The sequence below is a fragment of the Arthrobacter sp. 10T419 genome, from assembly GCF_056394105.1.
Genome location: NZ_JBFTHF010000001.1, coordinates 390,071 through 445,868, shown reverse-complemented (window position 1 = coordinate 445,868; position 55,798 = coordinate 390,071). Strand labels below are relative to the sequence as shown.

The following is a 55,798-nucleotide window of genomic DNA, read 5'->3' as shown; positions in this document are numbered from 1 at the left end:
TCCCTGCCGCCGTTGAGGAAGTCCCAGACTTCCTGTTCCTTCCCCGCTTTCGCTTCGACCAGTGCCAGCACTCCAAATTTCGGTGCCACGGCTACCTCCTTGGAATTGGGATGGTTTGGCCGGCAGCCCGGCCTATAGCCGTGAGTGTAGGCACGCGGTCGGGGCGGAGCAAGGGGGTGGCGGCGTTAGAGCGATGTAGCGGTCCAGGGCAGGCAGTGGCTGCCCTCTGCGGGTGCATCCGCTCATTGTCGCCACTCCCCAATACAATTGCTCCGACCGGGCTAGCCGGTCCCGAAATGGGGGAAGGGGACTTAGTTGTCTCTGCGCGAAAACGTCCGTACTCGGACGCGCCCTGGCCGAACGACCAGGGCAGCAGCCACAGCCGGGAGCATCGCACTGCTTGCCGGTCTTCTGATGGCTCCGGCAGCGCAGGCGCTGCCGATGGAAACTGACATCATCGCCGAACAGCCGACACCCGCACCGGCACCTGCGGACACGCCTGCCGAAACACCGCCGGCGGAAATATCACCCGTCGAAACACCGCCGGCGGAAGTAACGCCCGCCGCTCCGGAAAACGTCAGCCCGCCGGTTATCGAGGGTGACCCTGTCGCGGGAGGCACACTCACCTCGACAGGCGGCCAGTGGAACGGCGCCGGCTGGATCAAGTACAGCTGGATCGTCGAAGGTGTCACAGTTCAAGCCGCCGACCACGCGGTTGGTGAAGCTGACGTGCTGCACCTTGACCCGTCCATGGCAGGCAAATCGGTCCAACTGACGGTGCTGGCCTCACTGGAGGCCCAGGGACCCGGCACCGAGCTGGCGGCGACGCCGGTAACGGTTCGTCCGGGAACTTTCGCGGGGGTCAGCTGGAACAGCGCCGTAGCCGGCAAACCCGTCGTCGGGCAAGCGCTGTCGCTGAGCGCACCGACGTGGAGCGACGCCGCCGTCCAAGGTGCAGCAATCGGCTACCAGTGGTACCGCGGACTTGACCCCATCACTGGTGCGACGGGGCCGAGCTACACCGTCGCGGCCGCCGATGTCGCACAGAAGCTGTGGGCCAAGGTGATGCTCTCCGCACCGGGCTTCACCTCAGTGGAACTCACTTCCGCCCAAGTCACCGCCGGCAAGGGAAGCTTTGTGGCGGCGCCGGTTCCGACGGTCAGCGGTGTAGCGAAAGTGGGCCAGTTGCAGAGCGCCAATGCCGGCACGTGGGCGCCGACCGGGGCCACGCTGTCCTATCAGTGGTATCGCGGAACGGGAGCCATCGTTGGCGCAGTCAGCCGCACCTACGCCACAACTGCACTCGACTACAGGAAGACGCTCAAGGTCAGGGTGCGTGCAGCCAAGCCCGGCTACACAACGCTGGACCGCTACTCCGCCGCCCGCGCGATTGCTGCAGGGACCATCGTGGCCACCCGGTCGCTGACGGTAACCGGAACCCACCGCTATGGCCAGACGGTGAGAGTTTCTCAGGGTTGGACTGCCGGTTCGACGATCCGATACCAGTGGTACCGGAACGGCGTCGCTCTCAGGGGAGCCACGGGGTCGGCCCTGCGTCTCGGCGGCGGCCACGTCGGCGCTCGGGTCGCTGTGAAGGTGACCGTCACGAAGCCTGGCTACGCCGCCCGCACCGTCGCCACCAAATCCGTGGTGGTTGGTAAGGCGCTCATGACGGTCAGGTCCGTCCCGAGAATCAGTGGCGGGCGCGGGCTGGGCGGCACGCTGACAGCGGCGCCTGGTAGCTTTGCTCCGGCTCCGACGTCCTTCGCATACCAGTGGTACCGCAATGGAGCTTCCATCCCCGGCGCCAGGTACCGCACCTACAGGGTGGCTGCAGCGGACAACGGTCGGTCCATTTCCGTGAAAGTCTGGGCGGCCAGGCCTTATTACGAAACCCGGGCCGCCTCTAGTGCAGCAATAAAGCTTCCCGTCTGGGCTGTCACCGTGCTTCGCGGCGACGGCACGTACCGTGTCGGAGTCAACATCAGGCCAGGCCTGTACAAAGCTACGGGGACGGGCAGTGGATGCTACTGGGAGAGGCTCAGCGGCTTCTCCGGAAAACTCAGCCAGATCAAGGCCAACAACTATGGATCGGCGCGGACTTACGTCCAGATCGTTCCAGGAGATGTTGGATTCAGCTCGGACGGCTGCGGCTCCTGGACGACCGTCCCGTCCACCGGCGCCCGGTCCAGCCGGATCACTACCGACGGCACCTACCGCGTCGGCATCGATATCCTGCCGGGCACCTACTACGGCTACGGGGCAGGGAAGTCCTGCTACTGGGCCACGCTCCGCGGTTTCCGGGGTACGTTGAGCGATATCATCGACAATTACTACGGTGCGGCCAGAACGATCGTCACCGTCCCCGCCGGAACTAGTGGCTTCGAAGTCAGCGGTTGCGGCACGTTGACGCGCGGCTGACAAACGGAAACCAGAAAGCCCGACGGCGATAATCGCCGTCGGGCTTTCTTGTTCAGTCTGGGGCGCCAGAGACCTAACGGGTGCTGCCGGCGAGGAGGCCGCGGCGGCGGAGCAGGCGCTTCTCGATCGGGGCGAATACCAGCAGTTCGATCAGGATCCCGACGCCGAGGATCAGCAGGATGGCGGACATGACGATGGTCATGTCGGAGAGAACGCGGCCCTGGTCCAGCATCGAGCCGAGGCCGAAGCCGATGGTGCCGCCAACGGCGATGATTTCCGCGGCCATGAGCGAGCGCCAGGAGAACGCCCATCCCTGTTTGAGGCCGCCGAGGTAGCCCGGCAGGGCCGCCGGCAGGATGATCTGCAGGGCCAACTGGAGTCGGGAAGCGCCCAGTACTTTTCCGACGCTGCGGTACTGCGGTGGAATCTGGTCGACGCCCGAGACCAGCCCGTTGATGATCGACGGGATGGCACCCATGAACACCACGAAATACACGGTGGCATCAGTGATCCCAAACCAAAGAATGGCGGCCGGCACCCAGGCCACAGACGGCAGGACTTGCAGGCCCGAGATCAGCGGCCCGAAGGCGCGCCGCAAGGGTGCCACCTGCGCCAGCACGAGCCCCACCGGCGTGGCAATGACCACGCTGATCAGGAAGCCCAGCACGCCGCGCTGCAGCGAGGTCCAGACAGCCTCCTGCAGCTTGCCTTCGCTCCAGAGGGTGCCGACCTGGCCGATGACATCCAGCGGCCCGGGCACGACGTCGCGCCGCTTGAAACCGAGGGATACGTACAACTGCCAGAGGATCACCAGCACCGCGAGCGCAGCCACCGGCAGCAGGATCCGGCCCCAGTCGATACGGGCCCTGCGCAGGGCGTCGGACTGCAGGGAATCGAGGCCTGCTTCGAGCTCGCGCAGGTCTTCCTTTCCGCTGGAGGAACGGGTCAGGGCGGCGGTGACCTTGCGGGTCTCGGCCGGAGCTACCGCCACGGGAAGTTGGCTATTTGGCATGGCGACGGATTTCCTCTCGCAGCCGGGCGGTGATTTCGCCGGTGAGCTGGCCGGCCAGGCCGACGTCGGTGCGGTGTTCCTCGCTGACCTGCCATTCGCGCACCACGCGGCCAGGCCGGGAGGAGAGCAGCAGCACGCGCTGGCCCAGGCGGACGGCTTCCCGGACGTTGTGCGTGACAAAGACGATGGTGCGGCCGGTTTCCTTCCAGATCCGTTCCAGTTCGTCGTGGAGCAGGTCGCGGGTTATCGCGTCCAGGGCCGCAAAGGGCTCGTCCATGAGGAGCAATTGCCGGTCTTGGGCCAGGGAACGGGCCAGGGATACCCGCTGGCGCATCCCGCCGGAGAGTTCGTGGGGCCGTTTGTCGCCGGCGCCGCCCAGGTGCACCAGGTCCAGCAGCTCCCCCGCCCGGATCCTGCGCTCGGCTTTCCCGATGCCTCGCAGCTTCAGGGCCAGCTCGATGTTTTCCCGGGCGGTCAGCCACGGGAAGAGTGCCGCGTCCTGGAACATGAACGCCGCGCCGTCGCTGGGCACTTCGAGCGCGCCCGACGTCGGGGCTTCCAGTCCCGCCATGATGTTGAGCAGGGTGGACTTGCCGCAGCCGGACGCACCGAGCAGGGCGACGAATTCGCCCTGCCCGATGGCGGCATTGACGTCGTCCAGTACCGGGGCGCCGTCGCCGAAGCGCTTGCCCAGGTTTTCCAGTACGACTGGCATGGTCGGCTCCTTACTGTTGTGGCGGGTGGCTGGAGGCTAGGGAGCTAGTCCTTGCCTAGCCCTCCGGCGGAGATCTTTTTGCCGGCCGCAGTCTCGCCCAGGACACTGTTGAGCGACGTGAGGTCGAAGATGCCGTTGATGTCGGCCTGCTTGGTGGTTCCGGCGTCGACGCCGTCCTGGAGCAGTTTCTTGTAGGTCCCGGCGAGCGGGTCGGTGGTGAAGACGATGTTTTTCAGGGACCGGTCGATGACGTCGGCCGGCAGCGCCTTGCCGGCGGCTGCCTTGAGTGCGTCGTTGAGGACGGTGGCTCTCTCGGCGGCGGGAGCCGCGTTCAGCCAGTCGACAGATTCAACATGGCCCTTGAGGAGCGCCTGCACGGTGGCCGGGTGCTCGGCCGCGAACGTCTTGTTGACGATCAGGACGGTGGTGACGAACTCGCCCTTCTCCCACAGGTCCTTCTCATCGACCAGGACCTTCGCGCCGGCCTGGAGCACCAGGCGTGACGCCCACGGCTCCGGCAGCCAGGCGCCGTCGAGCTTGCCGTCCTGGAAGAGTTTGAGGGTCTGGGCGTTCTCGGTCGGGTTGATCGTGACGTCGCCGCTGCCGTCTGTGGAGGTCTTGAACCCCTGATGGCCGAGCCAGGCGCGCAGGGCCACGTCCTGGGTGCCGCCGAGCTGCGGCGAGGCGAGCGTCTTGCCTTTGAGGTCGGCGGCCGAGTTGATGCCGGGTTTGACCACCAGTTGCGCACCGCCGGCCGTGGCGCCGGCGATGATGCTGATGGATTCGCCTTTGCTCTTCACGTAGGAGTTGATCGCCGGGTTGGGGCCGATGTAGGTCGCGTCGATCGCGCCGGCGTTGAGCGCTTCGATCGCGGCGGGGCCGGCGTTGAAGACCTGTGTGCTGAGCTTGGTTTGACCCAGTTCCTTGGCGATGAACCCCTTGGTGACGCCAATCAGGGCCGGGCCGTGGGTGATGTTGCCGAAGTAGCCGAGCCGCAGTTCCGCCGCCGGGGCGGTGCCGGCGGCCGGCGCTGCACCGGCGTCGTTAGTGCGGGACACCGTCGAGGCGACGGCTGCGCCGGCGCCGATCAGCAGGGCGAGGCCGACGGCGACGCCGATTTCGACGGTGCGCCTACGTTTCGGCCTGGCCGATTCGCCGGCGACGATCCGGGTGGTGCCGGGGGTGGGGTTCTTGGGCGTGGATGACATGGGAGGATCCTGTTCGTGGGGTGCGGGTGGGCCGGGCGGGTGGTCAGCGCCGGCGACATCGCCCCTGGAGTGCCCTGAGGGAGGGGCTGTTGAACCGTTCCGGAGTAGTCATGGACTCACCCTAGGGAGGGTCACGAACCGGGTTCAATGGTGCGGAAACCCGGGGTCACGCAAGTTCATGCAGCGTCACATGCGGACCCTGCATTCGCACCCGGCCGGGGCTCAGTCGCCTTTGATGTTCACGAGCTGCCGGAGCTTGTGCCGCACGCTGACCAGGTCAGTAGAGTCGCGCATCACCAGGTCGATGGGCTTGTATGCGGCCGGGATCTCGTCGATGAAGGCCTCGCGGGGCCGGAATTCGATGCCCTGCATGGCGGTCTTCAGCTGCGCGAGCGAAAACGCTTTCCGCGCGGCGGTGCGGGAATACTCCCGGCCGGCGCCGTGCGGTGCGGAGTTCAGCGACGCCTGGTTCCCCCGCCCGACGACGATGTAGGACGCCGTGCCCATGGACCCGGGAATCAGCCCGGGATCCCCGGCCTGGGCCCTGATCGCGCCCTTGCGCGAGACCCAGACGGACTTACCGTAATGCGTTTCCTGCGCGGTGAAGTTGTGGTGGCAGTTGATCCGTTCGAGTTCCCGGACCGGGCCGCCGACCCAGGACTCGAATTGCTGGACCACCCGGTCCATCATTTCCTCACGGTTCAGCAAGGCGAAGTGCTGCGCCCAACGCAGTTCCCGGAGGTACCGGACGAACTCGGGGGTGCCTTCCTCGAGGTAGGCCAGGTCCCGGTCCGGCAGGGCGATGTGCCGGCGCAGGGCCATGCTCCGGGCTTCGGCGATGTGCCGCTGCGCGATCTTGTTGCCCACCCCGCGGGAGCCCGAATGCAGGAACAGCCACACCGCGGCGTTCTCATCCACGCACACCTCGACGAAGTGGTTGCCCGAGCCCAGCGAGCCAAGCTGCAGCTCCCAGTTCGCCGCGTACTTGGCCGGGTCAAAGCCCGCTTTCGCCGCCAGCCGCCGCAACTCGGCGAGCCGGGGTCCGGCGGTGGCAGAGATCCTGCGGTTGAAGTGGCCGGCGGACAAGGGAATGGCGCGCTCGATTGCCTCGCGCAGCCGCTGCAGGTCCCTGGGCAGCTCCTTGTGCGCGTACTGGGTGCGGACGGCGATCATGCCGCAACCGATGTCCACGCCCACGGCGGCCGGGATGATCGCGCCCACGGTGGGGATGACGGAGCCCACAGTGGCCCCCTTGCCCAGGTGGGCGTCCGGCATCAGCGCCAGGTGCGGGTAGATGATGGGCAACTGGGCCGTGGCGAGGGCCTGCCTGCGGGTCTCGTCGTCCAGGATCGATGCCCAGCTGAAGAGACGGCTGTTGATGGCTTCCAACGCTCTGCCCTCCCACGACGATGATGGTCCGCCGGGGGCCGGGTGGCAAGGGACGACCGTTGCGGCGACTTGGCCGGCTTTGACGAGCCCCGCGGCCATTGCTGGCCACGCAGCCGACTGCCATTCTTACTGAACCGGGACACGCAGGAAAGGACGAGACGATGCCCCTCTATCTGTCGAAGTTCAGCTACACACCCGAGACTTGGGCGAGACTGATCAGCAAACCGGAGGACCGCAGGAAGGCCGCCCAGGCCTACATCGAATCGGTGGGCGGGAAGCTCCACGGCTTCTGGTATGCCTTTGGCTCCCACGACGGCTACAACCTGTGGGAGGCGCCGGACAACGTATCCATGGCCGCCGTTGCACTCGCAATCAGCGGAGGCGGCGCACTTAGCTCCTTCGAGACGACCGTGCTCCTGACGGTCGACGAAACAATGGAAGCACTGGCCAAGGCCGAGCAGATCAAGTACCGGCCGCCGGGCACCTGATTGTTTCGGGTGCGGCAGGCTCAGTCCTGCATCCGCTCCAGCCGGTACGTCAGCTTCGCCTCCCGTTTGGGGTCGCCGCCCAGGGACTTGGTCCGCGCAATGTAGTCCGTTCCCCACGTCTTGAGCAGGAAGTCGTCGGCAATCCGGACGTGGCCGGCGGGGAATTTATAGTCCATCCGCTTCGCCACGCCGGACCAGTCGGCGGCACCGAACAGCTTCTCGGCATCGGCCACGGTCCGCACCCCATTGGCCGCCAGCACGTCCCCCAGCCAGCCGTACTGCCGGGCCTGGCTTCGGGGGTGTTCGGGGAGCAGCCGCGCAAGCATGTCGTGGAGGATGTCCCCGGTGAGCTCGGTGGCGGGATTCGCGGCGAACTCGGCCGTGCTTTCGGCCTGGCGGCGTTTGACGATGTCGTTGATTGCCGAGAACTGGGCGTCGGCGAGTTCGATCAGGGTCGACGCCATGGTGAACGCCCGGTCCACTTCCGCGTTGGCCTCCGCGAGTCCCTTGTACCGGATGTCATGCTCGAAGGCCGCCCAGGCGTGCTGCAGCACCGTCCGGATCTGGACTTCGAAGCGCTCCCCGATGAACGTGTGGCAGCCCACCGGCACGTTGCCGGCAGGGACTTCGAGGATGAGGTGCCGGCCGGCGTAACCGATCTGGCCGTTCCGCCGCTGGGAGCTGGTCTTGTCGTCGTCCTCGCGGCAGTCGAATTGCCCCTTCAGCGCCGTGGCAACGTCCGCGATGTCGGGTTCCAGGAACATGATGATCCGGACACCGATGAGGTCATCGAGCTGCTCGAGCCCGCGCTCGTATTTGAATCTGCCGTCGGCGGTGAGGCGGTCCAGCTTTTCTTTGACCGAGCCTGGGTCCTTGACCCGGGCCTGCACGGTGTGGTGGTTGAGACCATCGTCGCGGAGCCGGGCGCGGATGGCATCCCCGATCGCGTCCGAAGCCGCATTCAGCCGGGGCAGCAGAACACTGTATTGCTCCAGGGACCTGGCAACAACGGAATCATGGTCTTCCAACCGCTCCCCCTCGGATCAACGCGCAGCGCCTCTACTCAGCAGGGTATCCAAGGGCGCCGGTTTGAGCTATCGCAAAGCCTAGGACAGCAGGACAGCGTCCCGGACCGGTCAGCCTCAGATCGAGTAGCGCTCGTCCTCGTGGTCGCCCGGGTGGTCCTTGACGAGCCCGGCGGCAAGCGTGTTGCCGTCCTGCGGGTCGATCACCAGGAAGGCCCCGGTCCGCCGGTGGTGCAGATAGTTTTCCAGCGGCAGCGGCGCTGCGAGCCGGAGCTGGGCGTGGCCGATGTCATTGAGCTCCAACGTGCTGGTGGGCTCAAGCTGGAAGTTGGCGAGGTCCAGCTTGCCCGTCACGTTGCGGACCAAGGCCTGGACCGTGCGGGTGCCGTGCTTCACCAAGACCTTCGCGCCCTCGCGGAGCGGCTTGGGCGAGAGCCAGCACAGCGCCGCGTACAGGTCGGCGGAGGAGCCCGGTATTTCGCCCCCGGCGGGCCCCGCGGCCGCGATCGTGTCGCCGCGGGCGACGTCGAACTCGTCCGCGAGCCGGAGCGCTACGGACTGCGGTGCCACGGCCTCGGTAAGTCCGCGGCCCGCAAAGTCGATCCCGGTGACGGTGGTGGTGCGCGGCGCCTGGCCCGGGGTCAGGACACTGACCTGATCCCCCACCTGTACCGAGCCTTCGGTGATTTGTCCGGCGTAGGCCCGGTAGTCACGGTAATTCTCGACGTCGAGTCCGCCGGCGATGGCGTCGGGCGCCAGTGCACCCTGCGGCCGAATGACCAGCTGGACCGGGAAACGGAAGCTCTCCAGGTGGCTTTCGAGTTCGTCGGCGGCGGGCAGCGTCTCGAGGACCTCCAGCAGCGCCGGGCCCCGGTACCAGGGGGTGCGGTCCGAGCGGTCGACGACGTTGTCGCCGTCGAGCGCGGAAACGGGGATGACCAGGAGGTCGGTGATGCCATCGGCGCCGAGCCCCAGTTCGCGGCCGACCTTCTGCACGTCGGCCTCAATCCCGCGGAACACGTCCTCGCTGAAATCCACCAGGTCGATCTTGTTCACGGCCACGACCACGTGGGCCACACGCAGCAGTTGCAGCACGGACAGATGCCGCCGGGTCTGCTCCAGGACACCCTTGCGGGCGTCGATGAGCACGACGACGGCGTCCGCGGTGGACGCGCCCGTGACGGTGTTCTTGGTGTACTGCACGTGCCCGGGGCAGTCCGCGAGGATAAAGCTGCGCCGGTCTGTGGCGAAATAGCGGTAGGCGACGTCGATGGTGATGCCCTGTTCCCGTTCGGCACGCAGGCCGTCGGTCAGGAGCGCGAGGTCAATCGCTTGAACACCGGCTGCGCCGGCCCCGCCGAAGCCACGGTCCGCGGAAGTGCGGGCAACGGCGTCGAGCTGGTCGGAAAGGATCGCCTTCGAGTCGTGCAGCAGCCGGCCCACCAGGGTGGACTTGCCGTCGTCGACCGAGCCGGCAGTCGCGAACCTGAACAGTGAAGCGGATGAGAGCCCGAGGCTTGCTGCGGCGGATTCAGGCACAGTTGCGGTGGTGCTCATTAGAAATAGCCGTCCTTCTTGCGGTCTTCCATGGCGGCCTCGGAGATCCGGTCATCGGCCCGGGTGGCCCCACGTTCGGTGATGGTGGAGGCTGCGACTTCAATGACGACGTCGCGCACGGTGGCGGCCGCGGATTCCACGGCGCCGGTGCAGGACATGTCGCCGACGGTCCGGTAGCGGACCGTCTTGGTGATGACTTGCTCATTCTCGCGCGGCCGGGAGACCTCACCGACCGCGCGCCACATGCCGTCGCGGGCGAAGACCTCGCGCTGGTGGGCATAGTACAGGCCCGGCAGCTCGATGTTCTCGCGCTCGATGTAGCGCCACACATCCAGTTCGGTCCAGTTGCTGATCGGGAACGCGCGGACGTGCTGGCCCACGGTGTGCCGGCCGTTGTAGAGGTTCCACAGCTCGGGGCGCTGGTTCCGCGGGTCCCACTGGCCGAACTCGTCGCGCAGGCTCAGGATCCGTTCCTTGGCCCGGGCCTTGTCCTCGTCCCGGCGGCCGCCGCCGAAGACGGCGTCGAACTTGTTGCGCTGGATCGCGTCCAGCAGCGGCACGGTCTGCAGCGGGTTGCGGGTTCCGTCCGCGCGTTCGGCCAGCTCGCCCGAGTCGATGAACTCCTGGACACTGCCGACGACGAGCCTGAGGCCCAGCCGTTCCACCGTCCGGTCACGGAACGCGATCACCTCCGGGAAATTATGCCCGGTGTCCACATGCAGCACCGGGAACGGCACCTTCCCGGGCCAAAACGCCTTCGTAGCCAGGTGCAGCATCACCACAGAATCCTTGCCGCCGGAGAACAGCAGCGCCGGCTTCTCAAACTCGGCAACCACCTCGCGGATGATGTGAATGGCCTCGGACTCGAGGGTGTCCAGGGACGAGAGGCGGGCCGGCGCTGCGACGCCGATTGCCGCCCCCGCCCCTGCGCCGCGCGGCTGATCTTCGATCAGCCCAGCGCGCGGCTCCGACAGGCCCGATGCCACTCCCGGGGCGGCAATCGGCGTCTCAGTAGCGTCATGGTCCATCCCGGACAGCTCCAGGTCCTCGTTGGTGATTTGAGTGCTCATACGTGTAGTCCGCATTCTGTCTTGTCGGTTCCTGCCCAGCGTCCGGCGCGGGGGTCCTCGCCGGGCGCCACCTTGCGGGTGCAGGGCCGGCAGCCAATGGACGGGTAGCCCTGGGTAAGCAGCGGGTTGACGGGCAGGAGATTGTCATCGGAGTACTGCACCAACTGGTCGAAGCTCCAGGCCGCCACCGGGTTGACCTTGACCAGGCCGTTGGCTTCGTCCCAGGTGACCAGCGGGGTGTTGGTGCGGGTGGGGGCCTCGTCGCGGCGGACTCCGGTGAACCAGAGCTCGTAGCCGGCGAGGGTGCGGCGTAGCGGCGCCACCTTGCGCAGGGCGCAGCACTGGGCGGGGTCGCGGGCGAAAAGGTCCTTGCCCAGGAGCCGGTCCTGCTGCTCCACGGTGGTCTCCGGCAGCACGTCGACGACATTGACGCGCAGGTTCGCGGCCACTTCGTCGCGGGTGGCGTGGGTTTCCGGGAAGTGGTAGCCGGTTTCGAGGAACAGTACGTCGACGCCGGGGAGCTGGTCTGCGACCAGCGCCGGCAGGACGGCGTCCGCCATGGAGCAGGCGACGGCGACGGCAGGCAGCTCGAAGTTGCGGGCCACCCAGGCGATGACCTCGCCAGCCGGGGCGTCCCAGCCGAGCTCGGCGGCACCCGTCGTGGCGAGGGCCTTGAGCTCGTCGCGGGAACGGAGGGCCGCCGTCATTGCAGATCACCCTCATCGGCGGCGAAGGCCCACTCGGCGAAGGTCTGGCCCTCGACGTGGTCGGCCACGAATTTCCGGACCACACGCTCCACATAGTCGGGCAGCTCTTCGGCCGTGACCTTGAGACCGCGCACCGTGCGTCCCAGACCCGCTTCCTCGCGGCTGTCCGAAGCCAGCCCGCCGCCCAGGTGGACCTGGAAACCCGGGGTGGGGTCGCCGTCGGGCGTGGGAAGCATCATGCCCTTGAGGCCGATGTCCGCGGTCTGGATCCGGGCGCAGGAGTTGGGGCAGCCGTTGATGTGGAGCGACAGGGCCTGCGGAAGCTGCTTAGTCTCAACCAGGTCGGCGAGGCGGCGTTCCAGCTCGGCCACGGCGGTGGCGGCGGTGACCTTGGTTTCCACGATGGCGAGCTTGCAGAACTCGATGCCGGTGCAGGCGATGGTGCCACGGCGGAACACCGACGGCCGGGCGGAGAGGCCGAGGGCGTCTAGTTCGGCCACGAGCGGTTCCACCTCGTCCTTGGGCACGTCGAGGACCACGAGCTTCTGGTGCGGCGTGGTGCGCAGCCGCTGCGAGCCGCGGGCCTCCAGGGTGTCGGCGAGTCTCACAAGCTGGCTGCCGGAGAGCCGGCCGGCCACCGGGGTGGCACCGATAAAGAACTTGCCGTCCTTCTGCTCGTGCACACCGACGTGGTCGCCGGGGGTGGCGGGCTTAGGCGCCGCGGGACCGTCGGAGAGTTTGTAGCCGAGGTATTCGTCTTCGAGGACCCGGCGGAACTTCTCCGTCCCCCAGTCGGCCAGCAGGAACTTCAGCCGGGCCTTGGTGCGCATCCGCCGGTACCCGTAGTCGCGGAAGATGCTGGTGACTCCGAGCCAGACGTCGGCGGCCTGGTCCGGCCGGACGAAGGCGCCGAGCCGCTTGCCCAGCATCGGATTGGTGGAGAGGGCGCCGCCCACCCAGAGGTCGTAGCCGGCACCGAGCTCGGGGTGGACCAGTCCCACCAGGGCGACGTCGTTGATCTCGTGGACCACGTCCTGGCTGGGGTGGCCGGTGATGGCGGTTTTGAATTTGCGCGGCAGGTTGGCGAGCTCCGGGTCGCCAATGAACCGTTCGGCGAGCTCGTGGATCAGCGGCGTCGGGTCGATGATCTCGTCCTTGGCGATGCCGGCGACCGGGGAGCCAAGGATGACGCGGGGCACGTCACCGCAGGCCTCCGTGGTGGACAGACCCACGGATTCGAGGCGGCGCCAGATTTCCGGCACGTCCTCGACCCGGATCCAGTGCAGCTGGATGTTCTGCCGGTCGGTGAGGTCGGCCGAGCCGCGGGCGAAGTCCACGGAGATCTGGCCGATAACGCGCAGCTGTTCGGTGCTGAGGGCGCCGCCGTCGATCCTGACGCGGAGCATGAAGTACTTGTCCTCGAGCTCGTGCGGCTCGAGCGTGGCGGTCTTGCCGCCGTCGATCCCGGGCTTGCGCTGGGTGTAGAGGCCCCACCAGCGGAAGCGCCCGTGCAGGTCGGTGCCGTCGATCGAGTCGAAGCCGTGCTTGGCGTAGACGGACTCGATACGCTCGCGGACGTTGAGGCCGTTGTCTTCCTGTTTCCAGGTTTCGTTGGCATTCAGTGGGGCGGTGCCGTCCACTTTCCACTGCCCGTGCGGCTTGGCCGCGGGGCGGGCGGGTCGTCTGGCGCGGCCTGCGTCAGCCTGGTCCGGGGACGCTCCGGCTAGAGCTGTATCAGTCATGGATCGACTGTAGGGGTGGCCGCAATGGCGTCACAAAGGGTCAGAAACGCGGGGTCACCTAGGGCAACATTTCGTCATGAAGCGCTGCCGGCGACCGCCGCGTCATAGCGGTCCAGGGCGATCTCGGCGAGCACCGGGGAGGGCAGCAGCGGCGCGGTGATCAGGTCGGCACCGGCCTTGGCGAGCTGGTCGTGGAAGAACCCCGGGGCGAGCAGGTAGGAGGCGATGACCACCCGGCCGCCCAGGTCCACCGCCCCGGCGGACAGCCCCGCGCCGGCGCCTCCTGCCGCTTCCTCGCGGAGCATTGCGACGGCGTTCGGCACCGACGGCGTCGCCGAGGCGCCGTATGCGGCCACGATCCGGTTGGAACGGAGCGAGCGCAGTTGGCCCGCGAGTTCCTCGACGTTTTCCGCGGCGGTGGCGTCGGAAGATCCCGCGGCAGCGAGGATCACGGCGTCGTTGTCGGTCACTCCGGCCTCGCGCAGCCGCTGGTCCAGTAGCGCCGCGAGCCGCGGGTCGGGGCCCAGCGGCGCCGCGGCGAGGGTGCCCGGCCGGCTCTTCACGGCCCGGGCGATGTCCACCTTGACGTGGTACCCCACGCTCAGCAGCAGCGGCACGACGACTGCGGTTTCCCCCGCCGGGAGCCCCGCCACCACGGCCGGCAGCTCGGGGTCCTGAACATCGACGTAGGCTTCGCGGACGTCGAGCCCGGGGCGCAGCGCGGCGATCCCGGCCCGCAGGGCATTGACCTCCGCGGCCCCCTGGGTGCTGGAGGTGCCGTGGGCGCAGGCGATCATGATGGGGCTATTCATAGCCGTTAGCGTAACCTTGGAGCCGCCCCATCCGCCCCCTGCAACCGACCGGGACGCTCCATGACCTTCTCCTTTAGCCTCGTTATGGTCTGGCTGGACCTGGCCGGCGTTTTCTTCTTCGCGGTCTCCGGTTCGCTGCTCGCGGCGCGGAAGCAGTTCGACATTGTCGGGTCCCTGCTGCTGGCCTCCGTGGTGAGCCTGGGCGGCGGCGTCATCCGCGACATCATCATCAATGCAGGCCCGCCGGCCGCCTTTACCAACCCGGCGTACCTCGCTCCCCCGCTGCTGGCCACGGTGTTGGTGTATTTCCTGTTCTCCAGTGTCCAGCGCTTCACCTCGCTGCTGGTCCTGTTCGACGCCGGCGGGCTGGCCCTGTTCTGCATCACCGGAAGCCTGAAGGCCCTCGCCGCGGGCATGCACCCGGTGGCGGCGGTGCTCCTGGGGGTCACGACGGCGGTTGGCGGAGGCTTGCTGCGGGACATCACCGCCAACGAAGTGCCGCAGCTCTTCGACCCCAAGGACATCTACGCCCTGCCGGCGTTTGCGGGGGCCGCGCTGACGGTGGCGTTGTCCGTCTCCGGGGTGTTCACCGCGGTGACGGCGAGTGCGGTGGCGGCCGTGGTTTTCGCCTTCCGCGTAACCGCCTGGCGGCGCCACTGGTACGTGCCGCTGGCGGTCCGCGGCTGGCACCGTCTGGGCCTGGACGCGGCCGAAAGTGGACCCCGGGATTAGCTAGGATAAGAGCATGACTGACATGTTCCTCGAGAAGTTCCGCGCGCTTGTTCCGAAGTATCTCGAAGACGAATGGCAGGAAGAGGACGGGCTGCCGGCAGACGAGCTGGATGCGGCCCTGGCCGAGCACCAGTTCCAGGTTCCGCTGGTCCTCCGGGAGTTCTACCTGGCCCTCGGCGGCTGCGAGGACCTGATGGAGGCCTACCACTACTTCTGGGACCCCGAGGAACTTGAGGTCGACGACGAGGGCTTCCTGATGTTCCTCGAGGATGAGGAAGAACAATTCACCTGGGGCTTCCGTGTGGGCGATCTCAGCGTCCCGGACCCGATCGTGTACCGCCGCAACAACGCCCGCGGCCAGTGGAAGAGCGAGGAAGGCACCTTCTCCGAGTTTGTCTTCGACATGTTCGAGTGGGCCTTCAACGAAGAGGACGAGGACTAGAGCCCCCTCCCGGCTGCCCACGCCCCGGGGCGCCGAGTTTCCCCAGGTTTGAGCCGGCCGGTCGGCGTGTTGCGCAGAACCGCCGGTCCATTGCGGCCCTTGCTGACCAAACATGGGGAGATTCAGCGGACGACCCTGCCGCGCAGCACCTGCCACACTTCCGCGACGATCTTCTCCGGGTTGAAAACGACGTCCTGGTAGCCATACCTCAACACCGCGTACCCGGTAAGGGTGCTGGCGTTGTTGCGCCGACGGTCTTTCTTGACCTGCGCCGGTTCCAAATGCGTGCCGCCGTCGATCTCCACAATGAGGAACCCTTCCAGCAGGAAGTCCACGATCCCGATCCCCGGGAGATCGACCTGGGTCTGCGTGAAGATCCCTTCGCTCCGGAACAGGAGCCTGGCTACAACTTCGATCGCGGATCCTGCCGAACCGTCCACCAATTCCAGCGCCGCCCGGGCCGAACCGTTGCGGTTGCCGGGAAGATGCCCTCTGAGATATTCGAGAGTGGTTCGACCCTGCAGGAGGGCGCTTTCCACCATGACCACGGATTCCATGGGCGGCCGACATCGCAGGGCGTGCAGCAGAGTATCCGTCAGCCCAGCCACGGGCCGCGGGAACTCCGGCGGGACCACACTGCCCCGGTGAACAACCACCCCGAAGGCCGAACCATGGCGGCAGAAAAGGTGCAGCTGCGCCGGTTCGTGGAGTCTCCAGATCCTGTGATGTCCCGCCGCCGAGACACAGGACAGCAAGCCATTAGCCAAGACTGCGGCCACCATGTCCGGCGCCGCACCCGGCAATGCAACGACACCATGGCGCAACCGCAGTATTTCCCCGGAGGTAAGCAAGTTGCGGATACTCCGTTCCGAGAACCCAGCCTGAAGCAGCGTTCCGGTCCGTGCTACCGAGCCGGCAAATTTCATGTAGGTCGTGACATCCATGCGTCCAGCAGACCTGCCCACACCCACAGCGGGGAGGCTGCCCGGCAGCTATGTGGACAACTGGCGGCCTGATTCTCCCCAACTTCGGAGACGCCCGACGGCGGGTCGTCGCGACTTGCCGGTAATCCGACGTCCGCGGCGCCCAAAACCGGGGAGAGTCCCCCGCCCCGGCCGCCCAGCAAATCCGTGACAGGAAATTTACAGAATCACTAGACAATATGACACGACTGTCATAAAGTTGTTCGTGGGTTCACCAAATGCCTCCGGTGAATCTGATGCGAACGGAGAAATGGCCCCGGTTCCGCACAACGGACGACTCGTAACGTTGTGAGGAACCGGGGCCATTCCGGTTTAAGACCCAGGCGGGATACCGCGGAGCCGCTAGCTGCTGCGGTCCACCACGGCGTGCGCGAAGCTGGTCAGCGAATCCTTTACCACGCCCGCGGGCAGCGGCGCGAGGGCGGCAATGGCCTCGTCGGCCCAGGCCCGCGCCACAACCCAGGACTCGGCGGTGACGGGGTGTTCGCGCAGCCCGGCGACAGCGGCGGCGAGGGCCTCGTCGGAGCTGAGGTCGCCATCGATGAGCTGCAGCAGCTCCACGGCGGACTGGTCGCCGTCGGCCGCGGCCTTGCGCAGCAGCAGGACCGGCAGCGTCGGCACGCCCTCGCGCAGGTCGGTGCCCGGGGACTTGCCGGACTTGACCTTGACGCCGGTGACGTCAATGACGTCGTCGGCGAGCTGGAAGGCGACGCCGACCTTTTCGCCGTACTCCACCAGCAGCGCCTCGTAGGATTCATCCGCTCCCGAGAAGATCGCACCGAGCTGGCCGGAGGCCGCCACCAGCGAACCGGTCTTGTCCGCGATCACGGAGAGGTAGTGCGCCACCGGGTCCTCGTCCGGGCGCGGCCCCACGGTCTCGTGCAACTGGCCCAGGCAGAGCCGCTCGAAGGTGCGGGCCTGGATGCCGAGCGCCCGCGAACCGAGCTCGGAGACCAGGATGGAGGCCCGGGCGAAGATGAGGTCGCCGGTCAGCACGGCAACGGAGTTGCCCCAGACCTCGTGCGCGGTGGGGGCGCCGCGGCGGAACGGGGCGGAGTCCATCACGTCGTCGTGGTACAGGGTGGCCAGGTGCGTCAGTTCGACGACGACGGCGGCCTGCACCACGGCCGGCAGCGAGGCATCACCCAGGTGGGCGCAGAGCAGGGTCAGCAGCGGCCGGATGCGTTTGCCGCCGGCTTCCACGAGGTGGCGCGACGTTGCGTCAGCCAGCGGATCCGAGTTGGCGATGGCCTCGCGCAGTTTCTTCTCCACGCGCGCGAGGTTCGTGGTGATGGCCGGGCCGAGTTCCGGGTCCCCGGCGATGGCCGCAAAACCGGCCGGCAGCTGCAGTCCGGTGGCGATGGCGGTGGTGTTGAGGCTGGGTTCGGAGCCCGGCAGGCCGTGTCCGGCGTGCGTCCAGCTTTGGTCTGCAGAGTTGGTCACGGGTTAACCCTAACTTTTTGTTGCGGAATCCGCGGATTTGAGTCTGGAACGGGCCGGGTATTGGAGGTGGCCGGGACCAGGGCTTCCAGGACCCGGATCATCCGGTCCTCGATCCCCTTGGCCGAGGGGTCGGTCAGGTTGGCCAGCAGCCGGACGACGAACTTCATCAGCACCGGAAGGGGCATGCCCGTCCGGAGCGCCAGTTTCATCACGGCCGGCCTGCCGATCACGGCAGCAAAGGCCCGGCCCAGGGTGAAGTGCGAACCCCACTGATCCCTTACGAAGTCGGCGTAGCCGGCGAGGTGGGCGTCGGCGTCGGCCCCGTTCCAGGCCGCCGAGGCGGAGCGCGCCGCGGTGTCGATGATGAACTCGGCCGCGAAACGGGCCGATTCCATGGCGTAGGAGATGCCCTCGCCGTTGAACGGGGAGACCATGCCGCCGGCGTCGCCCAGCAGCAGCAGGCCCGGCGAATAGTGCGGGGTGCGGTTGAAGCCCATCGGCAGCGCGGCGCCGCGGATCTCGCCCACCTGGTTCTCCGGCGTGAAACCCCAGTCCGCGGGCATCGCGGCGGTCCACTCGCGCAGCACCTGCTTGTAGTCCAGCTTGCCGAATTCCTTGGACGAGTTCAGGATGCCCAGGCCCACGTTGGAGGTGCCGTCGCCGACGCCGAATACCCAGCCGTAGCCGGGCAGCAGCTTGCCGTCGCGGCCCGGAAGCTCCAGCCAGCCTTCCATCCAGTCGTCGTCGTGCCGCGGGCTCGTAAAGTAGGTGCGGACGGCCACACCCAGGGGGCGGTCATCGCGCTTGTGGATGCCGAGCGAGACGGCGGTGCGGGTCGAGTTCCCGTCCGCGGCGAGGACGACGTCCGCATTAAAGTCCCGCGTTTCGCCGGTCTTGCGGCCAGCGTCGTCAAGCAGCGCGGCGCGGACGCCGGTGACCCGGCCGTCCTCGGAGCGCAGCGCCTCGGTGACGCTGTGGCGTTCCAGCACGACGGCGCCGGCCGACTGCGCGTGCCGGGCCAGCTCCTCGTCGAAGCCGAGGCGGGTGCGGATCAGGCCGTACTGCGGGAAGTCGGAGACCTCGGGCCAGGGAAGTTCTATGGTGCGGCCGCCGGCAATGAGCCGCAGGCCCTTGTTCCGCCGCCAGCCCTCGCTTTCGGGGTGCGGCAGGCCAAGCTTCTGGATCTCCCGGACCGCGCGCGGGGTCAGCCCGTCGCCGCAGACTTTTTCCCGCGGAAAGCTCGTCTTCTCAAGCACCGTGACGTCGAGGCCGGCCTGGGCAAGGTAGAACGCGGCGGTGGATCCTGCCGGACCAGCGCCGACGATCAGTACTTTCACGGCAGCTGTCGGCTAACGTTCGGGCCGGGTGATGTTGCGGCGCAGCTTGGCCACGGGGCCGGTGTGGTTGGCAAGCGCGGCGGCGCCCGCAGCGGGTCCGGCAGCCGGGCCCGCGGGCTTCTGGGCACGGTGGACGGCGACTATGCCGCCGCTGAGGTTGCGGTACGTGACGGACTCCCAGCCGGCTTCCTGCAGCCAGGCGGCGAGGTGGTCCTGGTCCGGCCAGGCGCGGATGGATTCGGCAAGGTAGACGTAGGCGTCCGGGTTGGAGGAGACCTTGACGGCGATCGCGGGCAGCGCGCGCATCAGGTACTCGGTGTACATGGTGCGCCAGAGCGGCACCACCGGCTGGGAGAACTCGGCGATGACCAGGCGGCCGCCGGGCTTGGTGACCCGGAGCATCTCGGCAAGGGCCTTCTTGGGCTCGTTGACGTTGCGCAGGCCGAAGGAGATGGTGCTGGCGTCGAAGGTGTTGTCCGCGAACGGCAGTCGGGTGGCATCACCGGCGATGAAATCGATGTCCGGGCGGCGGCGCTTGCCGACCTTGAGCATGCCGAGGGAGAAATCGCAGGCGATCACGTCGATGCCGGCGTCGGCGTACGGCTCGCTGGACGTGCCGGTTCCGGCGGCCAGGTCCAGCACGCGCTGGCCGGGCTTCACATCCATGGCTTCAACGACGACCCGGCGCCAACGGCGCGTCTGTCCCATGGACAGGACGTCATTGACGACGTCGTATTTGGGGGCGACGTCGTCAAACATCGTGGCTACTTCGTCCGGACGCTTATCCAAGGATGCTCGGTTCACCCCGTTATTGTCTCAAATCTTCGACGCACCCCCTAACCACGGGCCGGGCCGGGGCGCGGCGCGAGGCGGGAGTAGTGTTATCTCATCATGACGAGCGCGTTCCAGACCAGAATTATCAGGACCCTGACAGTCCCCCTCGATGCCGATTCGTTCCCCGGGGGGCTGCCGTCGTTTCTGGTCCGTGACGACGTACTCTGCTGGACGCGACGCGAGGCCGGCCTGGTCGGCTTCGGCGAGGTGGCCCGGTTCAGCGCTACCGGCCCCGAGCGGTTCCTCGAGGCGGACATCTGGTGGCGGCACCTGGTCCTCGAGGCGGACATCACCGACGCCGTCGGCTGCCCCGGCACCGGCCCGGTCGCCTTCGGCTCCTTCGCCTTCTCCAAAGTTTCCGAACACGCCTCCCGGCTGATCGTCCCCGAAATCGTGGTGGGCCTGCGCGACGGGAAAGCCTGGCTCACCCAGCTCACGTTCGACGACGGCGAGCTCACCGAGGCGGGCGCCCGCGCCGCCCTGCGGCGCTGGCTCGACGTGGACGGCGCAGCGGCGCCGGGGCAGACGCCGTCGCGGGAAGCCAAGCTCAGCACCGGGTCCCTCACCGAGGCCGACTGGATGGCCGCCGTTGCCGAGGGCGTCGCCGAAATCCGCACCGGGGCGCTGGAGAAGCTGGTCCTGGCGAGGGACATTGTGGCCACCCTGCCCGACGGCGTGGACGCCGCCGAGATCCTGCGCCAGCTCGCGGTCCGGTACCGCGAATGCTGGACCTATGGCGTGGACGGGCTGGTGGGATCCACCCCCGAAATGCTGATCCAGGTCGAGGGCCGCACGGCTCAGGCGCGCGTCCTGGCCGGGACCCTGGACCGGCGCGACGCCGAGGGGATGGCCGGCTCGCCGATGGAGTTTGCCGAGCGCGTGCTGGCCGGGTCCGAGAAGCAGCGGCATGAGCACGACATTGCCATCCAGTCGCTCACCACGCAGCTGGCACCGTTCTCCGAGGCCATGAACGCGCACAGCGAGCCGTTCATCCTGGAACTGCCGAACGTCTGGCATCTGGCCTCGGACGTGAAGGCCGAACTGACCGAGGTGGAAGGCCATGTGCCCACCTGCCTGGCCCTGATCAACGCCCTGCACCCCACGGCCGCGGTCTGCGGCACCCCCACCACCGTGGCCGGAGCCCTCATCCGCAAACTTGAGCACCTGGACCGCGGTCCGTACGCCGGCCCAGTCGGCTGGCTCGACGCCGCCGGCAACGGCGAGTGGGGCATCGCGCTGCGCGGCGCGGTCATCGAGGGGCCGGACACCGTCCGGCTCTATGCCGGCTGCGGCGTCGTCGAGGGCTCCGTCCCCGAGGCCGAACTGGCAGAGACGTGGGCCAAGTTCCGGCCGATGCTGGAATCCCTCGGCATCAGCAGCTAGCCATCAGCAGCTGGCACTGGGCCCCGACGGGCCGCTTGGCCCGCTTGGGCCGCCTCGGCGGGACCGCCCCGGCCCGGCGGCCTCGGCCCGCGCCGGAATCCGTAATCACAGACAACCGCCGGGTGCGGCCCCTTGATATTTGGCGGCAATTAGTTATCCAATAGTGAAACTAAGTTTCCTGTGATGCACATCTCTTATTCGGCGATAGACTACAAGTCGTTTTGGACTCGCATGCCCCTGCAACAAAAGGTAAAGAAATGCTGATCTCCCGTTCCTTCCTGGCCGGCTCCGCGGCCAAGGCGGCTGCCCTCGTGGCCGTCGGCGCCCTTGCCCTGACCGGCTGCAGCTCTTCCGGCGGCTCGACGACCACCGATTCCGGCGTCAAGCTGATTGAATCCGGCAAGCTCACGGTCTGCTCGGACATCCCCTACGAGCCGTTCGAGTTCGTCAAGGACGGCAAGAACGTCGGCTTCGACATGGATCTGGCATCCGAGATCGCCAAGGATCTCAAGGTTGAGCCCAACGTCCTGACCGTGGCCTTCGAGGGCATCCAGTCGGGCCAGGCCCTGAACACCAACCAGTGCGACGTCGCCATCTCGGGCATCTCCATCACCGATGCTCGCAAGACCGTCATGGACTTCTCCACCCCCTACCTCGACGACGACCTCTCGCTGCTCGTGACCAAGGCGTCCGGGCTCAAGACCCTGGCCGACCTCAAGGGTAAGAAAGTCGGCGTCCAGCAGGGCACCACCGGCGAAGAATACGCCAAGTCCAAGGGCCTGGAGACGATCCAGTACGAGAACACCGGCCTGCTGATCCAGGCGATCAAGACCGGCGGCGTCGACGCTGCCATCAACAACCAGTCCGTGCTGGGCTTCGCGGCCAAGGGCGACAACAGCCTGGTCTTCGCAGAGACCTACAAGACCGGCGAGAAGCTCGGCGTCGCGATCAAGAAGGACAACAAGGCCATGACCGAGTCCGTGGACAAGACGCTCAAGCGCCTTGCCGACGACGGCACCATGACCAAGCTCAAGACCACCTGGTTCGGCGAAGCCGCCAAGTAACCCACCCGCCCGGACCGACCACAGCAGGGCGGTTCCGGATCAGTCGTTGGCTCCGGCCGACTCCTGACCCGGAACCGCCCCGCAACATGTAAAAGGCAAATCACATGGCAATGACTGTTCGCCAACGGGCCCGCGTCAGCCGGTCCGTTCAGTACGGACTGCTGGCACTCGCCGTCGTCCTGTTCATCCTCTTCGCCGACTGGGCCTCCATCGGCAAGGCGTTCTTCAACTGGGATTCCGCGGTCAAGCAGTTCCCGGAGATCATCACCCTGGCGCTGAAGAACACGCTGATCTACACCGCCTTGAGCTTTGTGGTGGGTCTCTCCGGCGGCCTGCTGCTGGCGCTGATGAAGCTCTCCTCGGTGGCCGTTTGGCGCTGGATCGCCACGCTGTACATCGAGTTCTTCCGCGGCGTCCCGGCCCTGCTGGTCTTCATTGCCTTCGGCTTCGGCATTCCGACGGCGTTCGGCGTCCGCTTCGACATCTACGTCACCGTGATGCTCGCACTGGGCATGGTCGCCGCGGCGTACATCGCCGAAACCCTGCGGGCCGGGCTGCAGGCCGTGCCGAAGGGGCAGCTCGAGGCCGCCCGCTCGCTGGGCATGCCCCACTGGCGCGCCATGGTTTCGATTGTCATCCCGCAGGCGTTCAAGATCGTCCTGCCGCCGCTGACCAACGAGGTCATCCTGCTCACCAAGGACTCCTCCCTGGTCTACCTCCTGGGCCTGGCAGCGTCGCAGTACGAACTCACCAAGTTCGGCCGCGACGGCATCACGCAGCCCAACGCCGGCCTGACCCCGCTGGTGATCGCCGGCGCCTGCTACCTGATCATCACCGTTCCGCTCGGAATTCTGGCCCGCCGCTTTGAATCCCGCACCGCCAAGACGAAGGGCTAGGACCATGACTGAATCAACGTCATCGGCTGCCGCGAAGCAGATCCAGGCCGCCGGGGTCTCCATCAAGGACCTCCGCAAGTCGTACGGCGCCAACGAGGTCCTGAAGGGCATCGACCTCGAGGTCGCTCCCGGCGAAGTCGTGTGCCTGATCGGGCCTTCGGGCTCCGGCAAGTCCACCCTGCTGCGCTGTGTCAACCTGCTGGAGAAGCCCAACGTGGGCACCATCCACGTCGGCGGATTCGAGTCGACCGACCCGGACGTGGACATCGACAAGATGCGCCGCAAGGTCGGCATGGTGTTCCAGCAGTTCAACCTCTTCCCGCACCTGAGCGCGCTGCAGAACTGCACGATCGCGCAGACCAAGGTGCTCAAGCGCAGCCAGGCTGACGCCTCCGACGTGGCCCGGAAGAACCTGGCCCGCGTGGGCCTGGACCACCTCGCGGACAGGTTCCCGGACCAGCTTTCCGGCGGCCAGCAGCAGCGGGTGGCCATTGCACGGGCGCTGAGCATGGACCCCGAACTGATGCTGTTCGACGAGCCCACCTCGGCCCTGGACCCGGAGACCGTGGGCGATGTGCTCGCCGTCATGCGGAACCTGGCCAAGGAAGGCATGACCATGCTGGTGGTGACCCACGAGATGGGCTTCGCCCGCGAAGTCGCCGACCGGGTGGTCTTCATGGACGGCGGCGTTGTGGTGGAGGAAGGCGCAGCCGAGCAGGTCGTCAGTGCCCCCACCCAGCCGCGCACCAAGGAATTCCTCCGGCGCGTGCTCGACCCGACGCACATCGACATCGCGGAGTAAAGCGGCGGAATCCGCTGGGCGACGCGCAAAAGCCCCTGCGCTACCGGAATTCGGTAGCGCAGGGGCTTTTGCGCGTCGTGGAATGGTTTGCGCATCACCTTCAGCATGCGGAGCGCGCACGACGGCGGGGCACGCCGGCGGCTGCCAGCTTTCGTTCCAGCCGGGCTGGCTCCATCAGGTCCGACCAGACCCACCGGACCACGCCGTTTCCCTGTGCCCGGATCCGGTTCTCCCTGTCTTTCTCGGCGACGACGGCCTGCGACGGGGTCCGGCCCAACAGAAACTCGGGCTTGACGTACTTCTCGACGCCGTCGAACTCGCCGGCAACCCGGACTCCGCCCCAGAAGTAGTCCGCGTAGCCCACGAGGCCCGCACCATCGCGAATCGCATACTGGAGTTCCGGCGCCTGGAACCCGGCTATCCGCATGAGCGCCCGGCTATATGATTCGCCTGCGGATCCGGATCTCGGATCCGCAAAATCCAGTGCCGTCAGGATCCGCCGCCGTGCCGCGGCCGAGTAATTTCCCTCGATTCCGGCCGAAAGCTGCTCCTTCGTCAAGGCTGGCAGGCGCTGCTCGACGTCAGGCCTAAGCACGTGGTCAAGCGGCACCACTGCCTCGGCAAACGGTGTAAAGGCGGCAATGTCCAGCACTGTGCGCACCCTTCCGGTCACCAATAGCCCGTCCCGTTCGACGTACTCCAATCCGGCCGGCGGCGCATAGTGCCGCAGCACGCCGGCCCGGGAGCGGCCGCCGTCGTTCTGCAGGGTTAAGGCGTGAACGGGGTGCCGGAGTCCAATAGTCGGAATCCTCCATACTGAAGCGGCGGAATGCCGGGCAAAGATCGTCGGCGCAATAAACGTCTCCGCGGCCGCACTGACCCGGACGCGGTATTGGTCCCAGGGACTCAACGCCCGCCAGGCACCCCCATCAACGTAGACGCCCTGGCGCACCCGGACCAACGCACCCGACCGGCAGCGGCTAGCCAACTCCTTGGGAGCCATTCCCCGCTGGATGTGATCGCGGGTGAGGATCAGCCTGGGCAATTCATTCATGGATCGACGGTCCCAGTCCTGCGGCGGCCGCACCATCCCGCGGCGCCAGCATGTGGACAACACGACGCGCTTCTCGTTCCGCGCTGCGCAAAGCACCTGGCGCTGCTGGTATTCGGGCCTCGCAAGGTATTTCGCGCGTCGCAAGGTATTTCGCGCGTCGCCAGGCTCGGGGCGCCGCGCCGGGCCGACGGCGAGTCGTAGCGAAAACCGGGTGCTACCGGCCCAGGACCCCGGCCACGGCGGCGGAGACGGCAGTGCGGATGCGCCCGTGCAGCTCGCGGAGGCCGTGGCGGTCCGTCCGCACTTCGATGATGCTGCGGCCCACCACGGGCTCCCCGAGTGCCGCCGCAAGGTCCGCCGTCGTACTGACCGCGCGGTGCGCGACACCGTACGCGGCGGCGAGGGCGGCAAGGTCAACCGTGTGCGGGGTGCCAAAAAGGCGCTCGACGGCGGTGCCGTAGCGGCCGGTCCGTTCGACGGCGCCGTGCTCCAGGAGCCCGAAGATGGCCCCGCCGGCGTCGTTCAGGACCACGATCCGCAGCGCCGGCACGGTCTCCCCCGCGCCCAGCAGCAGCCCGCCGGCGTCGTGCAGGAAGGTCACATCGCCCAGCAGCACGGTGGTTTCCTGCCGGCCGCCGACGGCGATGCCGGTGGCTGTGGCGAGGGTGCCGTCAATTCCGGCCAGGCCCCGGTTGGCGAACACCGTGGCCTGGGGCTCCTGGGGCGGGGCGCCTGCGAGGTCGACGTCGCGGATCCCGTTGGAGGAGCCCAGCACGAGCTGCCCGCGGACGTGTTCCCAGACCAGGGCGCCGACCGCCGGGCCGGTGGCGGCGGGACCGGTGAGCACCAGGTCCAGGGTGTGCTGGGCGGCGGCGCCGGCCAGCAGCCAGGCATCGAGCCAGGACGCCGGGCCCCGGCCGGCGAAGTCGGCCAGGTCGGCGAGGGTCTCCAGCGGCAGTTCGGTGCGGCGGCCGGGCTCGTACCAGGCCACCGGAACGGGCTGGTAGAGAGCGGACGGGACGTCGGCGCGGGCGAGCAGGGCCGACACCGGCCGGGACAGCGTGGGGCGGCCGAACAGTACAACCCGTTCGATCGGCTGGGCGGACTCCGGGCCGAAGTGCTCCAGCAGCAGCCGGTAGGGGCCCACCGCGTTCGGACCAAACCTGGCGTTGGAGGAGGGCTCGGCGAGCAGCGGCAGGCCATGGGCGCGGGCGAACGCCTCGGCGACCGGGCCGGCGTCGTGCCCGGCCAGGACCACTGTGAGCCGCTCGGGCAGCGCCGCGGACGCGGCCGGGAAATCCAGGGCGAGCGGATGCCGCGCGGCCTGGTGGATCCTGCGGCCGGACGCTTCCCCCAGGCCGTCGCCGGCGGCCGGGACCAGCGGGTCACGGAACGCCAGGTTCAGCTGCACCGGCCCGGGCGGGATGTCCTCGAAGGCTCCGGTGGCGGCGCTCAGCGCGGTCTCGACGGCGCGGAGCGGATTGTCGCCCGCGGGCACGTCGGCGGCGAAGCGCACATGCTCGCCGAAGAGGTCCGGCTGGACGGTGGTCTGGTTGGCCCCGGTGCCGCGGAGTTCCTCGGGCCGGTCGGCGGAAAGGACCACCAGTGGCACGGCGGCGTGGTTGGCCTCCATCACGGCCGGCAGCAGGTTCCCGACCGCTGTGCCGGAGGTGGTCAGCACGGCCGCGGGGGCGCCGGTGGACAGGGCCAGGCCCAACGCGGTGAAGCCTGCGTCGCGTTCGTCGATCCGGACCAGCAGCTCCACCCGGCCGGCGGCATCGGCCTCTGCCAGGGCATAGGCCATCGGCGCCGACCGGGACCCCGGGGCCACCACGACGTAGCGCACCCCCGAGCCGATCAGGGCCGCGACGGCCACCCGTGCAGCCTCGACCGCCCCCAGCCCGCCGCCCGCAGGCACGGCCGGTTCCCCGGCCGGGCTCACATGTTCTCCGGCGTCTCGATGCCCAGCAGCTCCAGGCCGCTGGAGAGCCGCCGCAGGACCAGTCCGCACAGGGCCAGCCGCGATTCCCGGACCGTTTCGTCGGCCTTGAGCACGGGGCATTGGTCGTAGAAAGAGGTGAAAAGCTGCGCGAGCTCGAACAGGTAGGCGCACAGCCGGTGCGGTTCGAGCAGTTCGCCGACTTTCTGCAGCGTCGCGTCGTATTCGAGCAGGTGCAGGGCCAGGGCGCGTTCGGCGGGTTCGACGACGGCGATCGCCGCCGCGGGCGCCGCGGACGCGGCGGCGGCGCCGTCGAGGTGCTGGTCCAGGGCCCCGGCCTTGCGCAGGATCGAGCGGATCCGGGCGGCCGCGTACTGGACGTACGGGCCGGTGTTTCCGGTCAGCGCGAGCATCCGGTCGAAGTCAAAAACGTACTCGGTGTCGTGCCCGGTGGAGAGGTCGGCGTACTTGACGGCGCCGATGCCCACCTGCCGCGCCGTGACCGCCCGTTCGGCGTCGCTGAGCTCGGGCCGGCTGGCGTCGATGACGGCGCGGGCCCGGTCCACGGCCTCCTGCAGCAGCGCCATCAGCTTGACCGGGTTGCCGGCGCGGGACTTGAGGATTTTGCCGTCCTCGCCGAGCACGTTGCCGATCTGGACGTGGGTGGCTTCCACCGTGTCCGGCAGCCAGCCGGCGTCGCGCGCGGTGGCCATGACCATCCGCAGGTGGACGTTCTGCGGCGCGCCCACGACGTACAGCACCCGGTCCGCCTCCAGTTCGCGGACCCGGTACCGGATCGTGGCGAGGTCGGTGGTGCCGTAGCCGTAACCGCCGTCGGACTTGCGAATGATGAGCGGCAGCGGATCGCCGTCCCGCCCGGTGAAGCCGGCCGGGAAGGTGCAGAGCGCGCCCTCGCTGATCCGGGCGATGCCGCGCTCCTCGAGTTCCCGGCACAGCTGTGCCAGGTGCGCGTCGTAGGAGCTTTCGCCGGCAATGTGGTCGTCGGTGAGGCTGATGCCGAGCATCGCGTAGATCGCGTTGAAGTAGCGCTTCGACTGGGCCACGAGCCGTTGCCAGACCGCGAACGTCTCAGGGTCCCCGCCTTGCAGTGCCACCACACGGAGCCGGGCGCGGGTGGCGAAGCCGTCCGGGTCCGTGGCGGAGGCGTCGAACTTCGCCCGCGCGGCCTGGTAGAAGGCGCTCGGGTCATCGACCAGCAGGGCGGCCTCGGGCGAGTCCTCGCCCGCCTCGAGCCAGTGCTCGATCAACATGCCGAAGGGGGTGCCCCAGTCGCCGATATGGTTCTGCCGGATCACGGTGTGCCCCAGCGCCTCGAGCACGCGCACGATGCTGTCCCCCACCACGGTGGTGCGCAGGTGCCCGACGTGCATTTCCTTGGCCACGTTCGGGGAGGAATAGTCGACGACGACGCGGTGCAGTGGCGCGGGCTGCGCACCCCCGCCGGTGGGGGCCGGAGCGTTGAGCAGCTCCTCGATCCTGGTGCCGTCGAAGGTGAGGTTGATGAAGCCTGGCCCGGAGATCTCCACCAGGCTGCAGACGCCGTCGAGGTCCAGGGCCTCCACGATCCTCGCCGCGGCGTCGCGGGGCGGCAAGCCGACTTTCTTGGCAAGGGCCATGGCGGCGTTGATCTGGATGTCCGCGAACTGCGAGGGCCGGATCACCGGGTCCGTCTGGCGGAACTCCTCGCCGAACGCGTGGGCAATAGCTGCCTGGACTCTGGGGACAACCATTTCGGCCGGATTATTCACACTGTTCAAATTATCAGTTCCCGCCATGCCCGGACGCTCCCGCAGAAGCAACGCGGGGTCACTTCGCGCCCATCAGGACCCCCGGAATGGGCGCGAAGTGACCCCGCGTTGCTTTGAGGGGCTAGTCGTCGGCGCGGAAGACCTGGACGACTGAGGGACGCGGGATCCGGGCCTGGCCGGGCTTCGGCGTCGCACCGGCGGCGACGTAGTCCGGGAAGCGGGAGTTCTGCGCCTCGAAGCTGCCGTCCTCGCCCGGGTGCTGCACGGCGACGAAGACGTGCCGTTCCTCATCGTGGATGATGGGTCCGCAGGTCTCGGCGTCGCGCGGCACGGCAAGGAACTGCTCCACGCGGCCGCGCTCCGGGCCGGCCAGGGTGACCTTGAAGAGACCGTCGGCGTAGCCGGTGGTCGAGGGCGCGCCGTCGGTGGAAATCCACAGGTTGCCGACCGAGTCGAAGGCCAGGTTGTCCGGGCAGGAGATCGGCGAGACCTGGCTGGCCGGGAAGCCGGCGAAGTACGCGGACGTGTTCTTGGCCGGATCGCCGCAGACCATCAGCAGGTTCCAGTTGAACTTTGTGGACGTCTGGTCGCCGGTCTCGGTGATTTCCACGATGTGGCCGTCACGGTTCAAGGTGCGCGGGTTGACCTCGGTGGCGCCCTCCTTGCCGGTCTTGCCGCGGTCCGTGTTGTTGGTGCACGCGACGTAGACCTTGCCGGTATGCAGGCTCGGCTGGACGTCCTCGCAGCGGTCCATCTTGGTGGGGCCGACCTTGTCCGCGGCGAGGCGGGTGTAGACCAGGACTTCCTCGACCGACATCCCGGACACCGTGGACTTGCCGCCCACCACCAGCGGGAGCCATTCCCCGGCACCGTCGAAGGCGCCGTCCGCGGGCAGCTTGCCGGAGCCGTCGATCTCGGCCGCCGGGGAGTCGCCGCTGAATTTGGCGACGAAGAGGTCGCCCTCGGAGAGCAGGGTCATGTTGTGCCGGCGGTCGGCCGCGGTCGTCCCGGGACGGTATTTGTCCTTGGAGACGAACTTGTAGAGGTAGTCGAAGCGCTCGTCGTCGCCCATGTAGGCGACGACGTGCCCGGAGGCGGCCACGATCACGTTGGCGCCTTCGTGCTTGAAGCGGCCCATCGCGGAGTGCTTCTTCGGCGTCGACGTCGGGTCCTGCGGGTCCACCTCCACGATCCAGCCGAAGCGGTTGCTTTCGTTGGCGTAGCCGGGGTTGCGGGTATCAAAGCGGGGGTCATCGAGCTCCCACTGGCGGGCCGTGGGCTTGCTGGTCAGGCCGTAGCGCTTGTCCGCGGCGGACGTTCCGGCGGAGACGAAGTAGCCGTTGAAGTTCTCCTCGCCGGAGAGGATGGTGCCCCACGGAGTGGTGCCGCCGGAGCAGTTGCCCAGGGTGCCCTTGATGGTCCGCCCGCCCGGGTCGGCAACGGTGGTGACGAGCGCGGAGCCGGCAGCGGGGCCGGTGAGTTCGTAGCTGGTGTCACTCAGGAAACGGCGGTTCAGCGGGGCGCCCTGGACGTAGCGCCACGGCTGGTTCTTGTTCTTGCGCTCCAGTTCGACGACGGTGAGGCCGTGGGCGGCGCGGCCGATGGCCCGGGTCTCGGCGGCGTCGAAGCCGGCCGGGAGCATGATGCTCTCGTTGGTGTACTCGTGGTTGGTGAAAAGCACGGCACGGCGGCCCTTGGCGTCGAGCGGCAGGATGTCCGTGTAGTCGTTGTTGTAGCCGAACTGGCGGACCTGCGCCGCGGCGCTCTGGCGGTCCACGTCGAAGGCGGGCGAGTCGTTAAAGAGCGGGTCGCCCCAGCGGATGATCGGCTGCCAGCTGAAGCCTGCCGGCACCGTGAACGCGTCGACGGCGGCGTCCACCGGGGCAATGGCGGTGAACTGCAGCTTGGACTTGCCGAAGCCGGACTTGGCGGCCGCGGCCAGGCCGGGGCCACCGGCGGCGGCCGGTTCCGCAGAGGTCACGGCGTTGCCGAAGACGACGGCGAGCGCGCCGGCGGCGCCGAAGCCGAGGGCGGCGCGGCGGGACATCGTGGCGGAGGCAATGTCGCGGAAGTAGCCGTTCGAGCTGCTGTTGCAGACCTCGCCGGAGCAGGCGTTGTCGCACTTGAGTGCACAGGTCACGGGGCTGCGCTTGCCCTTGGTGTGGCCCAGCATGGGCAACAGAGAGAACTTGCGTCCGGAGGAGACAGACATGGGTGGGACCTTCCAGGGCAGAGGGATGCGTCCCCCCACCCTGTCAGCGCCGGACAACGCGGAGCAGTCCCCAAGGTGAAAATCGGGTGAACGCTCTCGGTTCCCGCGAAGCCCGCCGGTTGCTTCGTAAACGCCCTTTTCGGCGCCGATAAGGGCCGTTACGGAGCAGTCGTTGCTGCCAGGAGGGCGTAGACGCGCCGGAGCCGGTCCAGCCACCAGTCCCTCCGCTCCGGCGCTGCGGCGTATTCCGACAGCAGGCCCGGGTCGACGGCGACGTCGCGGAGGCGGATGGCGCCGTCGTCGGGGACCAGGGAGTCACGGGTGACATCGGCGGCGAGCAGCGACACGGTCCCCAGCCCGCAGGCGTAGGGCAGTTCAGGCAGGGCGGCGGCGAGCGCCAGCCCGGCGCGGATCCCCACGGAGGTGTCCAGGGCGGAGCTGACGACGGCGGGCAGGCCGGCCCGTGCCACGATGTCGAGGGCACGCCGCACTCCCCCCAGGGGTGCCACCTTCACCACAACCAGGTCCGCGGCGCCGGCGCGGGCCACCTTGAGCGGGTCTTCCTCCTTGCGCACGCTCTCGTCCGCGGCGATCAGCACCGGAACGCCGGCGGCCCTGAGCCGGCGGCGCACCTCCGCGAGGCCGGCGATGTCCGGCACCGGCTGCTCGGCATATTCCAGTCCGACGGCGGCCAGCCGGGTCAGTGCCTCGACGGCCGCGGGGACGTCCCAGCCCCCGTTCGCGTCGACCCGGATCGCGGCGTCCGGCAGCGCGGCGCGGACGGCGGCCACCCGGGCGGCGTCGTCGTCGAGCGTCTGGCCGGTCTCGGCGACCTTGACCTTGACGGCGTCCACCCGGCCGAAGCGGGCCAGGATGTCCGGCACCCGGTCGGCAGCGACCGCGGGAACGGTGGCGTTGACCGGGATGCTGTCCCGCAGGGGTTCCGGGAAGCCCTGCCAGCCGGCCTCGACGGCGGCGTAAAGCCAGCGGGAGGCCTCGGCGTCGCCGTACTCGGGGAACGGGCAGAACTCCCCCCAGCCGAGCGGGCCCGGGAGCAGCAGGGCCTCGCGCTCCATGATGCCGCGGAATTTCACCCGCATCGGAAGGGTCACCACCCGGGCCAGGTCCAGGAGCTCCTCCACGCCGCCGGGATTCAGGCCGGAAGGGGTGGGGCGGTCGGCAGTGATGGGCATGGCTGTACTCTACCCGCGGCTCCAGCTGCCGCCCTCGCGCCGGACGGTTCCGGGCTGCTCGAGGTCCCAGACATCGGCAGCCGCCCCGTGCGGCAGTTCCAGGCGCCATTCCTCACCCGGCGCCGGGTAGGCGCGCACCGTCGCCGGAACCGAGCCGTGACGGTAGACCTCCACGATCGATCCGTCCACGAAGATCCGCAGTTCGTCCCCGCCGGCCACGGTGTCCGCGAAGACTGCCCGGACCTGCTCGGTCGAGGCCAGGACCAGCCGGATCCGGCCCTCCCCGCCGGTGACCGCGGTTTCCGTCTGGCCGGGCAATCGCAGGGTTCCCGCGGCACCCTTGGCGCGCTGGCGGCCCCGGTAGCCGCGCAGCTCCGGTGCCGGTTCGACGGCGAGTGCGTCCCCGTGCACCGCCAGTTGCCGGGGGAAGGTCAGCAGGCCGGCCCAGCCCGCGGCGTCCGCGGCCGGCTGGCCGCGGCCCGTGCGGCCGTCCGGGCCCGACACCTCGTCGGACCAGCCCCACAGCAGGGCACGGTCCGGCAGGGCCAGGATCTGCGGGGCGTAGAAGTCCGGCCCCAGGTCCGCCTTGCCGCCCCGCGCCGGGGTGAAGACCGGCAATCCGCTGGCGGTGTCCTCGGCGAGCGATCCCAGCAGGTAGCCCACGCCGCCGGCATGGTGGCGTTCGTCCGGGGCGGGCCGGAGCGAGGCCATCAGGAGCCAGGTCTCGGCTCCGGAGGAGTCCGGCACGCGGACCAGCTGCGGGCACTCCCAGATTTCGGCCGGCAGGTGCCTGGCGGCCAGGGTGTCCTCGGTGGTGAACCAGATGCCCTCATACCGCCAGTCGTGCAGCTCGTCGGCGCGGTAGAGCAGCACGGCCGCGTGCCCCGAGGCCAGGCCCGCCCCCTGCAGGGCAAAGCGCCGGCCCAGGAAGGTAAAGAAGGACGGACCGCGCACCGCGGTGACGTGGGGATCCGGCGGCACCCGCGCCGCGTTCTGCCCGTCCTGCCGCCAGTCGTCCGTTCCCGGGAGCCGGGGCCGGAGCGCGACCGGGTGTTCCTCCCAGCGGAGCAGGTCCGGGGAACTCAGGTGCCCCCAGCAGACCAGGCGGGGCAGCGCCGAGTCCGGGTTGAACTGGAAGAACACGTGGTACCGGCCGTCGAGGAAACACAGTCCGGCGGGACCGCCGACCCAGCCCTGCGCCGGCCGCGGATGGAAGCGGGGAAAAGCAGCGTCCGGGTGGCGTGCCGCAACCTCCGCGGCGGTGGGTCCGCGGCGCTCCTGGTTGTTCATGGCATGACTCTCGTACCGTTCGCGGCGCCGGTCAATCCTCCCCGACACCGCCAGCTTTCCCTCAGAAGCCTCGCAGCGTTCTGTGGGAACCTGTAGGGGTGAGTTTTCGGCAGACACGCAGCATTCAACCCATGTCAGCGGGTGCACCGGACGTGAATCCCGCGCCCGGCCCGGCGCCCCGCGGACCGGGCAGGGCCACCGGATTCCTCTTCCTGCTGGGCACCCTTGGCTGCGTGGCTGCCCTCGCCGCCACCTACTACTTCTTCGTGCGCACCACCACCGGCCAGTTCATCGACGAATCCGCGCTGGTCGAGGCCGTGGAAATCCACGGCGCGGCCGGGAAGGCGAGCAACAAACTCCTGGACTGGCTGCCCGCGCTTTCGGCGCTGATCGCGTCCGTGGTGGTCATCTTCGTGACCGTGGCACGCCGCCGCTGGGCGGCCGCGGGCATCGCCATCGCCGCCGCTGCGGGCGCCAACGTCGCCACCCAGGTCCTGAAGGACCTGGTCCCGGTGCGGCCGTTCCGCGGGATCGAAACACTGGAATTCAATTCCCTTCCGTCCGGACACACCACCCTGGCCGCCTCGGCCGCGGCCGCGGTGTTCCTGATGGTCTCGCCGCGCTGGCGGCCGCTGGCCGGCTTCCTGGGCGGCAGCTTCGCCGTCGCCACCGGGGTCTCCACGCTCATCAACCAGTGGCACCGGCCCGCCGACGTGGTGGCGGCTTTCCTGGTGGTCGGGGCGTTCATGCTGCCGGCTGGCTGGCTGATCATGCGCAAGGGTCCCAGGTGGAACGTGTGGGACGGCTACAACGGTCACTGGGCCTCCGCCCGGCTGTGGGTTGCCGTCCCGGTGCTGGCGGGGCTTACCTCCGCAGCGGTGGCCACGTACTCGCTGCTGAAGATCGCCCCGGGACCGGGGCAGGAGGGCAGCACAACGAACTACTTCTGGGCCGGCACCTCGCTGATCGTCATCACCGGCTACCTCGCCACGGTCGCCGGTGTGTGGCTGTTTGGCCACGCCGCACGACGCCGACGCGCGGCCTCCGGCGCCTGAGCGCCCGCCCCACGCCGGGGCCGTACCGGCCGGCAGGCCCGGTGCTGCCGCCGTCGTTCCCTTTACAACCGTCCGGGGCAGGCCCAGAATGATCACCTCCGGAGTCTCCGCGGGCTCAGCAGCGCCCTGACTCCTTTCGGTTTTGCTTGCCTTCATCCTGCCCAGACCAAGGGGACGCGCCATGAGCGACAGTGATGCATCACCGGCATCCCGGCGGGCCACACGGCTGGCCTCTGTACCCTCCCAACTGCGGATCAACGCCTACCTCACAGGCTCCGTGTACGCCCGGCGCCAGGACGACCCGGGGGTCTGCGACTTCACCTTCGGCAACCCCCACGAGATGCCCGATGAAAGCTACGTGGACGCGCTCCGGGAGGTCATCACCCCGCGCAATGAGAAGTGGTTTGCCTACAAAACCAACGAAACCGCGGCCCGGGCCGCCGCGGCCGACTCGCTGCGGACGCATGTGGGGGTGGACTTCGGAACGGAAGACATCTTCCTTACCACCGGCGGGTTCTCCGCCATCAGCGTGGCCCTGAAAGCCGTCGGCGATCCCGGTGACGAGGTGATCTTCAGCCTGCCGCCGTGGTTCTTCTACGAACCCCTCGCCGTGGAGGCCGGGCTGGTGCCGGTGAAGGTCCCGATCGACGCGGACAGCCTGGACCTGGACCTGGCGGCCATCCGCTCGGCCGTCACGGAGCGCACCCGCGCGGTGATCGTGAACTCCCCGAACAACCCCACCGGACGGATCTATCCGCCGTCCCTCCTGGCGCAGCTGGCCGAGCTGCTGGAGGCCGAGTCGTCCCGCATCGGGCGCCGCATCTACCTCGTGTCGGACGAGGCTTACAACCGCATCATCTTCGACGGAGCCCGCTTCCACAGCCCGGCCGAATACTATCCCCACACCCTGCTGGCCTACACCTACGGCAAGACCCATCTGGCCCCGGGGCAGCGGATCGGCTACCTCGCGGTGTCCCCCGCCATGCCGGACAGCGCCGCGTTGCGCGGGGCCATCGCGGCCCTGCAGATGGCCGGCGGCTGGGTCTTTCCGAACGCCGTCATGCAGTACGTCCTGCCGCGGCTAGAGCAGTTTTCAATCGACATCGGCCGGCTCCAGCGCAAGCGGGACGTGTTTGTGGACGCGCTCACCGCGATGGGCTACCGGCTCCGGCCGCCCGAAGGCACGTTCTACCTTTTCGTGTGCACCCCCGGCGGGGGCGACGACGACGCATTCGCCGACGCGCTCGCGGAGGACGGGGTTTTTGTGCTGCCCGGCACGCTGTTCGAGACGCCGGGGTTCTTCCGGATCTCGCTCACCGCGAGCGAGGAAATGATCGAGCGCAGCCTGCCGCTCTTTGCCGCCGCGTTCCGGCGCGCAGGCGGCGCCAGCCCCCTGCCGGCGTCCCCGGCGAGTGCCTGACACCTCAGTAGTTGCGGCGGTGTTTGAGCCGCGGAATGGTGATGGCGAAGACGGCGGCCGCGGCGAAGCCGAGCACGCCGGTGGCGCCCACGCCGGCGCCCAGCGACGCCGCGGCCGTGACGCCGGAGAGCAGCACCGGCCCGCCGGTGGCGCCGGCGTCGGCCATGAACCGCCAGATACCCAAGAACTGCCCGCGGCCGTTGTCCGGCGAAAAGTCGGCTCCGAGCGTCATGTTCAGCCCGGAGCTGATGCCGTTGCCGAAACCGATCAGGAGTGCGGCGAGCAGCAGGCCCACGAATCCGGTGCTGAGGGGGATCAGCAGCATGGCCGTGCCCATGATGAGCGTGGAGGGCACCGCCACCCATTGGCGGCCCTTGCGGTCCATCAGCTTTCCGGCAGGGTAGAAGACCAGCATGTCGATGGCCCCGGAGATGCCATAAATCAGCGAGGCCTGGGTGGCGTCCATGCCAAGGTGTTCGGCCCACAGCGGGATGACCACTTGGCGGGACGCGCGCAACGCGCTGAGCAGCAGGACCCCGACGCCGACGCTCAGGAACACACCGGCGTGGGAGGCCGCGACGCTGCGCAGCGTGGGTTGCGGGACCGGGGTGCCGGCCGTCGGCCCGGCCGCCACAACGAGGTCCGGGATGGTGACGGACAGGCATGCCGCCGCGGCCATTGCCACGACGCCGGCCCAGTAGGCGGCCGTGATGCCGCCGAACTGCATCACCGCAGCGCCGATGAAGGGGCCAATGAAGATGCCGATCCGGTTGACCCCGCCGAGCGTCGAAAGCGCCCGGGCGCGGAGGATGACCGGAACGGCTTCGGTCAGGTATTTCTGCCGGGCCAGGCTGAAGACGCTGGCGGCCATGCCGACCACCACCATCGCCGCGGCCAGCAGCCAGATCCCGGCCGGCACCAGCGGGGAAACAGCGGCGGCGGCGAGGGCGACGGCGCTCGCGGCTGCCGCCCCGACGATCGCCCAGCGCTCGCCGAACTTCAGGGTGATCAGTGACGCCGGCAGGTTAAAGAACCACGAACCGAGTCCAATGAGCGTGACGACCAGGGCCGCGACCGCGACCGAGGCGCCCAGGTCCCGGGCGGACAAGGCCACCACGGGCAGGATCGCGCCTTCGCCGATGCTGAACAGCAGTGCCGGGCCGAAGGCAGGGACGGCGATGCTGCGGAGGCTGAAGTCGGCGGGGCGTGTCGTGGTCATCCCTTCCATCCTAGGTCCGGCTGTACCCAGCCGGCCGGAGGTTCAGCCGCCCGGAGGTTCAGCTGTCGAAGTGGGTGTGGATTTCGCCGCCCGTGACGTTCTTCAGCACATCCGCCGCGACGTCGCGCAGCTTCTGGTTCCGGTTGCTGGAAACCCGGGTGAGGATGGCCATCGCCTCGTCCTGCGAGCAGCGGTTCTGCGCCATCACGACGCCGCAGGCCAGGTCGATGGAGGTACGGTGTTCCATGGCTGCCTGCAGGTCCTCGGCTCGGGCCTGGGCGGTGCCGATCCGGACGGCCAGGCGCAGCGCCCGGCCGGCGAGGTCCGCGAACCCCGAGGCCTCGGCCACGATTGCCGCGGTGAAGACTCCGGTCGAGGATGCGAAGAAGTTCAGCGCGGCCGCCGAGTCCTCGCCGATTTCCAGGGGTACGCCGAGGGTGCTGCGGCAGCCGTGGGCGGCGAGCTGCTGCTGGTATTCGGGCCAGCGCGGGTCCGTGTCCACATTGGCCAGGAGCACGATGCCCCGGGTCCGCAGCGCCTCGATGCAGGGGCCGTCGCCCAGGCTTTGCTCGATCCGGTCGAGCATGACGGCGTTGCTGCTGCTGCCGGCCACGGTCATGGTTTTCTTCCGCCGCTGCAGCGTCACGCCGCATTCGATGTCCGCCCCGACCGAGTGGCTCAGGGTGGACGCGGAAAATTCCGCGAGGCGGTCGAGGAAGTCCTCGACGTTCTCGGTGCCCACAATGAGGTCCTGCAGCTGGATGGCGGCGTCGTTCCCGGCGTACTTGCTCATGGCCTAAATGTAGCGGCTAAACGTAGCCGTCGACGATCGCGGCGGCAATCTCCCGGTATGCCCGGCGGGTCTCGGGCCGGAGGGAATCGAGCGTGACGAGGTCGCCGTCGGCCACGCCTCGGTCGTGCGGGACGGCGATAAGCTGGCGACAGATGCCGGAGAGGTGGTCCTCGATGGCGTCCTTGTCCACGCGCGAGGAGACTTCGTCCTTGTCCGTGATGACCACGACGGCGTTCCGTGCAAGGTCCTCGTAGCCGTGGCTGGCGAGCCAGTGCAGGGTGCTACGTGCGCGCTTGGCGCCGCTGACGGCGTAGCCTGCGGCGATGATCAGGTTGTCCGCGGACTGCAGGATCCCGCTCATCGCGTTGTGCGTGACGCCGGTGCCGCAGTCGGTCAGGGCCACGGAGTAGTAGCCGGAGATGAGCTTGCGGATCCGCAGGTACTCCTCCGCGGTGAGCGAATCGGACACCTCCGGATCCTGTTCCCCGGCGATCAGGTGCAGGCGGCCGGCATGGTGCATGTAGCGGGCCAGGGCCGTCAGCGAGTCGATGGATTCGACGTTGCGGAGCAGGTCGCTAATGGTCCGCGGGGCCTGCTGCTGGTAGATCCCCTCGCCGAGGGCGCGCTCCACGAGGTCGCCCGAGTCCGGGTTGGCGTCGATCGCGCAGGGCGGATCGCCGCGGTATTCGGCCAGGGTCAGTCCGACGCCCACCGTGGTGGAGGTCTTGCCGATACCGCCCTTGAGGCTCAGCACGGCGGTGTTGTAGCTGCCCTGGAGCTGGCGGGAAATCCGGCGCGCGAGCTCGTCCTCCTCGCGTTGCCGGGCACTCGGTCCGAGGTTCAGGCTGCCGCCCGTGAGGTTGTAGAGGGCGCCGCGGAAGCCGCCGACCGGACGGGGCTTCTGTTCGCGGACAAAGAGGCCTGGCGAGCTGATGAAGTCCGGCATCGGCGCGTCGGCCAGGGCGGCGGCACGGCTGGCCGAGCGGGTGGCGCGGGTGGGCTGCGGCGGCACGGAGGGGGCTGCGGCGTCAGGGACGGCCAACTCTTCCGGCTCCTGCGGCACTGCCGGCGCCGCCGACGTCGGCGGGGCGACGGGCGGCCGCGGCGCCGCCGGGACCTGGCTGATCACCGGAGTGGCTCCGGTAGCAGGGTTTCCAAAGCGTTCATCGGCGGCCTCGGCGGCCTGGGCCCAGGAGCTGCTGCGCGGCGGGGCCGGACGGGCAGGGGCTTCCGAGGGCTCCGCGGGGATGCTGCGGGGGTTGACGACCGGCATGGTTCCTGTCCGGACAGCTGGATTCTCACCATCGGCACGACGCAGGTCGCGGCGACGGCGAAGTTCAGGCTGTCCTGAGTTTTCAGCAGTGGCAGCTGAGTTGTCTTCCACCGATTCGGGCATCTTTTGGTTTCTCCCCCAGGACTCACAGCGGAGCACGCTGCGGCGCTTGTTGTGACTTCTTTCAAAGAGCCAGTCTAGGCGCAGTCGCCAGCACGCTTAGCTTCGGCCGGATCCGTGGCCCGTCTTGGGGCCCGCCTCAGTGGTGGGCGCGGGTCTCCTGCAGACGCCGGATGAACCACCGGGACTGCTCCGGTCCGTACGGAAGGATCGGTACGGCTTTGGTGGCGTCGTTCGGCGTCTCGCGGGTGGCCTGGGTGGCCTGCCGCACGGCGGTGCTCATGGTGTTGGCCATGGTTTTGACGAACTGGTCGCTGCACGGTTCGCCGTGGCCCGGGATCAGGAATTCGTAGCGGTGCCGCAACGCGGACAGGTGCCGCAGGGCATCGGCCCACTCCTCCGGGAAGGAATCCTCGAAGGACGGGTGTGCGCCCTGTTCCACCAGGTCACCGGCGAACAGCGTGGTGCCCGTCCCCACGAGCAGGTCGCCGTCGGTGTGCCCGCGTCCCAGGTAGAACAGTGTTGCCGTCTGGCCGCCCAAGTCCACCAGGACGGGCTGGTCCTTGACGATCGCGTTCGGCACCACCAGCTCCACCGAGCTGCCCTCGCCGGCAGCCATTTCCGGTTCCGCCGCCGCGACGAAGTGCCGCTGGGCGTCGCCGTTCTCTTCGATGTCCGCCGCGCAGTTTTCGTGCCCCCAGAACTCGGTCACGCCGTCGTCAGCGAAAATGGCGTTGCCGAAGAAGTGGTCGTAGTGGGCATGCGTGTTGACGACCACCAGCGGTAGCTGCGTCTTTTCGCGCACGGCATCGAGGATCTCCCGGCCCTGCCGGGGCCCGCCGCCGGTGTCGATCACCATGGCTCGTTCGGTGCCCACAACCAGGCCGGTGTTGAGCAGGGATCCTTGGGTGGTCAGTACGTAGTTGTCCTGACCGACCTCGAGCCATCGTGACATGAAATCTCCGTATTCCGGCGGTGCGCCGGCATGGTTGGTGCGATGTTCTGGCCTCGATTCTACCCGCGGGGCAAACGGAAAGCCCGGAAGCGGCACCCGTCCGCGTCCCGCAACTTGCCCTCTGGGATCCACCTGCCTAGGCCGGCAGGATGCCCGAGCGGCTGAGGAGCGCCCGTGTTTTCGGATGCTGCGGCGCGGTAAAAATCCGGCTGGGCGGCCCCTCTTCCACGATGACTCCCTGATCCATGACAACGATCCGGTCTGCTATGTCCCGGGCGAACTGCATCTCGTGGGTGACGATCACCATGGTTGTGCCCTGCTGGGCGATTTTCTTGATTACGGACAGAACCTCGCCCACCAGCTCCGGATCCAGGGCGGAGGTCGGCTCGTCGAACAGCATGACGCTCGGCTCCATGGCCAGGGCCCGGGCAATGGCCACCCGCTGCTTCTGGCCTCCGGAGAGCTTGCTGGGGTAGTTGTCCATCTTGTCGCCCAGGCCCACCATTTCGAGGTTGGGGACAGCCACTTTCCTCGCTTCCGCCGCTGAAAGCTTCTTGACGTCGCGTAACGGCGCCATGACATTCCCCAGCGCCGTCTTGTTCAGGAACAGGTTGAAGTGCTGGAATACGAAGCCGATGTCCGTTCGCTTCTGCGCGGTGATGGACGCTTTCTCGGCGATGAGTTCGCCACCGCGCTCCTCGTAGCCGATCAGGTGGCCGTTGACGTAGATGCGTCCCGCGTCGATGGTTTCAAGCTTGTTGATGCAGCGCAGCAGGGTGCTTTTGCCGGATCCGCTGGAGCCCAATATGGCGATGGTTTCGCCGCGGTGCACCACGAGGTCCACGCCTTTGAGGACTTCCACCCGTTTCTGCACGTGCGGTTTGCCGGAAAGCCTTCTCCACAAGGTCGGTTTCGTCTCGGAAACGAACGTCTTGTGGACGTCGCGGACGTCGATGATGGTCTCGTCAGCCATTGGCCCGTGCCTTTCGTTCAAGCACCACCACGACGCGTGAGAGTGGGAGGCTGATGATCAGATAAAGAATGGCCGCGGCGGTATAGATGGCCGTGGTCTGGAATGTCTGGCTGTTGAGGATGTTGGCGGTCTTCAGGATCTCCGTCACGGCGATCACCGACGTCAGTGCGGTGTCCTTGATCATCGCTATGAAGTAGTTGCCAATCGGCCCCATGGAGACCACGAAGGACTGCGGAATAACCACCTTCCACAGCGTCTTGGAGGGCGTGTAGCCCAGAGACAGCGCGGCTTCGGTCTGGCCATGCTCCACGGAGAGGATCGCGGAGCGGAAGACCTCGGACAGGTAGGCCGCGTAGTTGAGGCCCAGGCCCAGGATGCCGGCCGGGACAGGTTCGATGCTCACGCCGATGCTGGGAAGGACGAAGAAGATGTAGACAAGCTGCACCAGCAGCGGAGTCCCCCGGATCACTTCCAGGTACACCGTGGCGATGCCGCGGAGGATTTTGATCGAGGAGATCCGGGCCAGGGCAATCAGGAGGCCCAGCACGAGGGCCAGCGCCATGGCGCCAAGCGCCAGTTGCACGACGACGGGAACGGCCTGCAGGAGTGCCGGGAACACGGCCATGGTGTTGGTAATAAAGTCCACTGAAAATCCCTAGGTTAGGGTCGGGCGGGGCCGGCGTGCTCCGCGGTTGCGGATCGCACGCCCGCCGGCCCCGCATGAAGCTGGAACTTATTTGACGGCGTTGGCTTCGGTCAGCCCGTATTTCTTGAGGATCTCCAGGTACTTGGGGGTCTTCTTGAGGTCAGCCAGCCCGGAGTTCAGGTCCTGCAGCAGCTGCGAATCCTCTTTGCGGACGCCGGCCCCGATGATGCCCGGGTAGAACGGCCTATAGGGTGAGACGAGCTTCAGCTTGGGGTTCGGCTTCTGGACCAGGCTGTAGCCGATCACGGCGCTGTCGGTGAAGACCGCATCAACCTGCTTATTTTCCACGGCCGCAAGCAGTGAAGCCTGCGAGTCGAACAGCTTGACCTGGCTGCCGCCAAGGCTGTCAACGAGGTCCTTGAACACGGTGCCCGTCTGGGCGCCAAGAACCTTGCCCTTCACGTCGTCGCGTGAGGCCAGCGTTGAGTCCGCCGGGACCACCATCGCTTCACCTTCTGTGTACCAGGGGTCGGTGAAGTTGATCTGCTTCTTGCGGTCGTCGGTGATATACATGGCGTCCACGATCACGTCGGCTTTTTTGGCGTTGAGCGCGGCGATCAGGGTCGCGTATTCGGAGGTGAAAACTTTGATCTTCCAGCCCTTGGCCTGGGCGATGGCGTTGATCATTTCCCCGTCAATGCCCTTGAGCTCGCCGGAGGCTTGGTCTGTGAAGGAGAAGGGGGCGTCGTTGGACGTGGCGATGGTGATGGTCTTCTGCTCACCGCCGCCGCTGGCCCCGCCCCCGCCGCCTCCGGAGCCACAGGCGGTCATGGCGAGGGCCACAGCAACGCCCATGGGCACCAATGCAGCGAAACGCTTGCGGAGGATTTTTGTATTCATCATGAGGCGCCTTTTGCTAGTGATGGATTTCTACCGGTTGAAGCGGTCGAGCCGCAGAGTGGCAGTGGCCTTATGGGCTGCCATTCCCTCGGTGTCGGAGATCGTGGTGACGTAGTTGGCCAGCCGCGGGGTTGCACTTTTTTCGACCCGCTGGAAGGTAAGGGGTTTGAGGAACCGGGACACGGAGAGCCCGGCGGAGGACCGGGCGCCGCCTCCGGTCGGAAGCACATGGTTCGTGCCGGAGGAGCCCTTGTCCGAGTAGGCCACCGTGGACCACGGGCCCAGGAAGATGGAGCCGTAGTTCTGCAGGTTCTGGTGGTAGTAGACGTCGTCCGAGGTCTGGATTTCCAGATGTTCCGGTGCCAGCAGGTCCATGATCCGCACTGCCGTTTCCCGGTCCTCGGCCACATACACGGTGCCGTAGTCCCGCCAGGCCGGCCCTGCAATGTCCCGTGTGGCCAGCGTCCGCAGCTGCTTGCTGATGTGCCTGATGACCTCTTCTCCCAGCTCGTGGGAGGTGGTTACGAGGGAAGCCGGCGACTGCGGGCCGTGTTCGGCCTGGCCGAGGAGATCAGCGGCCACGAGCTCCGCATCGGCAGATTCGTCGGCGATCACGGCGACCTCGGACGGACCCGCCAGCAGGTCGATGCCGACACGTCCGAACAGCTGCCGCTTGGCCTCGGTCACGTACGCGTTGCCGGCGCCGACCAGAATGTCGACCGGTTGCTCCCCCAGGAGCCCAAAGGCCATGGCGGCCAGGGCCTGCACCCCGCCGAGGGCAAACGCCCTGTCCACGCCGGCCAGGTACGCGGCGTACAGCACTGCGGGGTTGCCCCCGCCCTGGGCGGTTGGCGGCGTGCAGGCCAAGACGTTGGGAACGCCGGCGGCCTTGGCGACCCCCACCGTCATGAAGGCGCTGGCAAGGATCGGAAACCGGCCTGCCGGGAGGTAGGCGCCGACGCGCGCCACCGGCACGTACTTTTGTCCGGTAAAGACTCCCGGGATGAGCTCGACTTCAAAATCGGTGAGGTGTTCGCGTTGCTCTACCGCGAACAGCCTGGTCCGTTCGGCGCTGGCCAGCAGGGCCTCCCGAAGCTCCGGGGAGAGCGACTCACCGGTCTTTGCCAGCTCGTTTTGGCTGATCTCCAGGTTCGTGCCCTGCCACCCGTCCAGGTCCCGGGCGTACTCGGTGACCGCGTCCATTCCGCGGGCCTCGATCTCGCCGAGCATCGCGGATACTGTTGCCACCACTTCGGGAAGCCTTTGCGCCGGCACGTCCTCGATGGCGGGCGCCTTGAGGGTGGTGAAGTTTCCCGGAATGTGAGCCTTGTCACGCTGGGTGATGTGCATGGCCTAAAGCTACTGACGCGTGTGCCATCGCACAACGGGACCCAAACATGTGCCTCATACAGGGTGGCCCTATGCTTAAGCCAGCTGATTTTGCCCGCGCCACCCGAGCGGTCCACCCCGCATCATTGTCTGCAAACCTGCCGAATGTCTTACTGAGAGCCAGGGTTAGCCATGACACTCGCGCAACTCCGGGCCTTCTTAGCGGCCTACGAACTCGGTTCCTTCACCGCTGCGGCACGAAAGCTGGAAACAAGCCAGGCCTCTGTCTCCGAACTCATCAGCCGGCTCGAACATGAGCTGCAGCACAGCCTGTTCACCCGCGGCGGGCGGCGGCTCATTCCTACCACGGCGGCTGTGGAACTGCGGGTCCACGCGCTGCAATCGGTCACCTCGTTCGACAACGGAGTCGAGGCGCTGAGGTCCATGTCGGCGCTGGAGGGAGGCGTCTGCACTTTTGGAGTGCTGCGGTACGGAGCCCACTACGACCTCGCCGACCTGGTGCAGCGCTTCCACCGCCGGTACCCCAAGGTCAGGGTGCGCCTCGTCGGGTTGAACTCGGTGACCGTGGCCGAGTCCGTGGCGTCGGGCGAAATCGAGGCCGGGCTGATCGTGCTGCCGGTGGCGGAAACGGGCCTTCAGGTTCGGCCGCTCTTCCGGGACGAAGTCTTCTTCGTGTCGGCCACCCGGCATCCTTCACGCGGCCCGGTCACCATTGAGGAGCTCGCTGAGTCGAAACTGGTCCTCTATGACGCCTTCGCCGGCTGGCGTGACCCCACCCGCCGGCAGATTCTGGAACGCGCCCATCTCAAGGGGCTGAAAATCGATCCGGCCATCGAGGTGGAACATGTCGACACCGCCCTGGGCCTGGTCGCCGCAGGGGCGGCTGACTCTTTTGTCCCCCAGGCGATTGTCAGAGGACCCGGTTTTCCGAAAAACGTCCATGCCGTCCCTTTCGCCGAGCCCTTGTTCGACACGATCGCCCTCATCCAGCGGGAGGGCGCCTACTTGTCGCCGGCGACCCGGAAGATGGCCCAGATGGCAGCGCGGACGTTGCTGTCCAAAGTGCCGCCGGGCCAGGTCCCGGGCCGCGGCACCGTGCACTAGCCGGCAGTCTCAGAGATCGGCCAGCACGGCCCCCGGGTTCTCGATCGCATCGGCGACGTAGCGCAGGAAACCGCCGGCGGTTCCGCCGTCGCACACACGGTGGTCGAAGGTGAGCGTCAGCTCGGTGACCTTGCGGACGGCAAGCTCCCCGTTGACCACCCACGGCTTGTCGATGATGCGTCCGACGCCGAGGATGCCCACCTCGGGGTGGTTGATGATTGCCGCGGAACCGTCCACGCCGAAGACGCCGTAGTTGTTCAGCGTGAAAGTGCCGCTGCCCAGCTCCGCAGGCGTGGCTTTACCGTCGCGGACGACGGCGGTGAGCCGCCGGATCTCCGCATCCAGTTCCCGGGCGCTGAGTTTGTCCGCATTCCGCACGGAGGGGACCATCAAACCCCGGTCCGTCTGCGCCGCAAACCCCAGGTTGACGCCGTCGAAGGCCACGATTTCCTGGCTGGCCCCGCCCGTGGTGTCCTCGGTGGTGACGATCCGGGTGTTCAGCTCCGGGAACTTCTTGAGCCCGGCGGTGACGAACCGGGCAATGAACGCCAGCAGCCCCGGGGCGTGGTGCGGATCCGTCTTCTTCAACGCGGCACGAAGCTCCACGAGCGCCGTGGCGTCCACGTCCACCCACACGGTGGCTTCGGGAATCTCGGAACGGCTGCGGCTCATGTTCGCGGCCACGGCCTTGCGCACGCCCCGGACCGGGGTGCGCCCGGAAATGCCCAGCCCGGTCCGCGCATCGGTGCCACCGGCGGCGGGGTGCGCCGTTTCCGCCGGCTGCGCCGCGGGTCGCCCAGCTGCCGGAGCCGGCTTGATCAGGGCCTCGACGTCGCGGCGCATGATCAGCCCGCTCGTCCCGGAACCCTGCAGCTCCCCTAAATCAACCCCATGGTCCCGCGCCATCCGCCGGACCAGCGGAGAAATCACGGCCCCCAGCTTCCCCGGAACCCGCGTCCGCATCAGCAAGAGATCGTCCGCAGCCTTCTCCGCCGCAGACACCTGAGCCACAGGCTCGGCCAATACGGCCCGCTTAGGTGCCCGCGTCCGCCGAGCAACCCCGTGCCCGCCCGGAGTCCCATACCCAATCAGCACATTCCCGGACCCGGCTTTCTCCTCCTCGCGGTAAACCTCGGCAGCTACTGCGGCCGGCGAGTCGGCAACAACGGCCGGTGAGTCGACAGCGCTACCAGCCGACGCAGGCAATGCCGCCCCGGGAGTGGCATCTAAGGCACCGGACGAGGGACCCGATGCGAGCTTGCGAGCATTGGGAAGTCCGGGGCCGCTGTCGGAGCCGGACGGCATGCTGCTTGCAGCAATGCCGTCCGGCGAAGGGGCGGGGGCGGCATTGCCTGTGGCGGCGCCACTGGCGGCATCATCCGCGCCGGCCTCCCGGGCACCCGTACCGGGGGCCCCACCGCCGGACACGGAGACACCAACAGGAGTCACAGAAATCAGCGGCTTGCCGACGTCGAGCGTCTGGCCGGGCTCGCCGTGCAGCACGGCGACGGTGCCGGCATACGGCGAGGGGACCTCGACCATGGACTTGGCCGTCTCCACCTCGGCGATCGGCTGGTCAACGCGGATCTCGTCACCCACGGCTACGAGCCAGCTGACGAGCTCGGCTTCGGTGAGGCCTTCGCCGAGGTCCGGCAGGAGGAATACTTTCGGTTCGGTCATGGTCAGTCTTCCCACTGGAGGTCGTCAACGGCGTCGAGGATGCGGTCCACGCCGGGCAGGTAGTAGTGCTCGAGTTTCGGCGCCGGGTACGGCACGTCGAAGCCGGTGACGCGGCGGATCGGCGCGGCCAGGTGGTGGAAGCAGCGTTCCTGGACCCGGGCCACGATCTCGGAGGCCACGGAGGCGAAGCCGTGGGCTTCGGCGATGACGACGGCGCGGCCGGTTTTGCGGACCGAGGCGCAGACGGTCTCGTCGTCGAACGGCACGATCGAGCGGACGTCGATCACCTCAAGTGAGCGGCCCTCCTCGGCGGCGGCGGCCGCGGCAGCGAGCGCCGTCGGGACGGACGGGCCGTAGGCGATCAGCGTGGCGTCGGTGCCGGGACGGGCGACGGCGGCGCGGCCCTCGGAGGAGGTCCCGCGTTCGGCGTTCGCGGCGTGCTCGGCCCGCAGCGCGTCCAGGTCCACCTGGTCCTTGGACCAGTACAGCTTCTTGGGCTCCATGAACATCACCGGGTCATCCGAGTCGATGGCTTCGCGGAGCATCCGGTAGCCGTCGGCCACGGTGGCCGGGGTGAAGACCTTGAGGCCAGCGGTGTGGGCGTAGTAGGCCTCGGAGGAGTCGCAGTGGTGCTCCACTCCCCCGATGCCGCCGGCGTACGGGACGCGGATGACGATCGGCAGCTTCACGGTGCCTTTGGTGCGGTTGTGCATCTTGGCGACGTGGCTGACGATCTGTTCGAACGCCGGGTAGGCGAAGGCGTCGAACTGCATCTCGATGACCGGGCGCATGCCGTTCATGGCCATGCCCACGGCCATGCCGACAATGCCGGATTCGGCCAGCGGGGTGTCGAAGCAGCGGCTCTGCCCGAAGGTCTTGGTGAGCCCGTCGGTGATGCGGAAGACGCCGCCAAGCATGCCGACGTCCTCGCCGAAGACCAGGACCGAGGCATCGGCGTGCATGGCGTCGGCCATGGCGGTGTTCAGCGCCTTGGCCAGGGTGATGGTCTGCGGGCCGGTCTTTTCGGCTTCAACGGCGGCCTTGGCTGCGGCCCGGGCCGTGGCGGCACTGACGTTGTTGTTCGCCTCGGAGGAGGTGGTGACGGTGGGGCTCATTGTGCGGACTCCTCGGAAGTCGTAGCGGAGGCGGCGTCGCGTGCCAGTTCGTCGGCGAGCATGGCGGACTGTTCCTTCAGCTGCGGGGTCGGGGCGGAGAAGACGTACTTGAAGAGGTCCTGGGGATCTACGGGGACATCCTCGCCCAGGCCCTCGCGCAGCTGCGCGGCTACGGTTTCGGCCTTTTCCGCGATCCGGGCGGCGCCGTCGTTGTCGAGCAGTCCGCGCTCCGTCAGGTAGGTTTTCATCCGGCTCAGCGGATCCTTGGCGACCCATTCGGCCACCTCGCTGTCCTGCCGGTAACGGGTGGCGTCGTCGGCGTTGGTGTGGGCCTGCATCCGGTAGGTGTGCGCTTCCACCAGGAGCGGGCCGGAACCGTCGCGGGCCAGTTTCACGGCCCGGCCGAGTACGGCCAGGAGCGCAACAATGTCGTTGCCGTCCACGCGTTCGCCGGCCATGCCGTAGCCGACGGCCTTGTGCGCGAGCGACGGCGCGACCGACTGGTGCGCGAGCGGCACGGAGATGGCGTACTGGTTGTTCTGGACGAAGAAGACCACCGGGAGGTGGAACACGGCGGCAAAGTTCAGCGCCTCGTGGAAGTCGCCCTCGCTGGTGGCGCCGTCGCCGCACATGGCCAGGACAACGGTGTCCTCGCCGCGGAGTTTGGCCGCGTGGGCGACGCCGACGGCGTGGAGCAGTTGGGTGGTCAGCGGCGTGCACTGGATGCCGACCTTGTGCTTGGCGGGGTCGTAGCCGCCGTGCCAGTCGCCACGGAACAGCGTCATGGTCTGGACCGGGTCCACGCCGCGGGCCATCACGGCCACCGAGTCGCGGTAGGTGGGGAACATCCAGTCCCCGTCGGAGAGGCAGAGCGCCGCCGCGACCTGGCAGGCCTCCTGGCCGTGACTGGAGGGGTAGACGGCCATCCGGCCTTGGCGGACCAGCGCGGAGTTTTGGTCGTTGACGCGGCGGCCGACGACTAGCTGCTCGTAGGCGGCCATCAGTTCCGCGTCCCCCGGGAGGCCGTATTCGTGGCCGGGCTGGGCGCCCTGCTCCGTGTGCGCGTTCGGCGCGCCGTCGGGTCCCACGATCTGGATCGGGTGCCGGGCGGGAAGCATGTAGTCCTCGACCGTGATGCCGAACTTGCGCACGGCCTCGCTGGCGGGATTTTCCGTCGCGGCGGAGGCCGCTTGCCCGGGGGTCGGCTGCTGCGCGGCCACAGGCTGCTGCGCAGGGTGGTCTGCGGAGATCGTCATTGGTCCGTCTTTCTGTAGCCACTATTCGCTCCCAGTATGGTCCCGGGGACCGTTTCGTATCCACCCCCGGGCGGAATCATGGAGAAGTCCCGGATTTTGCCCTAACCTGAAAGACAAAACGTAAATGTGAGCTGGATTACCGGCGGAGGTTGTGGACAAATGGCAGAGGCGGAAGCGGACCAGGCGGTACCGCTCGACGACGTGGACCGGAACATCATCGCCGAGCTGACCCGTGACGGCCGGATGTCCGTGACCCAGGTGGCCGAGAATGTCCACATTTCCCGCGCCCACGCGTACACCCGGATTGCCCGGCTGACCGGCGAGGGGGTCCTTACCAAGTTCACGGCGCTCGTGGATCCGATCAAGGCCGGGCTGAAGTCATCCGCCTACGTGACGCTGAAGGTGCGCCAGCATTCCTGGCGGGAGCTTCGGGAACTGCTCCGCGCGATTCCCGAGGTGCACCACATCGCCCTGGTGGGCGGTGACTTCGACGTCATTCTGCTGGTCCGCGCCGTGGACAACGTGGACCTGCGCCGGGTGATCTTCGACCAGCTGCAGTCCATGCCCGGGGTCCTGGACACGCAGACGTTCCTGGTGTTCGAGGACCTGGATACGAGATAGCCGCCCCGGGCCGCAAGGTACTCCGGTCAGTTCACGAAACCCTTGAGCCAGATCTTGAGTTCTTCGCCGAACTCAACGCGCTCGCAGGCGATGGTGATGACGGCCTTCAGGTAGCTGAGCTTGTCTCCGGTGTCATAGCGCCGGCCCTTGAAGACCACGCCGTAGACGCCGGAACCTTCGCCCTCACCGACGGCCAGGGACTGCAGCGCATCCGTCAGCTGGATCTCGCCGCCGCGCCCCGGCGGGGTGTCCTCCAGGACGCCGAAAACAGACGGGTGCAGCACGTAGCGGCCGATCACGGCAAGGTTCGAGGGCGCCTCGCCGGCGGCCGGCTTCTCAACCAGGCTGTTCACCCGGACGAACTCCTCGCCCTCGATGGCCGTAATGTCCGCGCATCCGTAAGCGCTGATCTGCGAAGGATCCACCTCGATCAGGGCAATCACCGATCCACCCGTCTTCTGCTGCACCTCCATCATGGTGGTGAGCAGGTCCTCTGCTTCATCTATCAGGTCATCGCCCAAGAGGACGGCAAACGGCTCGTCGCCCACATGCTGGCTGGCGCACAGCACAGCGTGCCCCAGGCCCTTGGCCTCTCCCTGCCGGACGTAGTGGATGGGTCCGAGGGCGGAGGCCTCGTGAACCGCGGCCAGGCGCTCCGTGTCGCCCTTGAGCTCCAGCGTCCGCTCGAGCCCGGGCGCCCGGTCAAAGTGGTCCTCCAACGCGCGCTTCTGCCGCCCCGTAATCATCAGCAGGTCCGTGAGCCCGGCCCTGACAGCCTCTTCGACCACGTACTGGATGGCCGGCTGGTCCACCACAGGCAGCATTTCCTTAGGCATCGCCTTCGTTGCCGGCAGGAAACGGGTGCCCAGTCCAGCGGCAGGAATGACAGCCTTAGTTACAGATTTCCCCAAAGTCATAACCGAACATTACAAGCGCGTTCCGGAAATGAGAATGCTTCGTAGCAAAGACGAGTACTAGCGCAGCCAGGGCTTGGTAAGGCGCAGGAGCGGCTATCTGCCCTTGAAAACCGGGGCGCGCTTCTCCTGGAAGGCCAGGAAACCCTCGGCGTAGTCCTCGCTCTTGCAGAGGCGGGCCTGCTCGGCGTTCTCCTCCTCCATAGCCTCCCAGAGGCCAAGGCGCTGGTCGCGGATATGTGCCACCAGTTCCTTGCTGGCGTTGAACGCTTCGGTGGCGCCGGCGGCCACCCTGGCGACGATGGCCCGGGTGTTCTCCAGCAGCTCCTCCGCTGGCATGGCGCGGCTGAACAGTCCCTGCGCCACCGCCTCGGCGCCGCTCATGAGCTCCGCGGTGTAGATCAAATCGAGGGTGCGGTGCATCCCAAGCCGTTCGGTGAAGTACCAGTGCCCGCCGGAGTCCAGCGTGGCGCCGAGCTTGGCGAAAGGGGAACCGAACTTGGCCGTGTCCGCGACGTAGACCACGTCCGTGGCCAGCAGCAGCCCGAGCCCCACCCCCAGGCAGGCGCCCTGCGCCGCCGCGAAAGTGGGTGCCGGGAAGGAGCTCATCTTCTTCAGCAGCGGCTGGACGAGTCCGCCCAGGTACGCCTGGGCGTCGTCGCTCTCCGGAGTCACGCCGGCGATGTCCCTGCCCGCGCAGAAGGCACGGCCCTCGCCGCGCAGCAGCAGTGCCCGCACCTCCCCGCGCGCGGCGGCGTCGGCGGCGTCGTCGTACGCCTGTGCCAAATCCTGCAGCGCCTGCTCGTCCAGCGAGTTCAGCTTCTGCGGCGCGTCCAGGACAACCTCGGCGATGCCGTCGGCGATGGTCAGGGAAATCATGCGGCTCCTTGGATGGGTGAAGGCTTAGACGTCGAAGTCGACGGTGACTTCGGCGGTGGTGGGATGGGACTGGCAGGTCAGCACGTAGCCCTTGTCCAGTTCGTCCTGCTCCAGCGCGTAGTTCTCGTCCATCGTGACCGAGCCGCTGACCACCTTGGCGCGGCAGGTGCCGCAGACGCCGCCGGCGCACGCGAAGGGGACGTCCGGCCGGACCCGCAGGGCCGCGTTGAGGATCGATTCGCGGGCGTGTGTGGGGCTGGCGACCTCGCCCTGCAGTCCGTCGAGCTTGAAGGTGATCTTGTACGTCTCTTTGGACTCGTCCGCGATCACCGGCCGGCCGATGTTGCCCTCGGGGCGGTCCGGTTTGCCGGAGCTGAACAGCTCGAAGCGGACGTGTTCCGGCTCCACGCCCCGGGCCGCAAGGGTGTCGCGGCACAGCTGGACGAGCTCGAACGGTCCGCAGAGGAACCATTCGTCGACGTCGTCGGCGTGGATCGCGGTGCCCAGCAGCGCCTGGAGCTTTTCGGCGTCGATCCGGCCGCTGAGCAGCGGCGCGATCCGCTGTTCGCGCGAGAGCACATGGTGCAGCGCCAGGCGCGACGGGTACTTGTCCTTGAGGTCCGCGAGTTCCTCAAGGAACATCACGTCCATGGCGGCCTTGTTGGCGTAGATCAAGTCAAAGCGGGTATCCGGGTGGGCAGCGAGCAGCGTCCGGGCGATCGCGATCACGGGAGTGATGCCGGATCCGGCGGCGATCGCGACAAACGATCCGGGCTCCCCCGCCAGCTCTTCCGGATGGTTCATGGAGTTCATGACGTTCTGTTCCACGGGCTTGCCGTCGCGGCCGTGCTTGGACACAAAGGCGCCCATCGGGCTCATCACGTCCAGGACGTCGCCGGCCTTGAGCTCGGAGTTGGCCCAGGTGGAGAAAAGGCCGCCGAGGTCCTTCTTGATGGCCACACGGATTTCGCTGCTGCCGTCCGCGAAGCTGCGCGGCTCCGCGCAGATCGAGTAGCTGCGGCGGATTTCCTTCGGCTCGCCGGACTCGTCCAGAAGGGTGGTTCGCAGGGCGACGTACTGGCCCGGGAGGTAATCGAACTGGCCGGCCAGTTCAGCCGGAACGCCGAAGGTCACCTCGATGGCGTCATCGGTGAGCCGGCGGACTTCGTCCACCGTCAGGGCGTGGAAGGACGCACGACGGCGGCCGGTGGCTGCGGCCGACTCGGCGGCGGTCTGGCGGACAACAGTCATGGAGGCACCTGTTCCTTACAAAACTTTGAAGTAGTCGAACGGTTCCTTGCAGTCCTGGCAGACGTACAGCGCCTTGCAGGACGTGGAACCGAAGCGGGTGAGTTCCTTGGTGTTCAGCGATGAACACTGCGGGCATTTGACGGCGAGGGACAGGCGGATCGGCCCGGCGTGCCGGACGGCGTTGGAGTGGCCGGAAGGCGGGGCGATCCCGTACTGCTCCAGCTTGGCCTTGCCGGACTCGCTCATCCAGTCCGTGGTCCATGCCGGGGAGAGAACCAGCTCAACGTTGACGCTGGGATAGCCCTCCCGGTTGAAGGCGGTCACGAGGTCGTCGCGAATGGCGTCCATGGCAGGGCAGCCCGAGTAGGTGGGCGTGATGGTGACTTGCACGGCCGGGACCATGCCGCCGTCGTCTGCGTTTGGTTCCTTCGTCACCCGGACGTTGCGAAGGATCCCGAGGTCCTCGATGGTGAGGACGGGGATTTCCGGGTCGCAGACCGTGGCGGCGACGTCCCAGGCTTTCTGATCCGCAGTCTTCTGGTCTGCGGTCTTCTGCTGCCCGGGTGCCATGGAATCGGCCGTGGGGTGGCTGACGTACATGTCCGGCATGGTTACCAGCTCGCTCCGGGGAATTCGCGTGCCAGGACCTGCATTTCGGAGAGGAGGTAGCCCAGGTGTTCCGAGTGGAGTCCGCGGCGGCCGCCGCCCGGTGCGGGCTGGACCTGCGGGACTTCCAGTTCCGCTTCCGCGAGCACCGCGCCGGTGAGGCGGTCGAAGTCGGCGCGCAGGCTGGAGGGCTCGACGGCGGCACCGGACTCGCTGAGGCGGTGGGTAAGCTCATCGTCGCGGAACAGCTCGTCGACGTAGGGCCAGATGACCTTGAAGCCGTGGATCATCCGCTGGCGGGACTCGTCCGTGCCGAGGGCCAGGCGCAGCACCCACTGGGCGCTGTGGTCGCGGTGGTAGTCCACTTCCTTGACGGCCTTCGCCGCAATGCCGGCCAGGGTGGCGTCGGTGGAGTCGACCAGCCGGCGGTACAGCTCGAACTGGTAGTAGCTCACGACGAACTGCCGGGCGATCGTGACCGCGAAGTCCCCGTTCGGGATTTCGAAAATCTCGACAGACCGGAACTCAGGCTCGCGGCGGAAGTACGCCAGATCGTCCTCGCTGCGGCCGTCAAATCCGCCGGCGTAGCTGAGGAAGGAGCGTGCATGGCCCAGCTGGTCCAGGGCGATGTTGCCCAGGGCGATGTCCTCTTCGAGCTCCGGCGCACGGGAGATCCAGTGGCCCAGGCGCTGGGCCAGGACCAGGGCGTCGTCGCCCAGGCGGAGGGCGAATTCGGCGGCGTCTTCGCTGGGCTTGGCGGTGCCGCGGCTGACGGCCAGGGCAATGTCCTCCGGGCGGAGGGCATTTCCGGGGGTGATCCGGGTGGCGCTGGCCATGCCGTCGCCGCCGGCTCCTGCCCCGGTGACGCCGACGGAGATGTCCCCGTGGCCCGCGTCGTGGGCGTTTGCTTCAGTCGTTGCTTCGGGGGTGCTCACAGGTGCTTCACGCCTTCGCTCTTGGTGTAGTACGTCGCGTGCCGGTAATCCTTGCCCTGCGGCGACTCGAAGAAGGAGCCCTTTGAATCCGGGTCGCTTGAGGCGATGGCGTCGGCGGGGACCACCCAGATGGACACGCCCTCATTGCGGCGGGTGTAAAGGTCCCGCGCGTTGCGCAGGGCCATCGCGGCGTCCGGGGCATGCAGGGATCCGGCGTGGACGTGGGAGAGGCCGCGGCTGGAGCGGACGAAGACTTCCCAGATGGGCCAGACGTTGCCTGCGTGGGGTTCGGGGGTTGTCATGCTGCGGATTCCTTCTCTGCGTGCTTTTTGGCCTGCTTTTCCGCGTAGGCGGCGGCGGCTTCGCGTACCCAGGCACCGTTCTCGTGGGCTTCGCGGCGTCGTTCCAGGCGCTGGGCGTTGCACGGTCCGCGGCCGGCCAGGACTTCGTGGAACTCATCCCAGTCCAGCGGGCCATGCTCCCATTTCTTGGTTTCTTCGTTGAAACGGATGTCCTTGTCCGGGAGGGTGAGTCCCAGGACCTTGACCTGCTCCATCATCATGCCGACGAAACGGTTGCGGAGCTCGTCGTTGCTGAAGCGCTTGATGTTCCAGGCCATGGACTGCTTGGAGTTGGGGGAATCGTCATCCGGCGGGCCGAACATCATCAGGGCCGGGGCGTACCAGCGGTTCACGGCGTCCTGCGCCATCTGCTTCTGCTCGGGGGTGCCGTTCGAGAGTTCGAGCAGGATTTCGAAGCCCTGCCGCTGGTGGAAGGACTCCTCCTTGCAGACGCGGACCATCGCGCGGCCATAGGGGCCGAAGGAGGCCCGGCAGAGCGGCACCTGGTTGGCAATCGCAGCGCCGTCGACCATCCATCCGATGGCACCCATATCCGCCCAGGTCCGGGCCGGGTAGTTGAAGATGGAGGAGTACTTGGCCTTGCCGTCCATCAGGTCCTGCATCATCTGGTCGCGCGGCTGGCCAAGGGTCTCGGCGGCGGAATAGAGATAGAGGCCGTGACCGGCCTCGTCCTGGACCTTGGCCATCAGGATGGCCTTGCGCTTGAGGCTCGGGGCGCGGGAGATCCAGTTGGCCTCGGGCTGCATGCCGATGATCTCCGAGTGCGCATGCTGCGAGATCTGGCGCAGCAGGGTCTTGCGATAGGCCGGCGGCATCCAGTCACGGGGTTCGATCCGGGAGTCCTCCGCCATG

The 55,798-nt window shown here is 67.8% G+C and carries 51 protein-coding genes (2 of these 51 cut by a window edge); 12 read left to right on the top strand and 39 right to left on the bottom strand.

Annotated elements, in window-relative coordinates; genetic code table 11:
* A protein-coding gene (locus tag AC1DBD_RS02115) for a putative quinol monooxygenase (protein WP_476892059.1) crosses the window boundary here: on the bottom strand, nt 1-89 show its 5' end (the start). Its footprint begins 208 nt before the window's first position; 89 of the gene's 297 nt are visible here — the first part of the coding sequence; it begins with the start codon at nt 87-89; its stop codon lies off the left edge, out of view.
* Between the two features lie 352 nt (nt 90-441).
* Between AC1DBD_RS02115 and AC1DBD_RS02110 the strand changes: the two genes are divergently transcribed.
* Nucleotides 442-2,421, top strand: a complete 1,980-nt coding sequence (locus AC1DBD_RS02110; RefSeq protein WP_476981329.1) for a hypothetical protein — start codon at nt 442-444, stop codon at nt 2,419-2,421.
* A gap of 73 nt (nt 2,422-2,494) precedes the next feature.
* On the opposite strand, the gene AC1DBD_RS02105 is transcribed toward AC1DBD_RS02110, so the two are convergent.
* The 4 genes from AC1DBD_RS02105 to AC1DBD_RS02090 all read right to left on the bottom strand — a co-directional run bounded on the left by AC1DBD_RS02105 (nt 2,495) and on the right by AC1DBD_RS02090 (nt 6,745).
* Complete coding sequence (locus AC1DBD_RS02105; RefSeq protein ID WP_441416921.1) at nt 2,495-3,433, bottom strand: ABC transporter permease; 939 nt, start codon at nt 3,431-3,433, stop codon at nt 2,495-2,497.
* Nucleotides 3,423-4,148, bottom strand: a complete 726-nt coding sequence (locus AC1DBD_RS02100; protein ID WP_476981328.1) for an ABC transporter ATP-binding protein — start codon at nt 4,146-4,148, stop codon at nt 3,423-3,425. Before AC1DBD_RS02100 ends, AC1DBD_RS02105 begins: the two co-directional genes overlap by 11 nt.
* A 44-nt stretch (nt 4,149-4,192) precedes the next feature.
* Complete coding sequence (locus AC1DBD_RS02095; protein WP_476981327.1) at nt 4,193-5,356, bottom strand: ABC transporter substrate-binding protein; 1,164 nt, start codon at nt 5,354-5,356, stop codon at nt 4,193-4,195.
* A 222-nt stretch (nt 5,357-5,578) separates the two neighbouring features.
* Complete coding sequence (locus AC1DBD_RS02090; RefSeq protein WP_476981326.1) at nt 5,579-6,745, bottom strand: RtcB family protein; 1,167 nt, start codon at nt 6,743-6,745, stop codon at nt 5,579-5,581.
* A 161-nt stretch (nt 6,746-6,906) separates the two neighbouring features.
* Here AC1DBD_RS02090 and AC1DBD_RS02085 point away from each other — a divergent pair, with 161 nt between their 5' ends.
* Nucleotides 6,907-7,233 carry a GYD domain-containing protein gene (locus tag AC1DBD_RS02085; protein WP_441416917.1) on the top strand — a complete coding sequence of 109 codons (327 nt, stop codon included), beginning with the start codon at nt 6,907-6,909 and terminating at the stop codon, nt 7,231-7,233.
* A gap of 20 nt (nt 7,234-7,253) precedes the next feature.
* Here AC1DBD_RS02085 and AC1DBD_RS02080 read toward each other — a convergent pair whose 3' ends face one another.
* The 6 genes from AC1DBD_RS02080 to AC1DBD_RS02055 all read right to left on the bottom strand — a co-directional run bounded on the left by AC1DBD_RS02080 (nt 7,254) and on the right by AC1DBD_RS02055 (nt 14,146).
* Complete coding sequence (locus tag AC1DBD_RS02080; RefSeq protein WP_476917024.1) at nt 7,254-8,261, bottom strand: GTP pyrophosphokinase; 1,008 nt, start codon at nt 8,259-8,261, stop codon at nt 7,254-7,256.
* A 114-nt stretch (nt 8,262-8,375) separates the two neighbouring features.
* The gene (locus AC1DBD_RS02075) at nt 8,376-9,815 is read right to left on the bottom strand and encodes a sulfate adenylyltransferase subunit 1 (RefSeq protein ID WP_476981325.1); all 1,440 of its coding nucleotides are present in this window, start codon (nt 9,813-9,815) and stop codon (nt 8,376-8,378) included.
* Nucleotides 9,815-10,885: a sulfate adenylyltransferase subunit CysD gene (cysD, locus tag AC1DBD_RS02070; protein ID WP_476981324.1), complete on the bottom strand. Its 1,071-nt coding sequence runs from the start codon at nt 10,883-10,885 to the stop codon at nt 9,815-9,817. The genes AC1DBD_RS02075 and cysD overlap by 1 nt, the downstream gene beginning before the upstream one ends.
* A complete protein-coding gene (locus tag AC1DBD_RS02065) occupies nt 10,882-11,592 on the bottom strand; it encodes a phosphoadenylyl-sulfate reductase (RefSeq protein ID WP_476981323.1) in 711 nt (236 codons plus the stop codon). Before AC1DBD_RS02065 ends, cysD begins: the two co-directional genes overlap by 4 nt.
* Nucleotides 11,589-13,334 carry a nitrite/sulfite reductase gene (locus AC1DBD_RS02060; RefSeq protein WP_476981322.1) on the bottom strand — a complete coding sequence of 582 codons (1,746 nt, stop codon included), beginning with the start codon at nt 13,332-13,334 and terminating at the stop codon, nt 11,589-11,591. The genes AC1DBD_RS02065 and AC1DBD_RS02060 overlap by 4 nt, the downstream gene beginning before the upstream one ends.
* A gap of 74 nt (nt 13,335-13,408) precedes the next feature.
* Entirely contained in the window at nt 13,409-14,146 is a 738-nt protein-coding gene (locus tag AC1DBD_RS02055; RefSeq protein WP_476981321.1) for a sirohydrochlorin chelatase, read from the bottom strand.
* 60 nt (nt 14,147-14,206) lie between these two features.
* Here AC1DBD_RS02055 and AC1DBD_RS02050 point away from each other — a divergent pair, with 60 nt between their 5' ends.
* Entirely contained in the window at nt 14,207-14,878 is a 672-nt protein-coding gene (locus AC1DBD_RS02050) for a trimeric intracellular cation channel family protein (RefSeq protein ID WP_441416910.1), read from the top strand.
* A gap of 13 nt (nt 14,879-14,891) precedes the next feature.
* Nucleotides 14,892-15,320 (top strand): hypothetical protein, encoded by a 429-nt coding sequence (locus AC1DBD_RS02045; protein WP_175321387.1) that lies wholly within the window; start codon nt 14,892-14,894, stop codon nt 15,318-15,320.
* Nucleotides 15,321-15,442: 122 nt separating this feature from the next.
* Here the strand turns inward: AC1DBD_RS02045 and AC1DBD_RS02040 are convergent, their stop codons facing one another.
* From AC1DBD_RS02040 to AC1DBD_RS02025, 4 genes are all read right to left on the bottom strand, one after another.
* Nucleotides 15,443-16,264, bottom strand: a complete 822-nt coding sequence (locus AC1DBD_RS02040; RefSeq protein WP_476981320.1) for a DUF559 domain-containing protein — start codon at nt 16,262-16,264, stop codon at nt 15,443-15,445.
* Between the two features lie 381 nt (nt 16,265-16,645).
* Nucleotides 16,646-17,746 carry a polyprenyl synthetase family protein gene (locus AC1DBD_RS02035; protein WP_441416909.1) on the bottom strand — a complete coding sequence of 367 codons (1,101 nt, stop codon included), beginning with the start codon at nt 17,744-17,746 and terminating at the stop codon, nt 16,646-16,648.
* The gene (locus tag AC1DBD_RS02030; protein WP_476908412.1) at nt 17,743-19,083 is read right to left on the bottom strand and encodes a geranylgeranyl reductase family protein; all 1,341 of its coding nucleotides are present in this window, start codon (nt 19,081-19,083) and stop codon (nt 17,743-17,745) included. Before AC1DBD_RS02030 ends, AC1DBD_RS02035 begins: the two co-directional genes overlap by 4 nt.
* Nucleotides 19,084-19,095: 12 nt before the next feature.
* Nucleotides 19,096-19,887, bottom strand: coding sequence for a demethylmenaquinone methyltransferase (locus AC1DBD_RS02025; RefSeq protein WP_441416907.1), 792 nt, complete (start codon nt 19,885-19,887; stop codon nt 19,096-19,098).
* 87 nt (nt 19,888-19,974) lie between these two features.
* Here AC1DBD_RS02025 and AC1DBD_RS02020 point away from each other — a divergent pair, with 87 nt between their 5' ends.
* The 4 genes from AC1DBD_RS02020 to AC1DBD_RS02005 all read left to right on the top strand — a co-directional run bounded on the left by AC1DBD_RS02020 (nt 19,975) and on the right by AC1DBD_RS02005 (nt 24,062).
* Complete coding sequence (locus tag AC1DBD_RS02020) at nt 19,975-21,300, top strand: isochorismate synthase (RefSeq protein ID WP_476981319.1); 1,326 nt, start codon at nt 19,975-19,977, stop codon at nt 21,298-21,300.
* 257 nt (nt 21,301-21,557) lie between these two features.
* Nucleotides 21,558-22,364 (top strand): ABC transporter substrate-binding protein, encoded by an 807-nt coding sequence (locus AC1DBD_RS02015; protein WP_441416905.1) that lies wholly within the window; start codon nt 21,558-21,560, stop codon nt 22,362-22,364.
* Between the two features lie 104 nt (nt 22,365-22,468).
* Nucleotides 22,469-23,260: an amino acid ABC transporter permease gene (locus tag AC1DBD_RS02010; protein ID WP_056737689.1), complete on the top strand. Its 792-nt coding sequence runs from the start codon at nt 22,469-22,471 to the stop codon at nt 23,258-23,260.
* A 4-nt stretch (nt 23,261-23,264) separates the two neighbouring features.
* The gene (locus tag AC1DBD_RS02005; RefSeq protein ID WP_175321393.1) at nt 23,265-24,062 is read left to right on the top strand and encodes an amino acid ABC transporter ATP-binding protein; all 798 of its coding nucleotides are present in this window, start codon (nt 23,265-23,267) and stop codon (nt 24,060-24,062) included.
* A gap of 100 nt (nt 24,063-24,162) precedes the next feature.
* Here the strand turns inward: AC1DBD_RS02005 and AC1DBD_RS02000 are convergent, their stop codons facing one another.
* From AC1DBD_RS02000 to AC1DBD_RS01975, 6 genes are all read right to left on the bottom strand, one after another.
* On the bottom strand, nt 24,163-25,116 hold the full coding sequence (locus AC1DBD_RS02000; RefSeq protein ID WP_476981318.1) for a hypothetical protein: 954 nt from the start codon (nt 25,114-25,116) through the stop codon (nt 24,163-24,165).
* 214 nt (nt 25,117-25,330) lie between these two features.
* Nucleotides 25,331-27,034 carry a 2-succinyl-5-enolpyruvyl-6-hydroxy-3-cyclohexene-1-carboxylic-acid synthase gene (gene menD, locus AC1DBD_RS01995; protein WP_441416902.1) on the bottom strand — a complete coding sequence of 568 codons (1,704 nt, stop codon included), beginning with the start codon at nt 27,032-27,034 and terminating at the stop codon, nt 25,331-25,333.
* 20 nt (nt 27,035-27,054) lie between these two features.
* Nucleotides 27,055-28,806, bottom strand: coding sequence for an arginine--tRNA ligase (gene argS / locus AC1DBD_RS01990; protein ID WP_476981317.1), 1,752 nt, complete (start codon nt 28,804-28,806; stop codon nt 27,055-27,057).
* Nucleotides 28,807-28,945: 139 nt separating this feature from the next.
* Nucleotides 28,946-31,036 carry a PhoX family protein gene (locus AC1DBD_RS01985; RefSeq protein ID WP_476925397.1) on the bottom strand — a complete coding sequence of 697 codons (2,091 nt, stop codon included), beginning with the start codon at nt 31,034-31,036 and terminating at the stop codon, nt 28,946-28,948.
* A gap of 158 nt (nt 31,037-31,194) precedes the next feature.
* Entirely contained in the window at nt 31,195-32,229 is a 1,035-nt protein-coding gene (locus tag AC1DBD_RS01980) for an o-succinylbenzoate synthase (RefSeq protein ID WP_476981316.1), read from the bottom strand.
* 9 nt (nt 32,230-32,238) lie between these two features.
* Entirely contained in the window at nt 32,239-33,519 is a 1,281-nt protein-coding gene (locus AC1DBD_RS01975; protein ID WP_476981315.1) for a glycoside hydrolase family 32 protein, read from the bottom strand.
* Between the two features lie 131 nt (nt 33,520-33,650).
* Between AC1DBD_RS01975 and AC1DBD_RS01970 the strand changes: the two genes are divergently transcribed.
* Nucleotides 33,651-34,574 (top strand): phosphatase PAP2 family protein, encoded by a 924-nt coding sequence (locus AC1DBD_RS01970; protein WP_476981314.1) that lies wholly within the window; start codon nt 33,651-33,653, stop codon nt 34,572-34,574.
* 181 nt (nt 34,575-34,755) lie between these two features.
* Complete coding sequence (locus AC1DBD_RS01965; protein WP_476981313.1) at nt 34,756-35,994, top strand: aminotransferase class I/II-fold pyridoxal phosphate-dependent enzyme; 1,239 nt, start codon at nt 34,756-34,758, stop codon at nt 35,992-35,994.
* Nucleotides 35,995-35,998: 4 nt separating this feature from the next.
* Here AC1DBD_RS01965 and AC1DBD_RS01960 read toward each other — a convergent pair whose 3' ends face one another.
* From AC1DBD_RS01960 to hisD, 8 genes are all read right to left on the bottom strand, one after another.
* Complete coding sequence (locus AC1DBD_RS01960; protein WP_476925401.1) at nt 35,999-37,213, bottom strand: MFS transporter; 1,215 nt, start codon at nt 37,211-37,213, stop codon at nt 35,999-36,001.
* Between the two features lie 58 nt (nt 37,214-37,271).
* Entirely contained in the window at nt 37,272-38,006 is a 735-nt protein-coding gene (locus tag AC1DBD_RS01955; protein ID WP_441416894.1) for a GAF and ANTAR domain-containing protein, read from the bottom strand.
* Nucleotides 38,007-38,022: 16 nt separating this feature from the next.
* Complete coding sequence (locus AC1DBD_RS01950; protein WP_476981312.1) at nt 38,023-39,279, bottom strand: MinD/ParA family ATP-binding protein; 1,257 nt, start codon at nt 39,277-39,279, stop codon at nt 38,023-38,025.
* Nucleotides 39,280-39,538: 259 nt separating this feature from the next.
* Nucleotides 39,539-40,354, bottom strand: coding sequence for an MBL fold metallo-hydrolase (locus AC1DBD_RS01945; protein ID WP_441416892.1), 816 nt, complete (start codon nt 40,352-40,354; stop codon nt 39,539-39,541).
* A 136-nt stretch (nt 40,355-40,490) separates the two neighbouring features.
* The gene (locus AC1DBD_RS01940) at nt 40,491-41,327 is read right to left on the bottom strand and encodes an amino acid ABC transporter ATP-binding protein (protein ID WP_441416891.1); all 837 of its coding nucleotides are present in this window, start codon (nt 41,325-41,327) and stop codon (nt 40,491-40,493) included.
* Nucleotides 41,320-41,973, bottom strand: a complete 654-nt coding sequence (locus tag AC1DBD_RS01935; protein ID WP_441416890.1) for an amino acid ABC transporter permease — start codon at nt 41,971-41,973, stop codon at nt 41,320-41,322. The genes AC1DBD_RS01940 and AC1DBD_RS01935 overlap by 8 nt, the downstream gene beginning before the upstream one ends.
* An 87-nt stretch (nt 41,974-42,060) precedes the next feature.
* Nucleotides 42,061-42,876, bottom strand: a complete 816-nt coding sequence (locus AC1DBD_RS01930; protein ID WP_476925402.1) for an ABC transporter substrate-binding protein — start codon at nt 42,874-42,876, stop codon at nt 42,061-42,063.
* Between the two features lie 27 nt (nt 42,877-42,903).
* Complete coding sequence (hisD, locus tag AC1DBD_RS01925; protein WP_441416888.1) at nt 42,904-44,223, bottom strand: histidinol dehydrogenase; 1,320 nt, start codon at nt 44,221-44,223, stop codon at nt 42,904-42,906.
* A 171-nt stretch (nt 44,224-44,394) separates the two neighbouring features.
* Between hisD and AC1DBD_RS01920 the strand changes: the two genes are divergently transcribed.
* Entirely contained in the window at nt 44,395-45,327 is a 933-nt protein-coding gene (locus tag AC1DBD_RS01920; RefSeq protein ID WP_441416887.1) for a LysR family transcriptional regulator, read from the top strand.
* A gap of 9 nt (nt 45,328-45,336) precedes the next feature.
* Here the strand turns inward: AC1DBD_RS01920 and AC1DBD_RS01915 are convergent, their stop codons facing one another.
* The 3 genes from AC1DBD_RS01915 to pdhA are packed head-to-tail and all read right to left on the bottom strand — an operon-like array spanning nt 45,337 to nt 49,378.
* Nucleotides 45,337-47,007: a dihydrolipoamide acetyltransferase family protein gene (locus AC1DBD_RS01915; protein WP_476981311.1), complete on the bottom strand. Its 1,671-nt coding sequence runs from the start codon at nt 47,005-47,007 to the stop codon at nt 45,337-45,339.
* Between the two features lie 2 nt (nt 47,008-47,009).
* Nucleotides 47,010-48,122: an alpha-ketoacid dehydrogenase subunit beta gene (locus AC1DBD_RS01910; protein ID WP_441416885.1), complete on the bottom strand. Its 1,113-nt coding sequence runs from the start codon at nt 48,120-48,122 to the stop codon at nt 47,010-47,012.
* On the bottom strand, nt 48,119-49,378 hold the full coding sequence (pdhA, locus tag AC1DBD_RS01905; RefSeq protein WP_476981310.1) for a pyruvate dehydrogenase (acetyl-transferring) E1 component subunit alpha: 1,260 nt from the start codon (nt 49,376-49,378) through the stop codon (nt 48,119-48,121). The genes AC1DBD_RS01910 and pdhA overlap by 4 nt, the downstream gene beginning before the upstream one ends.
* Before the next feature lie 159 nt (nt 49,379-49,537).
* Here pdhA and AC1DBD_RS01900 point away from each other — a divergent pair, with 159 nt between their 5' ends.
* On the top strand, nt 49,538-49,999 hold the full coding sequence (locus AC1DBD_RS01900; RefSeq protein WP_441416883.1) for an Lrp/AsnC family transcriptional regulator: 462 nt from the start codon (nt 49,538-49,540) through the stop codon (nt 49,997-49,999).
* 26 nt (nt 50,000-50,025) lie between these two features.
* On the opposite strand, the gene galU is transcribed toward AC1DBD_RS01900, so the two are convergent.
* The 7 genes from galU to paaA all read right to left on the bottom strand — a co-directional run.
* Nucleotides 50,026-50,916: a UTP--glucose-1-phosphate uridylyltransferase GalU gene (gene galU / locus AC1DBD_RS01895; protein WP_441416882.1), complete on the bottom strand. Its 891-nt coding sequence runs from the start codon at nt 50,914-50,916 to the stop codon at nt 50,026-50,028.
* A 93-nt stretch (nt 50,917-51,009) separates the two neighbouring features.
* Nucleotides 51,010-51,792, bottom strand: a complete 783-nt coding sequence (locus AC1DBD_RS01890; RefSeq protein WP_476981309.1) for an enoyl-CoA hydratase/isomerase family protein — start codon at nt 51,790-51,792, stop codon at nt 51,010-51,012.
* Nucleotides 51,793-51,816: 24 nt separating this feature from the next.
* Nucleotides 51,817-53,043 (bottom strand): 1,2-phenylacetyl-CoA epoxidase subunit PaaE, encoded by a 1,227-nt coding sequence (gene paaE / locus AC1DBD_RS01885; RefSeq protein ID WP_476981308.1) that lies wholly within the window; start codon nt 53,041-53,043, stop codon nt 51,817-51,819.
* Nucleotides 53,044-53,058: 15 nt separating this feature from the next.
* Entirely contained in the window at nt 53,059-53,613 is a 555-nt protein-coding gene (gene paaD / locus AC1DBD_RS01880; RefSeq protein WP_476892289.1) for a 1,2-phenylacetyl-CoA epoxidase subunit PaaD, read from the bottom strand.
* Between the two features lie 41 nt (nt 53,614-53,654).
* Complete coding sequence (gene paaC / locus AC1DBD_RS01875; protein ID WP_441416879.1) at nt 53,655-54,584, bottom strand: 1,2-phenylacetyl-CoA epoxidase subunit PaaC; 930 nt, start codon at nt 54,582-54,584, stop codon at nt 53,655-53,657.
* Nucleotides 54,581-54,886 carry a 1,2-phenylacetyl-CoA epoxidase subunit PaaB gene (gene paaB / locus AC1DBD_RS01870; protein WP_028265291.1) on the bottom strand — a complete coding sequence of 102 codons (306 nt, stop codon included), beginning with the start codon at nt 54,884-54,886 and terminating at the stop codon, nt 54,581-54,583. Before paaB ends, paaC begins: the two co-directional genes overlap by 4 nt.
* Nucleotides 54,883-55,798, bottom strand: the 3' portion of a protein-coding gene (gene paaA / locus AC1DBD_RS01865) for a 1,2-phenylacetyl-CoA epoxidase subunit PaaA (protein WP_476892031.1). 128 nt of this gene lie beyond the right edge of the window; 916 of the gene's 1,044 nt are visible here — the last part of the coding sequence; the start codon falls outside the window, past its right edge; its stop codon occupies nt 54,883-54,885. Before paaA ends, paaB begins: the two co-directional genes overlap by 4 nt.

Bases quoted from the DNA above. Each gene is read 5' to 3' on its own strand.
- AC1DBD_RS02110 (WP_476981329.1), top strand. From the start codon at position 442: ATGGAAACTGACATCATCGCCGAACAGCCGACACCCGCACCGGCACCT.
- AC1DBD_RS02105 (WP_441416921.1), bottom strand. From the start codon at position 3,433: ATGCCAAATAGCCAACTTCCCGTGGCGGTAGCTCCGGCCGAGACCCGC.
- AC1DBD_RS02100 (WP_476981328.1), bottom strand. From the start codon at position 4,148: ATGCCAGTCGTACTGGAAAACCTGGGCAAGCGCTTCGGCGACGGCGCC.
- AC1DBD_RS02095 (WP_476981327.1), bottom strand. From the start codon at position 5,356: ATGTCATCCACGCCCAAGAACCCCACCCCCGGCACCACCCGGATCGTC.
- AC1DBD_RS02085 (WP_441416917.1), top strand. From the start codon at position 6,907: ATGCCCCTCTATCTGTCGAAGTTCAGCTACACACCCGAGACTTGGGCG.
- AC1DBD_RS02075 (WP_476981325.1), bottom strand. From the start codon at position 9,815: ATGAGCACCACCGCAACTGTGCCTGAATCCGCCGCAGCAAGCCTCGGG.
- cysD (WP_476981324.1), bottom strand. From the start codon at position 10,885: ATGAGCACTCAAATCACCAACGAGGACCTGGAGCTGTCCGGGATGGAC.
- AC1DBD_RS02065 (WP_476981323.1), bottom strand. From the start codon at position 11,592: ATGACGGCGGCCCTCCGTTCCCGCGACGAGCTCAAGGCCCTCGCCACG.
- AC1DBD_RS02060 (WP_476981322.1), bottom strand. From the start codon at position 13,334: ATGACTGATACAGCTCTAGCCGGAGCGTCCCCGGACCAGGCTGACGCA.
- AC1DBD_RS02055 (WP_476981321.1), bottom strand. From the start codon at position 14,146: ATGAATAGCCCCATCATGATCGCCTGCGCCCACGGCACCTCCAGCACC.
- AC1DBD_RS02050 (WP_441416910.1), top strand. From the start codon at position 14,207: ATGACCTTCTCCTTTAGCCTCGTTATGGTCTGGCTGGACCTGGCCGGC.
- AC1DBD_RS02045 (WP_175321387.1), top strand. From the start codon at position 14,892: ATGACTGACATGTTCCTCGAGAAGTTCCGCGCGCTTGTTCCGAAGTAT.
- AC1DBD_RS02040 (WP_476981320.1), bottom strand. From the start codon at position 16,264: ATGGATGTCACGACCTACATGAAATTTGCCGGCTCGGTAGCACGGACC.
- AC1DBD_RS02020 (WP_476981319.1), top strand. From the start codon at position 19,975: ATGACGAGCGCGTTCCAGACCAGAATTATCAGGACCCTGACAGTCCCC.
- AC1DBD_RS02015 (WP_441416905.1), top strand. From the start codon at position 21,558: ATGCTGATCTCCCGTTCCTTCCTGGCCGGCTCCGCGGCCAAGGCGGCT.
- AC1DBD_RS02010 (WP_056737689.1), top strand. From the start codon at position 22,469: ATGGCAATGACTGTTCGCCAACGGGCCCGCGTCAGCCGGTCCGTTCAG.
- AC1DBD_RS02005 (WP_175321393.1), top strand. From the start codon at position 23,265: ATGACTGAATCAACGTCATCGGCTGCCGCGAAGCAGATCCAGGCCGCC.
- AC1DBD_RS02000 (WP_476981318.1), bottom strand. From the start codon at position 25,116: ATGAATGAATTGCCCAGGCTGATCCTCACCCGCGATCACATCCAGCGG.
- argS (WP_476981317.1), bottom strand. From the start codon at position 28,806: ATGGTTGTCCCCAGAGTCCAGGCAGCTATTGCCCACGCGTTCGGCGAG.
- AC1DBD_RS01985 (WP_476925397.1), bottom strand. From the start codon at position 31,036: ATGTCTGTCTCCTCCGGACGCAAGTTCTCTCTGTTGCCCATGCTGGGC.
- AC1DBD_RS01980 (WP_476981316.1), bottom strand. From the start codon at position 32,229: ATGCCCATCACTGCCGACCGCCCCACCCCTTCCGGCCTGAATCCCGGC.
- AC1DBD_RS01975 (WP_476981315.1), bottom strand. From the start codon at position 33,519: ATGAACAACCAGGAGCGCCGCGGACCCACCGCCGCGGAGGTTGCGGCA.
- AC1DBD_RS01970 (WP_476981314.1), top strand. From the start codon at position 33,651: ATGTCAGCGGGTGCACCGGACGTGAATCCCGCGCCCGGCCCGGCGCCC.
- AC1DBD_RS01965 (WP_476981313.1), top strand. From the start codon at position 34,756: ATGAGCGACAGTGATGCATCACCGGCATCCCGGCGGGCCACACGGCTG.
- AC1DBD_RS01960 (WP_476925401.1), bottom strand. From the start codon at position 37,213: ATGACCACGACACGCCCCGCCGACTTCAGCCTCCGCAGCATCGCCGTC.
- AC1DBD_RS01955 (WP_441416894.1), bottom strand. From the start codon at position 38,006: ATGAGCAAGTACGCCGGGAACGACGCCGCCATCCAGCTGCAGGACCTC.
- AC1DBD_RS01950 (WP_476981312.1), bottom strand. From the start codon at position 39,279: ATGCCGGTCGTCAACCCCCGCAGCATCCCCGCGGAGCCCTCGGAAGCC.
- AC1DBD_RS01945 (WP_441416892.1), bottom strand. From the start codon at position 40,354: ATGTCACGATGGCTCGAGGTCGGTCAGGACAACTACGTACTGACCACC.
- AC1DBD_RS01940 (WP_441416891.1), bottom strand. From the start codon at position 41,327: ATGGCTGACGAGACCATCATCGACGTCCGCGACGTCCACAAGACGTTC.
- AC1DBD_RS01930 (WP_476925402.1), bottom strand. From the start codon at position 42,876: ATGATGAATACAAAAATCCTCCGCAAGCGTTTCGCTGCATTGGTGCCC.
- hisD (WP_441416888.1), bottom strand. From the start codon at position 44,223: ATGCACATCACCCAGCGTGACAAGGCTCACATTCCGGGAAACTTCACC.
- AC1DBD_RS01920 (WP_441416887.1), top strand. From the start codon at position 44,395: ATGACACTCGCGCAACTCCGGGCCTTCTTAGCGGCCTACGAACTCGGT.
- AC1DBD_RS01915 (WP_476981311.1), bottom strand. From the start codon at position 47,007: ATGACCGAACCGAAAGTATTCCTCCTGCCGGACCTCGGCGAAGGCCTC.
- AC1DBD_RS01910 (WP_441416885.1), bottom strand. From the start codon at position 48,122: ATGAGCCCCACCGTCACCACCTCCTCCGAGGCGAACAACAACGTCAGT.
- pdhA (WP_476981310.1), bottom strand. From the start codon at position 49,378: ATGACGATCTCCGCAGACCACCCTGCGCAGCAGCCTGTGGCCGCGCAG.
- AC1DBD_RS01900 (WP_441416883.1), top strand. From the start codon at position 49,538: ATGGCAGAGGCGGAAGCGGACCAGGCGGTACCGCTCGACGACGTGGAC.
- galU (WP_441416882.1), bottom strand. From the start codon at position 50,916: ATGACTTTGGGGAAATCTGTAACTAAGGCTGTCATTCCTGCCGCTGGA.
- AC1DBD_RS01890 (WP_476981309.1), bottom strand. From the start codon at position 51,792: ATGATTTCCCTGACCATCGCCGACGGCATCGCCGAGGTTGTCCTGGAC.
- paaE (WP_476981308.1), bottom strand. From the start codon at position 53,043: ATGACTGTTGTCCGCCAGACCGCCGCCGAGTCGGCCGCAGCCACCGGC.
- paaD (WP_476892289.1), bottom strand. From the start codon at position 53,613: ATGGCACCCGGGCAGCAGAAGACCGCAGACCAGAAGACTGCGGATCAG.
- paaB (WP_028265291.1), bottom strand. From the start codon at position 54,886: ATGACAACCCCCGAACCCCACGCAGGCAACGTCTGGCCCATCTGGGAA.